Source organism: Kitasatospora sp. NPDC059648, from assembly GCF_042734825.1.
In the GTDB taxonomy this organism is placed as follows: domain Bacteria; phylum Actinomycetota; class Actinomycetes; order Streptomycetales; family Streptomycetaceae; genus Kitasatospora.
Map to the genome: position 1 here is coordinate 1 of NZ_JBHWDU010000067.1, position 44,021 is coordinate 44,021.

Consider the following 44,021-nt stretch of genomic DNA (forward strand, 5'->3'; position numbering starts at 1 on the left):
GGCCCGTACGTCATCCCCGCCTACGGCTCCGGCTACACAATCAACTGAGCCGTACCGGCCGGGGCCCGGGGACACGGGCCCCGGCCCCCCGGCCGGCCCCGCTCCCGGCCGGGGTCAACTCCGGGCGTCCAGCGCGGCATCCAGGAGCAGCCGGGCCGCCGTCCCGGCGTCGGCGGCGGCGCCCGGGTCCCCGTGCACGGCCGCGGTGGTGATCGCCCCCTCCGCGAGCAGGGCCAGCTGGGCGGCGGTGGCGGGCGGGGCCCCGGCGGCCTCGACCAGGCCGGCCAGGTAGCCGGCGAACTCGGCCTTGTGGTGCCGGGCGGCGGCCGCGACGGCCGGTGTGGTGGCGCCGAGCTCGCCGAAGGAGTTCACGAAGGCGCAGCCGCGGAAGCCGGGCTCGGCGAACCACCGGCCGAGCCAGTCGAACACCGAGAGCACCTGGTCCCGGGGCGTGCCTCCGGCCCGTGAGACGTGGACGGCCAGGCTCGCCCGCCAGCGCGCGTCGCGGCGCTGCAGGTAGGCCTCGACCAGGTCGTTCTTGGACGGGAAGTGCTGGTAGACGCGGCGCATCGTCAGTCCGCAGGCGGCCCGGACGGCGTCCATCCCGACGGCCTGGACTCCCTGCCCGTAGAACAGTTCCTCGGCCGCGTCGAGGATCCGGGTCCGCGGGTCGATCTGTTCCGCCTGTTCCATCTGCCGTGCCCTTTGCGTGAGAACGATGGTTCTCCTAGGGTAGCAAATGACGCGAGAACGATCGTTCTCGCCGGTGGAGCGTCCGTTCTCAAGGAGACACCCATGGCCGAGCAGCGCCCTCCCGTCCCGCCCTTCACCGAGGAGACCGCCCGCCGGAAGGTCCGGGCCGCCGAGGACGCCTGGAACACCCGCGACCCCCGGCGCGTCGCCCTCGCCTACACCCCGGACAGCCGCTGGCGCAACCGCGCCGAGTTCCTCGCCGGCCGGGAGCAGATCGCCGCCTTCCTCACCCGCAAGTGGCAGCGCGAGCACGACTACCGCCTGGTCAAGGAGCTGTGGGCGTTCGGCGGCGAGCGGATCGCCGTCCGCTTCGCCTACGAGTGGCACGACGGAGACGGGCAGTGGCACCGCTCCTACGGCAACGAGAACTGGGAGTTCGACGAGCACGGGCTGATGGCCCACCGGCTCGCCTCGGTCAACGACCTGCCGATCACCCCCGAGCAGCGACTGCTCCACTGGCCGCTCGGCCGCCGCCCCGACGACCACCCGGGCCTCACCGGACTCGGCCTCTGACCATCGGCCCGGAACGGCTTCCGGCCTGCGACGCGCACGAACTGACGCCGCGTCCGGTCGCACTGTTCCAGGGCTGTGACGGAGCGGGCACCGGGCGCTGACCTCGGGCTGGGAACCTCCTTGACGAAAGCGAACAGCACCACCGAGGGGGATCCGACATGTCCGTGCGCAACCGATTCGGCAGCGCCGCCGCGATCGCACTGACGACCACCGTCAGCGCGGTCCTGCTCTCCGCCTGCGGCCCCGACAACGCCGACTCCGGCGCCACCGCGGCGCCCGGCAGCAGCGCGCCCGGATCGACGGCCGGATCGGCGGCACCCGGCGGCGCCTCGCACCCCGGCACTCCGGCCCCCGGCGGCAAGGAGGTCAACGGGACCACCGTCGCCAACCACCTGACCATCAGCACGGGCACCAGGAACGTCGCGATGAACGGCACCCTCGTCGACTTCGGCTCCGTGGTGCGCGACCTCGCCTGGTCGCCGGACGGCAGGAAGGTCGTCTACGTCGGCGACAGCGGCGATCTGATGACCGCCAACCCGGACGGCACCGGCAAGACCACCCTCGCCAGGCACCCTGACGGCGAGGAGTGGTCCCACCCGACCTGGCAGCACGCCGCGAAGGGGCCGAGCGGCGACGCCGTCCCCAACGAGACCGAGCGCTACAACAACATCGTGTTCACCGCCAAGAAGGCCGGTGCGCTGCGACTGGTGAAGGTCCCCGCCAAGGGCGGCAGCGTCGAGGACCTCAGCCCGCACAACTCCGAGGGCGGCGACAACGCGGGCCTCCCGCAGCCGCCGCAGACCGGCAACACCTGGGCCGACGCGGGCGGCCGGCAGGCCGCCGTCGCGTTCGCCAACACCCCGACGAACGAGGTCTACATCTACGACGACTACATCCGCCCGGCCACCCAGGACATCGGCAAGGGTTCGCAGCCCGCCCTGTCCCCGGACGGCGGGCAGATCGTCTTCGTCCGCGCGGTGAACGGCCACGACCACCTGTTCACCCGCTCCACCGAGCACGACCAGAAGGCCGAGAAGGACCTCACCCCCTCGGCCACCACGGACTTCACCGAGCCCGCCTGGTCCCCCGACGGCAGGACCGTCGCGGCCCGCACCCCCGACGGCGTCGACACCGTGCCGGCCGACGGCTCCGCCGCGCCGACCCAGGTCTCCACCCTCCCCGGCCTGCCGGTCTACCGGCCCTGATCCCGCGCCGGGCCGCGGGCCAACTCGGCCCGCAGCTCGGCCAGGTGCTCGTCGGCGGACTCGTGCGGCAGGAACTCGACCACGTCGAGGAAGCGGAACAGCACCCGGGTCCCGGTGACCGCGTACTCGTAGTCACCGAAGCCGACCACCGCCCCCGTCCCGCCGCGGGCCGCCCCGCGGACGGCGGCGGCGGTCAGCCGGTCCTCCGTGCCCCCGGCGGTCACCTTGCGGCGGGCGTTGGGCCGGGCCAGGTACGGGCACACCATCGACGCGTACAGCATGCAGGCCCGGTGCCCGGGGCCCTCCATGGTCGGCGCGAGGTTGCGGTACGGGCGCCCCGCCGCGATCGCCTCGGCGATCGCGGCGCTCTCGGCCGGCCCGACCACCCGCCACACCGGCCCGCGCGCCATGAACACCCCGCACACCGAACACCGCCGCTCCAGCGCGCAGTCGGCGCTGCGCCCGTGGTCGGTCAGCGCGAACTGCGGCCGCCCGTCCTGCCACGGCGTGATCGCCGGCACCGGGTACCCGCGCCCGTCCCGGGGCCGCTCCCCCACCTCGGCCGGCATCGGCACTAGTTCGAATCGCACGCCCCTATCGATACCAGCCGGGCGCACCGCCGGTCGAGCCACGAGGCCGACGCCCCGCCACCGAGCAGTCGGCGGCCTCCGGGCCCGTGGCCGCGCGGCGCGTCACTCCGCCGCCGACTCCTGGGTCAGCATCACCTTCCGCAACAGGTCCGAGAGCGTGCGCCGCTCCTCCTCGGAGAGCACCCCGAGCAGCCTGCGCTCCTCGCGCCCGACCACCTCCAGGGCCTCCTGCCAGGCTGCACGGCCGGCCCCGGTCAGCACGATGTCGACCTTGCGGCGGTCCTCGGTCGAGGGGGTGCGCAGCACGAAGCCGCGGCGCTCCAGGGCCTCCAGCCGGCCGGTGACGGAGGCGGGGGCGAGGTTGAGGTCGGCGCGCAGGTCGGAGGGGGCGGCGTGGCCGCCGCGGCCGGCCAGGACGTGCAGGGTGTCGAACTCGTGCTTGTGCAGGCCGTAGTCGGCGACGCCCTGTTCGCGGACCCGGCCGAGGTGGCGGGTGAGCCTGGACATCCGGGTCACCGCGCCCTCGATGTCCGGGTCGAGTCCGGGGAGCACCGGGATCCAGCGGTCGAGGTGGCCGTCCGTCCAGTCGCGGGGCGGGGTCGGCTGCTGGTGGGGGTGCTCGGGCATGGGAGGAGTCTACAAAGGGCAGATATGCCGCCACCGAAATATTCGTTGCCAAAATTTCGATGCCGAAATACAGTTCCGCAGGTGCTCCGCCGACCCGCACCCCGACGCCCCGCCCCTCCACACCCGGAGCTCCGGCACCCCTTGGACCTGCGCGACTTCCGCCTGCTCTTCCTCGGCCGCACGGTCTCCACCCTCGGCGACGCCGTCGTCCCGGCAGCCCTCGCCATCGCCATCACCCGCGCGACCGGCTCCTCCGCCGCGCTCGCCCTCGTCCTCGGCTGCGCGATGGTGCCGCGACTGCTCCTGCTGCCCTTCGGCGGAGTGGCCGGCGACCGCCTCGACCCGCGCCTGGTCTCGCTCACCACCGACCTGCTGCGCGCCGCCACCCAGTTGCTCGTCGGGCTCGAACTCCTCGGCGCCCGGCCGGACCTGACCCACATCGCGATCGCCTCGGGGGCCGGGGGCCTCGCCTCCGCCTTCGCCATGCCGACCACCTCTCCGCTGGTCCGGGCCGCCGTCCCGGCCGAGCACCGACTGCGCGCCAACGCCCTGCTCGGCTCCGCCACCAGCGCGGCCCGGCTCGGCGGCCCGGCGCTCGCGGGCCTGCTGGTGTACACCGCGGGGCCCGGCTGGGCCTTCGTGGCGGACGGCGTCTCGTTCCTGCTGAGCGCCGCCCTGCTCACCCGCATCCGCCTCGCCCCCGCGGCCCGCGATCCGCTCGCGGCCGCCGGAGCGCGGCCGCTGCGCCGGGACCTCGCCGAGGGCTGGCGCGAGGTGTGCGCCCGGGACTGGTACTGGACCAGCCTGGTCGCCCACGGGGTGTGGAACGGCGCGAGCGCGGTCGCGCTCACCCTCGGCCCGCTGATCGCCGCGACCCGCCTCGGCGGGGACGGGGTCTGGGTGGCCGTCACCCAGGCCGGGGCCGTCGGCCTGCTGCTCGGCTCGCTGGCGGCCGGCCGCCTCCGCCCCCGGCGCCCGGTGCTGGTCGGCAACCTGGCCCTGGCGCTGTACGGCCTGCCACTGCTGGCGCTCGCCGTTCCGGCGCCCGCGCCCGTCACGGTGGCGGCGTACGGGGTGGCCATGGCCGGGCTGGGGTACCTCAACCCGGTGTGGGAGACGGTGGTGCAGGAGGAGTTCCCGCCGCAGGTGCTGGCCCGGGTCACCTCGTACGACTGGCTGCTCTCGCTGGCCGCCGCGCCGCTCGGCTACGTGCTGGCCCCGCTGGCGGCCGACGCCTGGGGCAGCCGGGTGCCGCTGCTCGCCGCGGCCGCCCTGGTGACCCTGGTGTGCACGGGCACCGCGGCGGTGCCGGGGGTGCGCCGGCTCGGCACCGGCCCGCGAGCGGCGGAACCGGCGGCCGTCGAGCGGCCGCCGGTCCCCCTCGACTCGTGACGCCCGAGGGTCAGTTCCAGATGCCGGTGATGTCCGTCGCGGTCGCCGCGTTGCCCGCGTGGCCGCTCGCGCCGGAGAGGTCCTCCAGGGTGCGCAGGACGTTGTAGTGGTTGTAGGTGGTGGCCGAGCTGCTGCCCGGGGTGACGTGGGCGCCGTAGAGCAGCGTCGGGATGCGGTTGCCGGACAGGCTGTTGTCCTCGTCGAAGGTGACGACCAGCAGGCTGTTGTGGCTCTGCGCCCAGGTGGCGTAAGCGCCCAGGTTGTTCTTGATCCAGGTGTCACCCGTGCTGATCGAACAGTCGTGCATGTCGCTGCACAGGTTCGGGATCACGAAGGAGACGTCGGGCAGGGTGGTGTAGTCGGTCGGGAACTGCGCGAAGGTCTTGGCGCTGCTCAGCGGCACGTTGCCGAAGCCGAACCAGGGATTGTGCTTCTGCGCGTAGTTGCCGCTGCTGCAGACCGTACTGCCCTGGCCGGGCAGGGACTCGTTGTAGCTGGCCCAGGTCTTCCCCGCGGCGAGCACCTCGGAGGCCAGGTTCGGCGCCTGGAACCCGCCGACCGCCACGCAGCTGTCGTCGACCCGGCCCTGGGTGGAGCCGGAGAACAGCGCGTAGTAGTTCGGCTCGCTGGGGTGGGTGATGGCGAAGGACTGGGTGAGGCTGGCGCCGCCCGCCTTCAGGGTGTTGTTCAGGTACGGCGCGCTGCTGCTGCCGATGATCTGGCTGTAGGCGTGGTTCTCCATCACCACGACGATCACGTGGTCGGGCGTGGGCAGCCCGGCCGCCTGCGCGCTGGTGGCGGTGGCCGCCCACAGCCCGGCGGAGGCCGCGACCAGCGCGACGGCCGAGCCGAGCGCGGTCGCGGAGCGGCGGGATCGGGGGGAGTCCTTCACGGGCTTCTCGGACGAGGTCATGACAGGTCCTCGGGTGGGCGGGCGGCCCGGCGGGCCGCCCGGAACGGGAGGGTGACGGACTGTCGTGCTCCCGCCGACCGGGCCGGAGCCCGCCCGGCGGGTCCGCCGAACGGCCTGGGCGTGTCTTCCGGATCACGCCCGGCATGATCCGGAAGAGACGCCCCGGTAGGACGCCCTAGTAGGGCGTGCCGTTGGCGAAGTCGGTGGCGAAGGTCGACTCGATCGTGTTGAGCACCCCGGAGTCGGAGACGATCAGGCCCAGCTCGCGGTTGTTGTTCAGCGAGTTGTCGGAGAAGTTCTCCGAGCCGGCGAACACCTTGGCGCCGGGGGTGCCGTAGTCGGCGACGATGGCCTTGGCGTGGACGTACAGGCCGGTGGTCGAGAAGTAGGTGACCACCTTGGCGCCGGCCGCGGTGACCTCGTCGAAGGAGGATCCGTACGAGCCGGGGTCCATGCCGACGACGCGCACGGTGACGCCGCGGTCGGCGGCCGCCGTGATCGCGTCGACCAGGGCCGGGTCGCCGAATTCGAGCTCCTCGACGTCCAGGGAGGACTGCGCGCCGTTGATCAGCGCCAGCAGCCGGTCCTGCGAGTCGGTGGGCGACCAGACCAGGTCGTCGCCGTCGGAGGGGGTGACCGAGGTCTTGGCGTAGTCGGCGGCGAAGACCTGCTCGATCGCGTTGACGTCGTTGGCATCGGTGTCGAGGACGCCGTAGTCGCGGCTGCCCGAGTAGTAGGTGGCGTCCAGGTTCCCGGTCAGGACCAGGGACGTGGCGCCGTCCACGGTGACGGTCTTCTGGTGGGTGTAGACGAACGCGGAGGACGAGTACGTCACGCCGACGCCGGCCGCCTTCAGCGCGTTGTAGGCGGAGCCGTTGACCGAGGTGTGCCGGCCGTCCAGGACGACCCGGACCCTGACGCCGGCCCGCTGGCGGGCGATCAGGTCGTTGACCGCCGTGGTGTCGCGCAGCTCGTACATGGTGACGTCGATGGTCCTGGTGGCCGAGTTGATCAGGTCGTAGACCACCGTGTGGCTCTGGTCGGGGAAGACGACGGCGGTGAAGGTGCCGCTCGCGCGGGCGGTGCCGGTGGCGGATATCAGGCCGGCACCGGCGAGCAGCAGGGCGCCGGCACGGCGCGCGAAGGTGGCCAGGGGCATGGGGACTCCATGGTCGGTGTGGGGAAGTCGCCGGGGAGAGGTCCGGTGCGGGGCGCCACCGGACGGCGGAGCGAGCGCCCGAACAGCATGGGGGCGGCGCGGTCAACGCGGGTAGACGACGGGAGGTAAAACCTTGCCCCCGGCCCGGAGAACGAACGGTGCACCCGACAAACCCGCCCGAGAGCGGATGAGAGGGGCGGTCCGGTTCACATTGCGGCCAGCCGCCCGAACCAGTGATAGTGATCACCGATCGACGCGATCCGACACCACGTCAGCCCACGAGAGAGCCGAGGAACATGGCGAAGACCAGCCTTCTGCGTCCGCTCGCGGTGGCCGCCGCCGCTGCCGTCCTGGCGGCGTCCGGAACCGCCCCCGCCCTGGCCGCCGACCGGGACGGCGCGACACTGCCGGCGCCCGACACCGCCGGGGTGCTGAGCGCACTTCAGGTCACCACGGACGCGGGTGCTCCGGGCGCCTTCGCGGTGATCCGCGACCACGGCGACGTCGAGCGGACCCGCTCGCTGACCGTCGGCAGGGCGAACCTGGACGGGACCCCGATGAACTCCGCGTGGAGGTTCCGGGTCGGCAGCAACAGCAAGACGTTCGCCGCCGTTCTCGTGATGCAGCTGGCGCAGGAGGGCCGGATCGACCTCGACAAGCCGCTGCGCGACTACCTCCCGGCCGGCACCCTTCCGGAGGGCTGGACGATGACCGGCCGCCAGGTGATGGAGCACCGGGCCGGCATCTACGACCACACCGACGACCTGCTGGAGCAGCCCGGCGAGGAGACCACCTCCGCCTTCGAGGCCCGCATCCGCAGCAAGGTGTACGCCCCGGCCGACCTGGTCGCGATGTCCGTCAAGCACGGCCAGCAGTACGCGCCGGGCAGCCGCTACTCCTACTCCAACACCGACTTCGTGCTGATGGGCCTCGCCGTCGAGCACCTCACCGGCCGCCCGTACGCGGACGTGCTGCGGGATCGGATCATCGAGCCGCTCGGCCTCACGAAGACCTCCTTCGTCGTCCCCGACCAGCGGATCCGGGGCGCCCACGTCACCGGTTACCTCACCAACGACGACCGCGGCAAGCCGCTGCTGGACTCCACCGAGCAGACCGGCTCCTGGGTGTGGAGCGCCGGCGCCGTCATCTCCACGGCCGAGGACCTCGACACCTTCCTCACCGCCCTGATGGCCGGCAGCTCCGGTGGACTGGTCTCGGACGACTCGCTGCGCCAGATGGAGGCCGCGCTGCCCACCCCGACCCCCAAGATCTCCTACGGGCTGGGGCTGCGTCGCATCTCGCTGTCCTGCGGGGACGTGTACGGGCACGGCGGCATCGTCCAGGGCTACCAGACCCAGTCCTTCACCACCCCGGACGGCCACCGCTCGGTGGTCGTCTTCGCCAACGCGTCCAACAACGGTTCCGTCACCCAGGGGCTGATGAACGCGCTGGAGCCGGCCTTCTGCGGGAAGAAGCCGTCGGCCGCACCGCGGACGGCCTTCGCGCCGTCCGCGCGGGACGGCCAGGAGGGCGGGGACGGCCAAGGCGACCAGGGCGACCGGTGGCTGCCCGTGGTGGAGGACACCCGGATCTGACCCCTGGCGCTGCGGCCGGGGCCGGCTACACGGGGCTCCGGCCGCGGCGGCCGTCCGCGCTCAGATCGGTGAGCGCCTCGGTGAGGATCTCCCGGGCCTCCTCGGCGCGGCCCTGCTCGATCAGCGCGGTGCCGAGTTCGGTCAGCGTCTTGGTCATGCTGTCCGGACGCCCGATCGCCTCGTAGTGGACCAGCGCCTGCCGGTAGGCCTTCTCGGCGGCCGGCCAGCGCTTCAACGCCGCGCGGTCCTGGCCGAGTTCGTGCGCCGTCATGGCGGCCATCAGGTGCATCAGCGGCGAGGACCAGCGCTCCACCAGCTCCAGGGCGCGGGCCAGCGCCCGGCGGCGGGAGTCCTGCGCCTCCTCGGCCCGGCCCAGGTGGCGCAGGCAAGTCGCGACGCCGCGCAGGGTGACCAGCCGGCCGATCATCGCGGCCCGGTTGTCGACCTCGGCGAAGGCCTCCGCCGCCCGCTGGTAGCTCTCGCCGGCCTCCTGGTACCGCTGGAGCCGGCGCAGCCCGGTGCCGAGGTAGGTGAGTGCCCAGCCCTGCTGCTCGTGGTCGCCCACCCCGCGGGCCAACTCCAGCCCCTCACCGGCGAGTTCGATGCCGCGCCGGTAACGGTGCAGACAGGTGACGTACGTCCAGGCCAGGTAGTTCACGTGCACCGCCTCCGCCTGCCGGTCGCCGCTCGCGCGGGCCGCGTCCACCGACAGCTGGAACACCTCGCCCCAGAGGTCCCAGCTGACCAGGCGGTCGGAGAACCAGTGCATGGCCTCGGCGGTGTCGATCACCTCCCGGTGGCGGCCCTCCCGCTGCGCCCGGTACAGCGCGGCCAGCCACTCCGGGTGCTCCTCCTCCAGCCAGCGCGCGGCCTCGGCGAGCGGGACGGAGCCGTCCTTCTCGGGCACGGCGGGCGGGACGGAGCCGTCGTCGGCGGGCGCGGACCCGGCGGTCGCGGCGTGGTCCGGGTCGAACCGCAGGCCGTGGGCCGCCGCCTCGCGCAGCAGCCAACTCCCGGCCTGGGTAAGGGCGTCGGCGACGGCCTCGGCCGTCTCGTCGGCCGCCAGGCGCTCGCCCGCGTACAGCCGCACCAGGTCGTGCAGCCGGTAGCGCTCCGGCGCGGCCGACTGCACCAGGCCGGCGTCGACGAGCTGCTCCAGGACGAGTTCGGTGCGCGCGGCCGACAGCCCGGCGTAGCGGGCCAGCACGGCCGCGGTGAAGTCCGGCCCGGCGGTCAGCGCGCAGCGGCGCAGCACCAGCCGGGATTCGGCGGGCAGTCGGCGGTAGGAGAGTTCGAAGGCCGGGCGAACGGCCAGGTCCCCGGTCTCCAGCAGGTCCAGGCGGGTCTCCTCGGCGGCGAGCTGGCGGGCCAGCTGGGCCACCGGCTGCTGCGGGCGGGCGACCAGCCGCTGCCCGGCGATCCGCAGCGCGAGCGGCAGGTAGCCGCAGAGCCGGGCGAGTTCGGCGGCCGCGTCCGGGGCGGCCTCGACCCGTTCGGGCCCGGCGATCCTGGCCAGCAGCACGGACGCCTCGGCCGGGGACAGCACGTCCAGCCGCAGCCGGTGCACCGCCTCCAGGCCGGGCAGCGCGTGACGGCTGGTCACGACGGTCACCGCCGGCCCGGAGCCCGGCAGCAGCGGGCGCACCTGGGCCTCGTCGGCGGCGTTGTCCAGCACCAGGACCAACCGGCGGTCGCGGACCAGGGCGCGGAACAGACCCGCCCGCTCGTCCGTCCCGGCGGGCACCGCGCCGTCCGCCACGCCGAGGGCGCGCAGCACCTGGCCGAGCGCCTCGCGGGCGGGCAGCGGGGTGGCGGCCGTGCCGCCGAGGTCGAGGGAGAGCTGACCGTCCGGGAAGGCCGGGGCGAGCGCGTGGGCGGCGTGCAGGGCGAAGGCGGTCTTGCCGAGGCCCGGCTGACCGCTGATCAGCACCACCCGGGGGTGGGTGGGGTGCTCGTCGGCCATGAGGGCGGCGAGTTCGGCGAGGGCCTGCTCGCGGGCGGTGAAGTCGGCGAGGTCGCGCGGCAGGGCGAGCGCCCCGGGGGGCGCGGGGTCCGCGGTGGCGTCCGGTGCGGGCGGCGCCGCGGGTGCGGGCGGCGCCGGCGGTTCCGGTACGGGTGCGGGCGGCGTTAGCGGTTCCGGTACGGGTGCGGCCTGGGCCGCGGACGCTGCGGAGGGCCGGGCGGACTGCCCCTGCGGCGGCACCTGCCGCACGCCCCGGGGCCGGCCGGACTGCGCGGCCCCCTCCAGTGCGGCGGTCTGTGCGCCGTCCAGGCCCAGGGCTGCGGCCAGGGCCCGGACGGTTCGCCGCTGCGGCCCCCGGGTGCGGCCGCGTTCCATGTCCCCGAGGGCGCGCAGGCTGACGCCCGCCCCGGCGGCCAGGTCCTCCTGGGTCAGGCCGGCTGCCATCCGGTGAGCGGCCAGCAGGTGGCCGAACCCCCCGGTTCCGTTCGCCCCCGACATGTCCCCGCCCCTGGTTCCGTGCTTCCGCAGTTCTGCCGGGCGCCGTGCCGGGCAGTTCCCCTCAGGCAGAAGTATGCCTCGGCGGAATCGGCGCGCACACCCGCCCCCGCCTGCGGGGACACCTGGGACGGGGCGGACCGGCGAGTGGTTCCCGCGTGCCGGAACCGCCGGTAGTTCCGCCTGTGCCGCCGGTGCGGGAGGCAGTTGTGCACCGGTGCGCGGCGCTCGTCGTCAGCGTTCGGCCGCCGTCAGCGCCTGTTCCTGCCCTCTGGCCTCCGCCCCTTCGACGCTGCGGCCGAGCTCGAAGAGCAGGTCGGCGAGCAGACCGTGCGAACGCGCCTCCACGGCGGCGTCGCCGACGGTGCGGCCGAGCGCGACGGCGAGCCGGGCCGAGGACAGCGCGGCCTCCCGGCGGCCGAGGGCGTGCAGGGCGCGGGCCCGGCTGTGGGTGGCGAGCACCGCCTCGACCCCGTCCGGTCGGCCGCCGGCGGTGGGGGCGGCGTCCGTGCGGCCCCTTTCGGTGCGGGCGGTGACCGTGCGGACCGCCTCGTCCGCGTGGGCGAGGGCCCGGTCCGGGGCGCCGCCCAGCACCAGGGCCTCGGCGAGGTCCGTGAGGGCGCGCACCAGCAGGTGCCCGGCCGCCGGGGTCCGGGCGGCGGCCACCAGGTCGGTGAGCAGCGGCACCGCCCGGTCGTGCTGCCCGGCCCGTACCAGCGCGGCGGCCACCCGGCTGCGGCAGTGGTGGCGCAGCACCGCTCCCCCGGCCCGGTCGGCGGCCGCGACCGCCGTGTCCAGGTGCTCCAGGGCGGTGCGGTGGGCCGCCCGACGGACGTGCAGGACGGCGAGGTCGGTGCCCAACCGGGCGAGGGCGGCGTCGTCCCGGTCGGCGTGCGCGGCGCGCAGCCCGATCTCGGCAACGGTCCGCCAGTGCGCCCGGTCCCGGCCGCCCTGCTCGCCCGGCCGCTCGTCCGCACGCTCGTACAGCAGGCTGATCCGGTGGGCGAGTTGCCAGGCGGCGCGGGTGCGCCCGTACTGCTCGGCGCGGAGCACCACCGCACGCAGCGCGCTCTCCTCCCGGCGGAACCAGGCCGCCGGGAGCCTTCCGCCCTCGGCCTCCTCGCCGTCCTCGCCCGCCCACGGGGCGGTGAGCTCCAGGTAGTGGGCGATCAGCCGGTCGAGGGCGCCGGAGCGCTCCTCGCAGTCCAGCGCGGCGGCCTGTCCGGCGGCGTAGCGACGGACCAGTTCGCGCCGGGTGTAGCGGCCCGGGGTGGTCTCGGCCAGCAGGTGGACGGCGTCGAGCACGGTCAGCAGGGCGCGGGCGGCGGCCGGTCGCAGGTCGGCGAGCGCGGCGGCGGTGCCGGTGTCGATCTCCGCGCCGGGGTGCAGCCCGAGCAGGGTGAACAGGCGGGCGGCGGCGGGCGGCAGGGTCCGGTAGGTGCGGTCCAGGGCGGCGCCGACGCCGATCGGGCCGCGCGCGGCGCCGAGCCCGGCCAGGGCGGCGAGGCCGGTCTGCTCGTCGGCGAGTTCGGCGGTGAGGTCGCCCGGGGACCAGTCCGGTCGGGCGGCCAGCCGGGCGGAGGCCAGGCGCAGGGCGAGCGGCAGCCGGTCGCACCGCTCGGCGAGGTCGGCCAGCTCGGCGGCCGTCTCCGGGTCGTCGGCCGGGCGGTCCGGGCCGAGCCCGCGGGCGAGCAGGTCCCGGGCGTCCTCGGCCTCCAGCGGGCCGAGCGGGAGCACCAGGGCGTCCTCGTGGAGCAGCAGTTCGCGCAGCCGGTCGCGGCTGGTGACGACGGTGACCGGGCCCAGCGCGGTGCTGGTCGCCGCGGGCCGGTCGGGCAGCAGCGGGGCGAGCTGCCGGTACGAGGCGGCGTCGTCCAGCAGGATCAGGATCCGGCGGTCGGCGAGGAGCCCGCGGTAACGGGCCGCACGCTCCTCCAGCCCGGCGGGGACGGCCTCCGGCGCGACACCGAGGTCGGCGAGGAAGCCGGCCAGGACGTCGTCGGGCCGGCGCGGGCCGTCCGGGGCGGAGCCCCGCAGGTCGGCGTGCAGGACGCCCTCGGGGAAGCGCTGCGCCGCCCAGTACCGGACCAGGCCGGTCTTGCCCACCCCGGCCGGTCCGGTGACCAGGATCGGCCGGGCGGTCCGGGCGGAGACGGCCAACGCCTCGTGCAGCCGGGCGAGTTCGGCGGCACGGCCGACGAAGCGGCGGTCCGGCGGAGTGTGCCGCGCCAACTGCTCGCCCGCCTGCCGCAGTTCCGGCCCCGGCGGGCCGGAGAGCCGGGCCACCGCCTGCTCGAACCGCTCCCGCGCCTCCAGCCCGCGCCCGGCCTGCTCCAGGCACTCGACCAGCCGGGCGGCCAGCGGCTGCCGGCTCGGGTGCGCGTCCACCGCCTCGGTGAGCTCGGCCACCAGCTCGCCGCCACGACCGGCCAGCACCAGTCCCTGCGCCAGCCGGTCCAGGGCGCGCAGCCGCAGGTCGGTCAGGTACGGGAGAGTGCGCTCGCGCAGCAGGGCGGACCCACAGTCGGCGAGCGCCGGGCCGCGCCACAGGTCGAGGGCCGCGCGCAGCAGCGGAACGGCCGGGTCGTCCGTCCCCGGCCGGGCCGTCGCGTCGGGCACCATCAGCCCCGCCCGGCCGCAGAGCGTCTTGAAGCGCACCAGGTCCACCCGGTCCGCGTCGCCCTCCAGGACGTACCCGCCGCCCCGGGTGCCCAGCACCAGCCGGGGATCGTCCAACTGCTGCCGCAGGGCCGCGACATGGCCCTGCAGCGCTGCCCGCGCGGTCGGCGGCGCGGCGCCGTCCCAGACCAGCTCGATCAGCTCCTCGGCGCCCACCGGCTGGTTCAGCCGTGCCGCCAAGGCCCCCAGCAGCGCGCGCCGTTTGGGCGCCGAGGGCGTGGCCACCGTGCCGTCCTCCCGCCGGACCGCCATCGGCCCGAGCAGCTCGATGTCCATGCTCCCCTTCCCTCCCGTCGTGGGACGGTACGCCGAACCGGACCGGGCCGGTTCACTTCGCGGGCTCGCCCTCCGTGCGGCCCGGGCCCTCCGCCGGCTCGGACCAGACCGGCGGCGTCCTGAAGTCCGGTCCCTCCACGACCAGCACGTCGAACGGCGCGTAGCCGTTCCGCGAGCCCCGGACGGTGAAGCCGGCCGCCGTCAGGATCGCGATCACCGCGGCGGACATCGCCCGGTGGACCTCACCGCCCAGGACGACGGCCGGGGTCGGCTCCCCGTACTGCCGCAGGTCCGCCATCGCCCTGCTCCGCAGCCGGGGGCTCGTGTGCCAGCTCACCAGCACCTCCGGCTCCTCCCCGAAGTGCTGGCTCCAGCTGCTGACCCGCACCGCCGCACCGACGGCCAGCTCGTCGGCCAGGCCCGGGGCCACCACCGGCAGTCCGGCGGCGGCGAGTTCGTCGCGGACCCGCTGGGCCAGCCGCTCGAACCGGGCGTTCACATGTCTCCCGAGAGTCTCGTCCATGCCCGCACGCTACCGGCCCGCCGCACCCCTCCCGCACCCCCCTCCCGCACCATCCGGTCGAACCGCGCCCGCGGTCCGACCCGTGACCGGTCCCCTCCGGGCCTTCGGAGGTGCCGTGTCCGGCGGGCGGGTGAGCAATCCGGTTCGGGAGGGCAACCATCTGGCGCCCACAGATGCTCTCTACCACTGGCGGCTCCGTCGGCCGCGAGCGTTCGAGTGCGGACCGGACACCTGTGCGCACTGCACTGCTCCACCCCGACGGCCGCCGTCAGGTCCCGGTGTGCGGTGAGGTGGGGGTACGGGTGCGGATCAGGCTGCTCGGGCCGGTGGAGCTGGAGGTCGCGGCGGGTGGCCTCGCCACGCTGGCGGGCTCCCAGCGGCGGGCTGTCCTGGCGTTGCCGGCGCTGCGGCTGGGCCAGGTCGTCACCATGGACCGGTTCTGCGAGCTGCTGTGGGGGGAGCGGCCCCCGGCCAGCGCCCGGGCGGCGGTGCAGGGGCACGTCGCGGCGCTGCGCAAGGTGCTCGCCGACACCCCGTTCGAGCTGCACACCCGGGCCGGCGGCTACCTGCTGAGCGGCCCGGCCGAGGAGGTGGACGCGCTGCGGTTCACGGCGCTCGCCGAGCGGGCGGGCGAGCGCGCCGACGGCGGTGACGACGACGAGGCGATCGCCCTGCTGGAGGAGGCGCTGCGGCTGTGGCGCGGCGATGCCCTGGCCGACCTGCCGGACACCCCGTTGCGCGCCGCCACCGTGGAGCACCTGAAGCAGTCCTCCACCGCCGCGCTGCTCCGCTGGGCCGGGCTGCGGCTGCGCCGGGGCACCGGCGCGGCGGCGGTGGCGGTGCTGGAGCAGAGCGTCCGGCGGGACGGGCTGCGCGAGGAGCTGGTGGCGCTGCTGATGCGCTGCCTGCACCAGGCCGGACGGCCCGCGGACGCGCTGGACGCCTACCACCGGGCGCGGCTGCGGCTGGACCGTGAGCTGGGCATCCGCCCCGGCCCGGCACTGCGGGCCGCCTTCTCCGAGGTGCTGGCGGACGACCGCCCGGAGGCACCCACCGCCGTCCGCACCACCGCGGTTCACCCGGCCGCCCGGCCACCCCGTCAGCCCCCTCTTCAACTCCCCCGCCAACGCGTGGAATTGATCGGCCGCACCGCAGAGACCCAGTGGCTGGACCGCGCCTGCGCCCCCGACCGGGCCACCGACGGGCCCGCCCTGGTGGTCGGGCCGGCCGGGATCGGCAAGAGCGCCCTGGTCATCGCCTGGGCCCACCGGGCCGCAGACCGCTTCCCGGACGGCCGGCTGTACGCGGACCTGCGCGGCCTCGACCCGGCCGGTCCCGCCGAGCCCGGGGCCGTCCTCGGCCGCTTCCTGCGCGCCCTGGGCGTCCCGGACGACGCCGTCCCCGCCGACCCGGCCGACCGCGCCGCGCTCTACCGGGAGCACACCAAGGGCCGCCGCCTGCTGGTGGTCCTGGACGACGCCGCCGACGCCGACCAGCTCACCGGCCTGCTGCCGGAGGGGCCGGGCAGCGCCGCCGTGATCACCGCGCGCGGCTCCCTGGAGAAGCTGGTCGCCACCGAGGACGCGGCCCTGCTGCGGCTGACCGCGCTGCCCGAGGACGACGCCCTGGACCTGCTGGAGCACCTGCTGACACCCGAACGCCTGCGCGCCGAGCCGCGGGGGGGCGCCGAACTCGTCCGCCTCTGCGAACAGTCGCCGCTCGCCCTGCGGATCGCCGCCGCCCGGCTGACCGCCCACCCGAGCTGGACGGTCGCCGAACTGGCCGCCGAACTCGCCGACGAACGGACCAGGCTGGCCGCCCTGGAGCTGGACGCGCACACCGGACTGCGGCAGCAGCTGCGCCTGACCCTGCGCCAACTCCCGGCAGCGGCCGCGGAACTCCTCACCCTGCTCGCCCTCCACCCCGGCCGCGAGGTGGACGGCCACGCCGCCGCCGCGCTGCTCGGCACCGACGCCGCGACCGCCCACCGGACGCTCGGCGAGCTGGCCTCCCACCACCTGCTCACCGGCGCCGCCCCCGGCCGCTACCACCGGTCCGACCTGGTCCGGCTGTTCAGCGTCGACCTGCTCGCCGAGCAGCCCGCACCGTCCGGACAGCGGCGGGAGCACGCCCTCCTCCGTCTGCTGGACCACTACCTGGCCGCCCTCCAGCGCTGCGGCAGCTACCTCGACCCGGGCCAGGAGGACCCGGGCCAGGAGGACCCGGGCCAGGAGGACCCGGGCCAGGAGGACCCGGGCCAGGAGGAGCCCGGCGTGCCCGCCCGGCCGCCGCAGCACCTGCCGCCCGTCGTGGACATCCGCACCGCGCTGGACTGGTTCGGTGCCGAGGAGCCCGCCATCCGGTCGCTGATCGACGGAGCCGCCGTCAGCCACCCCGACCGGGCCTGGCGCCTCGCCCTGACCGCCGGCTCGCTCTACTACGGCGCCAGCCGCTTCACCGACTGGCTGGCCCGCGCAGACGTCGGCCTGGCGGCCGCCGAGCGCTGCGCCGACCCGGTCGGGGAGGCCTTCTTGCACAACTGCCGGGCGCAGGCGCTGGTCGCCCTGGAGCGCCGTCACGAGTCGGCCGAGGCGGCACGAAAGGGGGTGGCCGCCGCCGAGACCGCCGAGGGGCCCGCCGCCGACTCTGCGCGGGTACGGTCCCTGGCCACGCTGGGCCTGGTCACCGCGATGCTCGGGAACCCCGCCGAGGCGCGGCGGCTGGCGGCCGAGGCCGCCGCGCTGGCCGTGGAGTCCGGCAACCGCAAGCGGCTGGTCGACGCCCTGGTGCACCAGGGCTGGGTGGACCTGGCGACCGGCGATCCGACGGGCGCGCAGCGCCGCTCCCGGGAGGCCCGGGAACTGCTGCCGCCGCGTCCGGTCACCCAGGTGCACCTGTGGTCGCTGCTGACCGAGGCCCAGGCGCTGCCGCCGACCGTCCGGGAGGAGGCGGCGGACCTCGCCTGGCACCGGCTGCTCGCCGCCTGCGAGGAGGCGGGGCTGCTCTACCTGCACGCCGTCACCGAGCAGTCGTACGCGGCCCACCTGGTGGCCCGGGGCCGTGCGCCGCAGGTGCGGGCACGGCTCGCCTCGGCGCTGGAGCGCTTCCGCCGGCACGACCGGCTGGCGGGCTACCGCAGCGGGTTCACCGCGGGCCTGGAGGCCTCGCTCAGCCTGCGCACCCCGTGAGACGGCACCCCGGCCGCGCTCAACCGGTGACCGGGGCGTACCCGTGCTCCGCCGCCAGGACCGGCCGCAGGGCCCGTACCGCGTAGAAGTTCCGGGACTTGACCGTCCCCGGCGGCACCCCCAGGCGGGCCGAGGCCTCCACCACGGAGCGGTCCCTCAGGTGCAGTTCGACCAGTACCTCGCGGTGGTGCTTCTGCACCCGTCGCAGCGCCAGCGCGATGTCCCGGGCGACCACCACCTGCTCGTACGGGTCGTCGGCGAGCGGGCGGTCCTCGACCGGCTCGCCGATCGCCTCCTTGGCGCGGGCGGCGGCCATCCGGTAGTGGTCGATGGCTATCCGCCTGGCGACGGTGAACAGCCAGGGGCGGGCCCGCTCGGGGCCGGCGGCCAAGGCCTCCGGGTGCTGCCAGGCGCGCAGCAGGGTCTCCTGCAGGATGTCCTCGGCCTTGCCGCGGTCACCGCCGGTGGTGCGCATCAGGGCGCGCAGCAGGTAGCCGCCGTGCAGCCGGTGGATCTCGGCCAGGGTGTCGGGGTCGAGGGTCGGCCGGGCTGGGGCCGGCTCGGGGGCCGCCGCGGTGGCGGCCGGGGGAGCCGCGGGCGGCTGGGCGACGGGTGCGGGACGGGCGACGGACGGCTTCGACACGCGCTACCTCTCAGGTCGGGCAAGGGCACATGGCAGGGCTTCCGCCGTACATCCCCCGTGGCGGTCGGAAGCAGCCTGCCCGGCGCCGCCAAGGACCTGCCAACGATCCGCCAACGCCCCCGCCCGCGGGCATCGGGGCCCCGCCGGGGGCCACCGGTCAGCCCCCGCCGGCCTCCCGGGCCAGCTCCCGGACCAGCTCCTCGATGCCGTCCTCGCCTCGGTGCTCGACCAGCACCGCGACCCACCCCGCGAGCCGCTCCCGCTCGGCCACCGTCCACCCCGGCGCGGAGGGGTGGACGTCCACCACCAGATCCCTCGCCACGGCCAGCAGCCCCGGCGTCGGCTCCGGCCGCCGCTGCCGGTCCGGCAGCGCACCCAGCGCCAGCCGCCGGGCGACGGCCGTCACCTCGGCCGCCGTGCCCGCCGGCACCGCCAGTGCGGGCGGGCACCGCGGCCCCGGCGCCTCCGGTGCGCCCATCCGCACCAGGGCCGCGATGTACGCACGCACCTCCGGGCCGTCCGCATCCATCCCGTTCCTCCCCCGTCCCGTTCCGTCCCGCTCAACGTGGCTCCCGTCGAGCGGGGTTCAGCCGCAGCCCAGGGGCCGTCACCCGTCGGTACGGGTACGGCGGCCCGCGCACGGGCGCGGCCCCCGGTCTTGGTAGCAATGTTGGCTCTGCGCGGCCGGGTCCGCCCCGTCACTCGCGTCGGCGCTGCTGAGTGGCACACGAACCAGGCCTGGACCAGGCTGAGGCGGAAGTCCGGTCTCCAGAGGGGTGCGGTGTCGATGTTCGATACGAGCTTTGCGTTCCCGCGTTCCCTGCTGAACCCGGTGGGGGGCGCCCGCGGGCGGGTCGCCGTCGTCGGCGCGGGAGTCGCCGGCCTGGTCTGCGCGTACGAGCTGGAACGGCGCGGCTTCGACGTCGTGGTCTACGAGCGCTCCAACCGCCCTGGCGGACGGGTGCGGACCCACCGCTTCTGGGACGGCACCCACATCGACCTCGGCGCCATGCGCATCCCCGGCAACCACCACTGCGTGCTGCACTACGTCTCCCGGTTCCGCCTGGAGACCCGCCCCTTCGTCAACGCCAACCCGCGCGCCTACTACCACCTGCGCGGCCGGCGGGTGCGGGTCCGGGACGTCGCCGCCCTCTACCCCGCCTACACGCTGCGCCCGGACGAACGGCAGGCCCCGGCACCGGTGCTGGACCGCCTGCTCGGCCCGGTGTGGCGCTCGCTCACCGCCGAGCAGCAGGAGCACACGCTGGCCGGCCGCTGGGACGACCCGGCGCTGGAACGGGCGGCCTCGGTGTCCCTGTGGCAGTTCGTCCACGAGCACCTGTCGCAGGACGCCTGGGACCTCATCGGCCACGCCAGCGGGCTCGCCCACTACGAGCAGTCCTCCCTGCTGGAGGTCCTGGTCGACTACTTCGGCCTGTTCCACGAAGGGCAGGTCGAGCTGGTCAACGGGCTGGAGGCGCTGATCCACGCCTTCGTCCGGGCCCTTCGGCCCGACACGCTCCGGCTGTCCAGCCGGATCGACGAACTGGCGCTCACCACGGACGGCGTCCGGATCCACGGCAAGCGGCTCGGCGCCCCGCTGGAGGACCGCGCCGACTACGTGGTGTGCTGCGTCCCGGCTCCCGCGCTCGACCAGATCGCCGTCAGCCCGGGCCTGCCCCACTCCCAGCGGCACGCCGTGCGCGGCATCAGCTACGCCAGCAGCAGCAAGACCGTCCTCCACCTCACCCGCCGCCGCTGGGAGCTGGAGGACGGCATCCACGGCGGCGGGAGCTTCACCGACCTGCCCATCCAGCAGTGCTGGTACCCGTCGGACAACGCGATGCCGGTCACGGACGGCGTCAACGGCAGCGCCGACCACCGCTGGGCCGCCCGCGACCCGCTGCGCTCGGCCGAGCCGACCGCCCTGCTCGGCGCCTACCAGTGGGGCGCGAACGCCCGGCGCTTCGCCGCGCTGCCTCCGGCGGACCGCGACGCCCTGGTCCTGGACTGCCTGGAACGGCTCCACCCCGGCATCTCCGACGACGTGGACGACATCCTGCACTGCGACTGGGACGTGCAGACCGGCATGGGCGGCGGCGCCTTCGCGCACCTGACGCCCGGCGAGCACACCCGGTACCTGGCGGTGCTCGGCTCGCCGCACCCCGCCGAGGACCCGCGGATCTTCTTCGCCGGCGAGCACCTGTCCGGCGCCCACGCCTGGTGCCAGGGCGCAGCCCGGTCCGCCCTCGACGCGGTGGGCGCCGTGCTCGACCGGGCCGGCCACCTCCGGATCGCCACCCAGGTGGGCACCGCGTGACCGACGAGGAGCTGGCCCGGGACGACCTGCGCGCCCCGTTCCGACCCTCCCGCAGCGAGCGGGTCGGCATCGAGGTCGAGTGCGGCCTGCTCGACCCCGCCACCGGGCTGGCCGCCCGCTACTCCGGGGACCGCGGCGTGCTGGCCGTGCTGGAAGCGGTGCTGGCCCGCTGGGGCGGCGAGCGCCAGGAGGACGCCGGACGGCTGACCGGCGTCCTGCGCCCGGACGGCAGCCAGATCACCCTGGAGCACGGCGGCCAGCTCGAATACTCCTCGGTGCCCGCCCCAAGCGTGGCCGAGGCGGTGCACGACGTGCGCACCGCCCTGGAGCAACTCGCCGACCTGGTGGGCCGGTTCGGCCTGGCCCTGGTGCCCGGCGGCAACGTCCCGTTCGACCGGCTGGCCGACGTGCAGTGGGTGCCGATGACCAGGGGCGCCATCATGCGGGACTACTTCGCCCGGCTGGGCCCGGCGGGCGACCGGGCGCGGTACATCATGGCGCTGTCGCTCTCCACCCAGGTCACGCTGGACTACCTGTCGCCGGGGGACTTCACCGAGAAGCTGCGCACCCAGCTGGCCGCCGCGCCGGTGGTCGCCGCCCTTCTGGTCAACTCCCCCATTCAGGAGGGGCGTTCAAAGGGCCTGCTGTCCCACCGCAGCTGGGCCTGGTTAGGGATGGACCCCCGACGGACCGGGGTGCTCCCGCCCGCCCTGCTCCCGGACGTCGACGTGGACGACGTGATCGACTGGGCCCTCGGCATCCCCCTGATCCACTACCGCACCCCGGACGGCCGCTACCACCCGGCACCCGACCGCCCCTTCGCCGAGCTCCTCCGGCACGGCTACGACGACGGGTCGCGCCCCACGCCCGCTCACTGGACCGCCCACCTCAACCAGCTCTGGACCCACACCCGGGTCCGCAACACCCTGGAACTGCGGGGCTCGGACGGTCCGCCGTACCGGTTCATCGCCGCCGTCCCCGCCCTGTGGACCGGCCTCACCTACCACCCCGGATCCCGCGCAGCCGCCTGGAAGCTGCTCGGTCACCACACCGTGGCGCAGCACCGCGCCGCACTCGCCGAACTGCCCGTCCGCGGCCTCGACACCCGGCTGGGCGGCGATCCCGTCCGCCCGCTGGCCGCCGAACTGCTCCGCCTCGCCCGGGCCGGCCTGGACGCGCGCGTGGCAGCGGGCCTCGAACCGCCCCACGTCCCCGGCTACCTGGACCCGCTGGACGAGATCGTCGCCACCGGCCGTACCTTCGCCGAGCAGTGCCTCCGGCGCTGGCACGGCGAGTTCCGCCGCGACCCGGCCCGCTACGTCGCCGCCCACCGGGTCTGAACCCGCGGGGCCCGGGGCCCGGGGTCCGCCAGCCGTCAGGAGCCTGTCAGCAGCGCGTCAGCAGCCCGTCGATCCGGCACCGGGCGCGGGCGGGGCGGTGCAGGCTGGGGAACGCACCTGCAGGCCCGCAGGTCCTTCCGGAGGTGAGCCGCATGTCCGTCGTCACCGCGTTCCACTCCGTCGCCCCCGGCGCGCGCCGCCGGGGGCGCGGGCTGCGCGCCGGGTTCGCGCTGGTGCGGGAGCGCCTCGCCGCCAGCCCGCTGGACAGCCCGGTCCTCGGGGCGACGGGCGCACCCCGCTCGACCTCCCGCCCGGCCGGGCCCGGGTCCTTGCCCTACCGGACCCGCGACCGGTAGACACGGACCCGACACGGTGCGTGACGAAGTCGCGTCGTGAACGGACGGAGGCCCCGCCATGAGCGTGACGAGTCGGTACCGCGACGCCTGGGAGGGCTTCTGGCGCGATGCGCCCGACGCGCCGGGCGCCGTGATCTGGGACGCCGAGCCGGCCCTCACCGCGGAGCGCCACCTCACGCTCCTCGGCCCGCACCTGAGCGATCCCCGGCTGCCCTTCGTCGACCTGGGCTGCGGCAACGGCACCCAGACCCGCTTCCTCGCCCAGCGCTTCGGCCGCGTCCTCGGGGTCGACCTGTCCGAGGCCGCCGTCGGACTCGCCCGGCGTCAGGACGCCTCGCAGCGGGTCGAGTTCGGCCAGCTGGACGCCACCGATCCGACCGCCGTCCGGGCCCTGCACGAGCGCCTCGGCGACGCCAACGTGTACGTGCGCGGCCTGATCCACCAGAGCGAACCGGCCGACCGCGGCCCACTCGCCGAGGCCGTCGCCGCCCTGGTCGGGGAACGCGGCCGGGCCCTGGTCGCCGAGCCGACCGAGGCGGCGCAGGGCGTCCTCGACGAGCTCGCGCAGGGCCCGTCCGGGCCGCCCCCGAAGCTGCGCCCGGTGTTCGAGCACGGCCTCGCCCCCGCCCAGGTCCCCGACGCGGCCTTCGACGAGCTCTTCCGCTCGGCCGTTCCTCGCCTCCGGGGAGATGCCGCTGTGCCTCACCGAGTTCACCCCGGAGGGCGACCGGATCGAGCTGCCCGCCCGGTGGCTGGTGGTCGGCCCGGACCAGCGGGGACCGGGCCCGCGCTGAACCCGTTGACGTGACGGCCGCGTTGGACCAGTGTCGGGACAGTCCGCGCAGCGGTGCGCGGGTCGGAGGGAGCCGGACCATGGGCATCGCACGTCGTGACCTTCTGAGATGGGGAGCCGGAGCGGGCGGAGCGGCCGCCGTCGGGACTCTGTTCGGGCCGGCCTCCTCCGCCACCGCCCGGGCCGCGGCCTCCTCGACCACCCCGGGCGGGCTGCCGACGGACAGCTGGATGAGCCGGCTGGACGGGGCCCTGTCCCTGCTCGACCTCACCGTCCCCGGCACCCACGACTCCTGCTGCCAGAACCCCTGGTACGGCACCGAGTGGTCGCACACCCAGAACTGGGGCGTCCCGCAGCAGTTGCAGGAGGGCGTCCGCTTCCTCGACATCCGCTGCAACGGCCTGGAGGGGGCGCCCGACGAACTCGGGATCTACCACGCCGACAACTACCAGCACATCCGGCTCCAGGACGTGCTCGACCAGTGCCGCTCCTTCCTGGCCGCGCACCCGGGCGAGACCGTCCTGATGCGCCTCAGGAACGAGCGCGACGGCGGCCAGGCCCTGGGCGACACGGAGTTCCAGCGGCGGGTGGACCACTACCTGGACGACCTTGGCTACCGCGGCCTGTTCCACCTCCACGGCTGGCCGACGCTCGGCACTGCCCGCGGAAAGGTGGTCCTGCTCGCGGACTTCGCCAACCCGTGGGGTCTGATCGACTGGTCCAGCGGCCGGAACGACTGGTTCGACACCCAGGACGTCTGGCAGATCGGCGGCACCGACGCACTGGGCCAGAAGGGCCGGTACATCACCGAGCAGTTCGACAAGGCCGCCCTCAACCCGGGGTACCCGCGGATGTTCGTGAACTTCCTCAGCTACGCGGGCGGCTACTGGCCCAAGACCAGTTCGCAGACCCTGATGGACTGGAGCATCTACCCGTACCTGGTCGCCCGCACCGGGCAGCGCGCCCGGTACGGCATCGTCCCGATGGACTTCCCGGACCTCCACGTGAACGTGCTGCAGATGCTCATCGACAAGAACGTCGCCTGAGCCCGGCGGCCGGACGGCGGCGCGGCCGCCGGTCCGGCCTCAGGAAGCCGCACTCGGCGTCGGCGCCGCCGGTGCCGGGGCCTCGGTCGCCGGGACCGAGGCCGTCGGGGTCGCCGACGTCGGAGCCCCCGTCGCTGGGACCGAGGCCGTCGGGATCCCGGCCGTCGGGGTCGAGGCCTTCGGGGAGGAGGCGGCCAGGGTGGCGGCCCGGGCGGCGGGGTCGGTGACCAGCGGGATGCAGCCGTCCCCGCCCGGCTGGTGGCCGCACACCCGCAGGGTGGTGTCGGCCGGTCCGGCGTCGACCATGACCGAGTAGTTGTCGTAACCCCAGTGGATCAGGGCCGTCTCCTGCCAGCCGGTGTTGGTGGTGATGGTGACGGTGTCCCCGGGGGCGCCGTCGGTGATCCCGGCCCAGGCGGCGCGGCAGCGGGGGCTGTAGTGGAGGTACAGGACGACCTGGCCGACGTTGCCGGTCAGCAGGGTGCGGTCGTCGGCCTCGCACCCCATGAGCTGGGGGTCCTTTCCGGCGCAGCCGATGCCCTGGCAGAGCGGGGCGGGCCCGGTCGCCTCACCCGCCGTCGGGATCCCGGCCGCGGCGGCGTCGGTGTCACCGCTCAGGCCGTGCAGGTACAGGCTCGCGACCAGGACGAGCGCGACGGCCACGGCGGCGGCGAGCAGGGCCGACAGGCGGCGCCACCCGGCGGCACGGGCGAGTGCGGCGGGCAGGTCCGTCAGCCGTCCGGCCTCCGGGGCGGATCCGCCGGAGAGCTGCCGGGCCGCCGCTTCGGCCGGCCGCACGGGACCGGCGCCCGGCGCCGGAACGGACACAGCCGGTACGGGGACGGCGGGACCGGGCCCCGGCACGGTCGCGGGCGCCCCGGTCACCGATCCCTCGGGCGCGTCCCGCGCCGCCTCGGCCTGCCGCAGCAGGGAGGTCAGCAGCTCGCCGTCGCAGTCCAGGGTGGCGATCATCCCGTTCAACGCCTGAGAGGTGATCAGACGCTTGCCGTTCAGCCAGCGTTCCCAGGAGGCCTTGCTGAGGTAGGTCCGCTTCCCGAGTTCGGCGAGCGAGATCCGGTGCGCGTCCTTGACCGCGCGCAGCTCCTCGGCCAGGCGCCGGGCCGGCTCCGAAAGGTCGTCAGGGAGCGGTTTCCAGGACGGACTCATCGTGGGGGTGCACCTCTGGCGGGTCGGCGGCAGGCATGAACAGATCATTATTAGGGTGATCAGTTTAATCGCGCTCCGCCCTCGGCCCCTGCGGAATCCGTCCCCCGTCTCAACCGTCTCCACTCCGGCGTCTCAAGCCCCAGCTCAGGGGCCCTGAAACGGGGCTGCTCGTCTCAGAACATTCGGAGACGGTCGAAGATCGGCGCGCGATCGCGCAGAGTTGGCCACGCCGGGTAGCCCCGAGGTCAACACCGGTTCTGGTCCGGGTAAAGACCTCCGCGAGTCAGAGCGGACGAGGGCTCCCGGTGCACCACCGAGTACTCCGCACCACAACGGTCATCTCAGAGGAAGTTCGGGGAAATACCTCATGGGCCGCCACACGTCCGAGACCACACCACCCTCGCCCGCCGACCAGCTCGCCGGCGAGCTGCAGTCGCTGAAGTCCGGGTCGGGCCTCACCTACGCCCGGCTCAGCGAACGCACCCACTACGCGAAGTCCTCGTGGGAGCGCTGGGTCAACGGGAAGCAGTTCCCCCCGCGTGACGCGGTGCAGAGCATCGCGTCCGTCTGCGGGGGCGATGCCGAGCGCCTGCTGGAGCTCTGGCGCCTCGCGGACAGCCGCCGGATCACGTTCGCCCCGGGGGGCGCCACGGCGCCCGTCCCGACGGCCGCCGTGGCCGGCGCGGCCGACGGGAGCCCGGCCGGGGAAGCGGTCTCCGCGTGCCCGCACCGCCGGGAGGCCTCCCTGCTGCGGCGGGTGGCCCTGGTCTCCCTGGCGCTCGGGGCGGGCGGAGTGCTGGCCGCCGCCGGCCGGCGTCCGTTCCGGCGCGAGGCCTGACCGGATCGGGCACGCGAAGGGCACCTACGCAACGCGGCACCGCGCCCAGTGGGAGGGCGCGGTGCCGCGGCACGTCGGGAGGCCTTCGCCGTTACGCGACGCCGTCCTGCCACCACCAGAAGCCCGAACCGTAGTTGGAGTGCTCGATCCGGCTGTCCACGTGCTGCCAGGAGACGGTGTAGGTCTCCAGCCCGGAGAAGCCGCAGGTCTCGGCGATCCGGTAGACGGAGAGCGTCGACAGACCCGAGACGGCGATGTCGGCGGCCACCCCGTAGGTGTGCATGGAGTTCCCCGCGCCGCCCACCGAGGAGTTGTACGCGGTGCTGCGGAAACCGGAGTTGATGGTGATCGCGCGGTCGCCCGCCTTCTTCCGCAGCGCCTCCAGCTTGTACATGGTGCGCCGGACGTTCTCCTGCACCTCACCGGAGCCGACGTTGCCGCCACCGAAGCCCGAGCCGTCGTGGCTGGTGAACTCCGACCAGTTGAAGTGGGCGGTGGACCCGTCCGACTTCTCCAGCGAGTTGAGCACGCCGAAGGTCTGCGGGCCGGCCACGCCGTCCGCGCTCAGCCCGTACGCGGCCTGGAACCGGCGCACCGCGGCGGCGGTTCCGGGCCCGAAGGAGCCGTCCACGGCCACGTAGGTCTGGGAGGCGGAGTCCGCCGCCCAGCCCGCGACGCGGATCTGGAGCTCGGCCACGGCCGAACCGGAGGAGCCCTGGCTGAGAGTGCCGGACCAGCCGTACGCTGCCGCCGGGCGGGCGAACCCGATGTTGGCGGCCGCGGCGAGCCCGGCCGCTGCCACGGCGCCGGTGCCGTAGCGCAGGAGTGAGCGGCGGTCGAGGGAAGAGCTGTTCACTGCGTGCTCCTTCGAGGAGTCGGCACGGGGAGACGTCGATCAGGGACGAACGGGGTGAACAGAGCGGGGTCGGAGGGCCCGTCAGTACCAGTTGTGGGCCTGCCAGAAGTTCCAGGCCGAGCACGGGTCACCGTAGCGGCCCTTGATGTAGTCCAGGCCCCACTGGATCTGGGTGGCCGGGTTGGTCTGCCAGTCGGAACCGGCGCCGGCCATCTTGTCGCCCGGCAGCGACTGCGGGATGCCGTAGGCGCCGGAGGAGGGGTTGGTGGCGTAGACCTTCCAGCCGCTCTCGTGGAGGTAGATCTGGTCCAGGCAGCCGAACTGGCCGCTCACGCTCCAGCCGTGGCTGGGGAACTTCCACTGGGCGGTGATCTGCACGGTGCGGGCGACACCCATCGCGTTCATGGTGGCCGGGCCGGCGATGCCGTCGGCGCTCAGGTTGTGCGCGCGCTGCCAGTCGGTCACGGAGCCGGTCGTGCCGGAGCCGTAGGCGCCGTCCGCGCCCGCGCCGGCCGCGCGCTGGACCTCGGCGACCTTGTTGTGCAGGGCCAGCTCGGTGCGGGCGCCGTAGACGCCGTCCTCGTCGAGGCCGTTGTCGTGCTGGAAGCTGCGGACCGCGGCGGTGGTCTGCGGGCCGTAGTTGCCGTCGACGCCGCTGCTCGCCAGGTAGCCGATGCCCACCAGGTTGCGCTGGACCCAGGTGGTGCTGTCCAGCGCCTGGGCCTGCGCCGGCAGCAGGGCCAGCGCGACGAAGGCGAGCACGGCCACGGCCAGCCCGCGCAGTGCCGGGGTTGTCTTCACGGTCATCCCCTTCCTCAGGTGCCTGTCGGGTGATCAGGCGGTGCCGCCCACTCTCGGGGGCCGCTCGGCCGTCCCGCCACGGATCGGCGGCACCGGGGACGTCCCGGTGCACTCCTGGGACGCCGTGGGACGGCCGTGGGACGGTGTCGGGACGGGTGTTCGAGGCGCCGAACGGCACCGGCCGACACCGACGGGAACGGCCGGTGGCCGGCCCGTTCCACCACGGACGGGCCGGCCACCGGTGCGCCGGAGGGCGGTCAGGCGAGCAGCCGGCTCCAGGTGCGGGCGTCCACCACGCCGTCGGCGGGCAGCCCCGCCGAGGACTGGAAGGACGTCACCCCGGCCTGGGTGCCGGGGCCGAACGCGCCGTCCACGCTCACCTGGATGCCGTGCGCGACCAGCTGGCTCTGCACGCCCTGCACCGCGCTGCCCGAGGCGCCGCGCGCCAGCGGGGCCACGGCCTGGGACCAGGTCTGGTTGCCCGCGACGCCGTCGGCCGAGGCGTGGGTGGTGTTCTGGAAGGCCGTCACGGCGGCCTGGGTGGCGGGGCCGTACGCCCCGTCCACGGTCAGCGACTGGCCGCGCTGCACCAGCAGGTACTGCAGGGTCCTCACGTTCTCGCCCGAGGCGCCGCTGCCGAGCACCGGCCAGACCGGGCCGGTCGGGTCCCCGCCGATCCGCGCCGCGACGTCGCGGCGGATCTGCGGGATCAGCGCGTAGAGGCGGTCGCCGGGGCACTCGGTGTTGTTGAAGTCCCGGTGCCCGTAGACCTGGTAGGCGCGCAGCCCGTACTGCTGGCAGATGTAGGTGATCAGGTCGATCAGCGCCGCGTACTGCTGGCTGCGCGGGTCGACGGTGCTGTACGTGCCCTCGTTCTCGATGCCGATCGCCACCGTGTTCTGCCCGGTGCAGTGGGCGGACTCGACGTGCTGGGTGCCGCTGCGCAGGGTGGACAGGCTGCTGTGGCGGCCCTCCATGATGTACGCGCCGCGGCTGACGGTGAAGTGCTGGCCGGTGTCGATCCAGTGCTCGGAGTCCATCTGGTAGCTCTGCATCGAGCGGGCCAGCGAGAACGCGGCGGCCTGCGAGTAGTCCGTCACGTTCGGCGTCGCGGTGTGGTGCACGATCACCTTGTCCGGCGCGCCCGCCAGGAAGTTGAGCGGGCTGCTCGCGGACCGGGCGCCCCAGGCGCCGGTGTCGGCGATCACCGGTCCGGTGGCGGCCCGGGCCGCCCCGGCGGTCAGGGCGGAGCCGAGCAGTGCGCCGGTGCCGACGGCCAGGGCGCCGGCCAGGAAGGAGCGGCGGCCGGGGCCGACGGGGTGGGCGGGGTTCACGGGGTCGACGTGGTTCATGCGGGACAACCTGGTCCTTCACGGGTCAGGGGAGGCGGAAAGGCCCCTGCCCCCGGGCCTGCTGACGGCGCGGGGGCAGGGGTGCACGGGGTGCGTGCGGGAGGTGCGGACGGCGCCCGGTCAGGAGGTGGTGGGCAGGGCGGCCCCGCACCTGCCGTCCTGGCCGGTGTCCCCGTAGGCGAGCAGCATGTCCCCGGTGAGCGGGCCCACGATGCCGTCCGCGCTCTTGGTGTAGCTGATCAGCTGGTTCTGGAACCAGTGGATCGCGTTGTCCGTGTTCGGGCCCCAGTACCCGTCCTCCGTGAGGTGCGGGTACCAGCCGCCGCGGGCCTGGCTGAAGGCGTTGATGTCGTGCTGGACGCACCACACGGCGGTCCAGTTGTTGGCCTGGCCGGGGCCGACGTACCCGGCCTTGGGGTTGGCGCTGGCCGTACCGGACAGGGCGCCCAGGGCGACGGCGGCGGAGGCCGCCACCACGGCGGCGCGCTTGACCAGGGACTGAAGGGCCACGGTTCTCCTCGGATTTCGGCGGGGTCCGCGGTGCGGCGGACCGAACGGCTGCCACGCTAGGAGCGCGGCGGTCCGGTCCACCACGCTTCGCCGTCCCTCCCGCGTCCCTCCGCCGTCCCGGGACGGGCCCCGGGGCCCCGGGGCCCCTTCTCAGGCCCTCCGCACCCGGACTCCGCACTCGGTGATCGCGTGCTCCTGGGCATCCGGGAGTCCGGAGTCCGTCACCAGGTCGTGGACGTCGCCGAGCGGGCAGATGGTGGCGAAAGTGACCCGGCCGACCTTGGTCCGGTCGGCGAGCACCACGGTGTGGGCGCTGCTGCGCAGGAAGGCCCGGTCGGTCTGCGCCTCCATCTCGTCGTGAGTCGTGCAGCCCTGCTGCACGGTCAGGCCGTCCACGCCGATGAACGCCAGGTCGAGGTGGTACTGGTCGAGCATCCGTTCGGCGGCCGGGCCGACGAGTTCGTAGCTGGCCGAGCGGGCGAGCCCGCCGATCACCACCAGCCGGACCTCGGGGCGCACGATCAGCTCGGCGGCGATGTTGACCGCATTGGTGACCACGGTGACGTTCCCGCGCTCGCCCAGCACCCTGGCGAGTTCGGTGGTGGTGGTGCCGCCGGTCAGGCCCACCACGGCGCCCTCCGGCACCAGTTCCGCGGCGGCCCGGGCGATCCGGCGCTTCTCCTCCTGCTGCTGGTCGCCCCGGTGCCGCAGCGGGATCTCCAGGTTGACCGCCCCCGTCACCGCACCGCCGCGGGTGCGCTGGAGCAGCCCCTGGTCCTGCAGTTCCTGCAGGTCCCGGCGCACGGTCGCGTCCGACACGCCGAGCAGTTCGGAGAGCGTGCGCACGTCCGCGCTCCCCGCCTCGGCGATGTGCGAGACGATCCTGGCGGCGCGATCAGCTTTGAGCATGGACGGAGTGTAGTTCAGCCCGCGTCGACGGTCGGTGACCGTGCGCCTTTCCTCGACCGTTGCCCGGCCCGGCGGCCCGAGGGCCCGGAGTTCCTGCGTACGGATGCTTGAAGTCCTGGCTTCTTGAACAGATGCAAGCACGATCGTGCATCGCACTGCTCATCGCCGAAAGGGAACGAGTCGGAACGAGACGGAGGAGGCCCTGACCGTGGCCGACCGCATCCCTGTCCGGCGCCCGACCGGTGCTGCCCGCCGGCGTCGTCACGCGGGGCGGGGGGCGGCCAGCAGGTCGAGGAGGTGGGTCACTTCGCGGGTGACCGCGTCGCGGCCGGCCGCCAGGTAGGTGCGGGGGTCGACCAGGGCGGGGTCGACGGCCAGGCGGTCGCGGACCGCCGCGGTGAAGGCCTTGTTGAGGTGGGTGGCGATGTTGATCTTCGTCATGCCGTGGGCGACGGCCGCGGCCAGGGTGGGCTCCGGGACGCCGGAGGAGCCGTGCAGCACCAGCGGCACCGCCACCGCCGCTCGCAGGGCGGCGATCAGCCCGAGGTCCAGGGCAGCCGTGCGGGTCAGCATGGCGTGCGAGCTGCCGACGGCGACGGCCAGTGCGTCGACACCGGTGCGTCCGACGAACTCGGCGGCCTGCGCCGGATCCGTCCGGGCGCCGGGGGCGTGCACCCCGTCCTTGCCGCCGACCTCGCCGAGTTCGGCCTCCACCCACACGCCCGCCTCGTGGCACAGCGCGGCCACCTCCGCCGTGGCGCGCAGGTTCTCCTCGTACGGCAGCGCCGAGGCGTCGAACATCACCGAGCCGAACCCCAGCCGGAGCGCCTGCGCCACCAGCGGGCGTTCGCTCGCGTGGTCCAGGTGGACGGCCACCGGCACGGCGGCGGCCCGGGCCACGGCCAGCGTCGCGCCGCCGATCGGCGTCAGGCCGCCGTGGTAGCGGACCGCGTTCTGGCTGATCTGCAGCACCACCGGCCTCCCGGCGGCCTCGGCCCCCGCGATGACGGCCTCGGCGTGTTCCAGCTGGATGACGTTGAACGCCCCGACCCCGCGGCCGCTGCTCAGCGCGGGCGCGACGATCTCTCCGGTTCCGACGAGGGTCACGGTTCTCCTTCGGGCTGGGCCGGCCGAGGGTGGTCCGGCCGCTCGACCAGGACCAGGTCGAGCAGCCGCTGGTAGGCGTCGGCGTCGTAGTGCCCGGCCTGCGGGGCGAGCACGGTGGCGGCGGACAGCGCCACGGCCTGCCGCAGCCGCTCGGGCCAGGGCGCCGCGGCGGCCAGGCCGAGGGCGAGGGCGGCGACCGCCGAGCCGCCCGCGCCGGTCGGGTTGCCGGGCAGCGGCTCGGGCGGGCTGGCCCGCCAGGCGCCCTCGGGCGTGGCGGCGAGCAGGCCGTCCGGGCCGAACGAGGCCACGACGGCGGCGGCCCCGGCGGCGCGCAGCCGCTCGACGCCCCGGACCGGGTCCTCGGTGCCGGTGGCCGCGGCGAGTTCGGTGGCGTTGGGCTTCACCACGGCCGGGCGAGCGGGCAGCGCCGACAGCAGCGCCTGCCCCTCGGCGTCCAGCACGGCGGGCACCCCGTGGGAGCGGGCGAGGTCGATCAGCGCCCGGTAGGCGTCGGTCGGCAGACCGGGCGGCAGGCTGCCGGAGAGCACGACGGCCGAGGCGCCCCGCAGCAGCCGCTGGTAGTGCGTCAGGAAGCTCCGCCACTCCGCCGTCGTGACCTGCGGTCCGGGCTCCAGGAAGACGGTGGCGTCCTGGTCGTCCGCCACCGCGACGGTGCGGCGGGTCTCCCCCGCCACCTCCACCAGTTCGTCGCGCAGCCCGGCCGCGGCGAGGTCCGCCCGCAGGGCCTGGCCGCTCGGGCCGCCCGCCAGACCGGTGACGACCGCGGCCTCGCCGAGCGCGCCGAGCACCCGGGCGACGTTGACGCCCTTGCCGCCCGCCTGCTGCCGGACGTTCCGCACCCGGTTCCCGGCGTGCCGGCGGACGACGGCCAGCCGGTAGGTGACGTCCAGCGCGGGATTGAGCGTCACGGTGAGGATCACGAGCCGTCCCGGTCGGCGGGCCGGCGGCGGGTCACGGCTGGTCCAACACGATCGAGCGGGTGAGGTGGCGCGGGCGGTCGGGGTCGAGCCCGCGCCGGACGGCCAGGCCGACGGCGAGCCGCTGGACGCGGACCAGTTCGGCCAGCGGGTCGAGCTGGGCGGTGCTCACGGCGGCCCCGGTCGCCCGGGCCTGTTGGGGCAGCCCGGTGGGCGGGGTGTCGAGGAACCACACCAGGCTCTCCGGGCCGCTGACGCTGATCGGCCCGTGGCGGTACTCCATGGCCGGGTAGGACTCGGTCCAGGCCCCCGAGGCCTCCCGGACCTTGAGCGCGGCCTCGTTCGCCACCCCGCAGCTCCAGCCCGCCCCGAGGAAGGTGAACTGCCGTGCTTCCAGGGCTCCTCGGGGCAGCGGTGCGGCGAGCGCGGCGCGGGCCTGGGCGGGCAGGTCCGCCGGTGCGGCACCCAGGTGGGCGCGCAGCAGGGCGAGCGCGGTGGTGGCGAACCTGGTCTGGACGACGGACTTCTCGTCGGCGAACTCCAGCGCCACCAGGTGGCGCGCGGCGGCGCCGACCGGGGTGCGCGGGTCGGCGGTGACGGCCACCGTCTCGGTCGTGCCGGTCCGCGCGAGGGCTTCGAGCACCTCGGTGGTGGTGCCGGAGCGGGTGAGGGCGACCACCCGGTCGTACCGGCGGTCGGCCGGGAACTCGGAGGCCGCGAAGGCGTCGGTCTCGCCCAGTCCGAGGGATTCGCGCAGCGCCGCGTAGGCCTGGGCGATGTAGAGCGAGGTGCCGCAGCCTATGACGGCGGCCCGTTCGCCGGGTTCGGGCAGGTGCCGCGGGGTCAGTTCCAGTGCGCGTTGCCAGCAGTCGGGTTGGCTGGCGATCTCTTCGTCGACGTGGGCCATGAGGTCCTCCTGCGCGAGACTGCACGGACATGCGCGAAGCTGATCGATTTATAGTCCAATCCGTATGTATCACGCAAGTATGCGCATTCCTGATCAGCTTCGAGCAGCCATACAGCGAGGATCCGCTCAACGCCCGATCGAAGCCCGGTCAACGCCCGACCGCCACGGCCTGGCCGACGGCCTCCACCGGCGCGGCCAGCCGCACGGCACCCGCGGGTTCCGCGCCGAGAACGGCAGCTTCCGGCTCGACTGGCCCGGCGCCCACCCCGGGACCGTCTCAGGACGGCCGCGACGTGCGCCGGCCCGGCCTCCTCGGTTCGACGTAGTCGACGGTCTGCATCATCCCGAGGTCCTCGTGCTGGAGCTGGTGGCAGTGGGCGACGGTGCGGCCGGTGAAGTCCTCGTAGCGGACCAGGAAGGTGACGGTGTCGCCTGGCCTGCCGCCGGCCAGGTCCACGGTGTCCTGCCAGACCGGCGGGTCGAGCCGCTCGCCGTTGCGGTGGGTGACCAGGACGTGGTTGGTGTGCAGGTGGAAGGGGTGGCTGAAGGCCGGTTGGGTCTCGTCGGTGCGCACGGTCCACCGCTCGACGGTGTCCAGCTCCAGGGTGTGGTTGACGTAGCCGGGGTCGAACAGGCCGTACGCCTGGTCCCGGGTGAGGTCGCCGTCGGGGTCGGCCGCGGGGGTCGGGTGGCTCCCCAGGACGCGGAAGGCGTTGGGGTACGACCCGCCGAAGACTCCTCGGTCGACGTGGAAGACCACCTCGCGGTCGGCGTCCGGGTCGGCGATGTCGTCCTCGTCGAGGAAGGGCTTTCCGGCCGGCAGGGCGGTCGGCAGGTCCATCGGCGGTTCGACGGCCGGGCCGGTCACCTCGACCGTCATCAGCGGGGCGGACACCCCGTCGGCCCGCAGTTCGTAGCTGCCGGGGGCGCCGCCGCGGACCAGCACGTCGGCCCGGTTGCCCATGGCCAGGCGCAACCGGTCGGTGGCGACCGTGGCCGGGAAGGTCACGCCGTCCTGGGCGATCTGGTGGAAGGTGAGGCCCCGCTCGCCGTCGGTGAGCCGCAGCGGCAGCGCGGTGAACGCCGTCGCACAGACCAGCCGCCAGCGCTGCACCTCGCCCGGGCGCAGCGTGAGGGTGGGGTTGACCCGGCCGTTGACGGTCAGCGTCGCCGGGACGGCGGCCAGCGCGTTCCCGGAGGTGAACTCCGGGACCTTGCCGTCCTTGAGTCTGAGCTCGTTGACGCAGACGACGAGGTCGGCGGCCGCCGCGATCTCGGGCACCTCGTCGACGTCGCCCTCGACGATGAGGACCCCGGCCATCCCGCCGACGATCTGCACGGAGGTGGCCCCGTGCAGGTGCGGGTGGTACCAGTGGGTGCCGGCCGGGTGGTCGGCGGGGAGCTCGACGGTCGTGACGTACCGCGGCTCCGGGGCGCCGGCCTCGACCTCGTCGGCGGTGCGCGGCGCGAACTCGCGCTGCACGTTGTCGGCGTCCCCGGACGGGGAGACGTGCAGGCCGTGGGTGTGCAGGTTGAAGCTGTTGAGGTTGTGCGGGCGGTTGTGGCCGCCGCTGTGGGGCCCGTTCGGCGGCAGGCCGTTGACCTGGGTCAGCCGCAGGGTGTCCCCGGCGCGCACCCGCAGGGTCGGCCCGGGGATCGTCCCGTTGTAGGTGCGGGTGGTGGCCGTCCCGTAGCCGGGGACGACGGTGTCCGTGAACCGCACGTCGAGCGTCTCCTCCAGCACCGCCCCCGGCGTTCCGGGCACCGGCCGGCCGGTCCGGACGGCCGGCTGCGGGAAGGGTGCGGGCGCCGCGGCGGCGGACCCCCGGGAGAGGATCCCGTCGGACGCCGCCACGAGGACCGCGGTGGGGATCGCCTTGAGCATCGACCGACGACTGATTCCGACATTTTTGCTCATGGTCGGGCAATCTAGATCAACTCACCGCTGCCGCCCGGAAAGCACACCGCACGGCCGCCGGACATTGGGCCTTCCGCACCACTCCCGACCCCGTACCACTCCCGATACCGCACCGCTCCCGATACCGCACCGCTCCCGATACCGCACCGCCTCGCCGGGGCTCAGCCCGCCCAGAGCGTCACGGTGGCCTCCACCTGGTAGTCCGCCGGGGCGATGGAGTCGACCCTGATCAGCGCGGTACGGCCGCCCGGGCTCTTCAGGCAGACGAGCGACCCGACCTTCACGTGCACCGAGTCGCCCGCGTGGCCGGCGGCCCAGTCCGCGCAGGCGGCAGCCGAGGGCGGCGCCTGGCCCGTCCAGAGGCCGAAGGTGTCGTGGTCCATCTGGATCTCGTCCCGTAGGACGGCCTCGGTGTCGCTGAAGCCGGTCGCGTAGATGCCCTGCGGGAACCCGGGGTGGCGTCCCGGCGGGGTCAGGTCGAAGTCGATGCCGCCCTCGAACGGGATCCCGACCTGGCCGGTCCAGACCACGGCGAGCCCGGTCGGCGACGACACGGGCGGAGCGGGCGCAGCGGTGACGGCGGTTCCACCGGCTCCGGCGCCGGCCGAGGCCGTTGTCGCGGCCGTGGCCGCCCCGGGCGCCGCCGCGCCCTGCGTCGACACCGCGGAACCCGCCGCCGGGGCCGGTCCCGCGGGCGTGCCGCCGTTCGGCCGGATCGCCGCCCCCAGGATGAGCGCGAGGATCCCGACCGCGACCACCCCGACCCGGGCTCCCCCGCTCCTGGGACCGGGCAGGCTGATCCCCGCCCCGCTCGCGGCCTCCTTCGCGAAGGCCACGACGAAGCAGAGCAGTCCGAACACCCACAACGTGATGGTTCCTGCCACGGCCGCGCCCCCATGTCCCGCTTGTGCCGTCGAGATCGAACTCGCAGATGGTACCGGTTGGCTGACGTGTCGGCAGTCCGATTCACCGCCTGCACCGGCCGCGGCACACCGGGCGCGGGAGCCCCTCCGGGCCCCGCGTTGAGCGCGCGCCCGGGTGAAGCGGGGGCGCATCGGAGCGCCCGCGAGCCGGTGGGCCGCTCCCCCGAGCCGCCCGGTGGGCCGGGGCCGCGGTCAGCGGCCGGGGCGGGCTTGTCCTTCATGTCGGGGATGTCCAGCGGCAGGCTGAACTCGTACCAGGCGGCCTTCTTGTTGGCCACGTTGCGGGGGCCGGGCGTCGATCTCGGCCCAGACCGTCTTGCCGTCGACGTGCGGCAGCGCCCCCCAGCGGGTGGCGGCGTTCTGGACGATGAGGAGCCCGTGTCCGCCGGGCAGACCCGGCCGGTGGGGGCGGCGCGGCTCGGGCAGGTCGGTCGAGCGGTCGCTGACCTCGATCCGCAGGCGCGTCTCGGAGGCGTCGAGCACGAGGTCGACGGGGCCTCCTGCGTGCAGCATCGCGTTGGCGACCAGTTCGGCGACCAGCAGCACGATGTCGTCCTCCCCGCCGGAGGCGCCGGTCGGCCACGACCAGTCGGCGACCGCCTGCGCGGTGTAGGCGCGGGCGCGGGCGACGGGCTTCGGCAGCCCGGCCAGGTGCAGGCGCCGGCGCTGGCCGCCGGGCGGGAGCGTGGGGCCGGTGCCCGGCCGGTCGCCGTCGAGGGTTGCCCGGCTGGTCGTCATGTGCGGGTTCCCCTTCGGTTCCGGCGCTGTTCTCCGCCTCGTCGTTCCGCTTCGTCTGCTCGGTTTCCCGGCCACTGCCGAATCATGCGCGCCCTCGCGCGGTCGGAGCCCTCACCGGAACGCGGCGAGCGCGGCGTCCACGCTCGGGTGGAGCGAGAACACGGTGTCGGCGCGGGTCAGTTCCAGCAGTCTCCGGACGGTGGCGGAGGGCGCCGCCAGCCGGAACGCCACGTCCGCCGAGGCGGCCGACATCCTGGTCCGCAGCAGCAGGTTCAGGCCGGAGGAGTCGCAGAAGTCGACGCCCGCGAGGTCGACGACGAGCAGCGGCGGATGCTGCTCCACCAGGTCGTCGAGGGTGCTGCGGGCCGGTTCCAGGGTCTCGATGTCGAGGTCGCCGGCCAGCTCGCAGACGGCGGCCCGGGTGTCGGTGTGCCAGGTGCGCACGGCCAGGTCGGGAGCGGCCGGATCGGGCCCTGCCGGGGAGGATCCGGACGGGGCGCCCGTCCGGGAGTGGACGGAGGGTGCGGTGGTCGGCGGCGCGGTCTCGGACTCGTTCTCTGCGGGCATCGTCATCTCGGCTGGCATCGTCGTCGTGTTCCCCTCCATGGGCGCCCCACGAGCCTACGCACGCCACCCGGCGAAGGGCCAGGCCGCGCCCGGGCCGCGGGTGGCGTGCGTGACGTGGTGGCTGCTCCCGGTGACCGTGGGGCGACTCAGGTGGCGGTCAGGCCCGCCCGCAGGCTGGTCAGCGTGCGGTTGAGGAGCCGGGAGACGTGCATCTGGGACAGCCCGAGACGGGCGCCGATCTGGGACTGGGTGAGCTCCTCGCCGAAGCGCATGGACAGGATCATCCGGTCGCGTTCCGGCAGGGCGGCGACGAGCGGCTTGAGGACGATCAGGCTCTCGATCGTGTCGAACCTCGTGTCCTCCCCGCCGAGGCGCTGGGCGAGCGGGCCGAGGTCCTCCTCGCCCTCGTTCCCGGGGGCGTCCAGGGAGCCGGCGGTGTGGCCGTTGGCGGCGGCAAGGCCTTGGACCACCTCCCCCTCCGACAGGTCGAGGTGTTCGGCGAGCTCGGCCACCGTCGGCGAGCGGCCCAGCCGCTGGAACAGCACGTCGCGGGCCTTGGCCAGGGTGATGCGCAGTTCCTGCAGGCGGCGCGGCACGTGCACGGCCCAGGTGGCGTCGCGGAAGTGGCGCCGGATCTCGCCCAGGATGGTCGGCAGGGCGAAGGTGACGAACTCCGCGCCGTGATCGAGGTCGAAGCGGTCGATCGCCTTGATCAGGCCGAGCGAGCCGACCTGTAGCAGGTCCTCCTCGGGTTCCTGGCGGTTGCCGACCCGGCGGATCGCGTACCGAACCAGGGACAGGTTGAGCTCGATGAGCGTGGCCCGCACGTACGAGTACTCGGCGGTGCCCTCCTCCAGCGTCGACAGCCGGGCCAGCAGCACCCTGGTCAGCTCGCGGGCGTCGCCGGGTGCGACCTCCCTCGGATCCTCGACGTCGGCGAGCTCCGGGAACTCCGGGTGCTTTCCGGGCACGGGGAGCCCGGGGCCGGCGGCGCGGCCGGCACCGGGCGCGTCGACCGTCGTGGCCTCGTCCGGGGCCGGGGCTGTCGCGCGGTGGAGGAGTTCGTCACTGGTCGTGGCCATGTCGGTCCTTTCCCGTCGGCGTACGGTCCGTCCCCGGGTACCCGCCGAACCCGATCGCATGCCGGTTCGCACTGTGAGGATCGCGTGAACGAACGGCCGGGCCGTGGAGCGGCGGGCGCACTCCGTACGGTACCGGTCGCGGGTCGTGCATGCCCGGCGGGGATCGGGGCACCCGGCCCCGTGCAGGACCGGAGACCGAGGTGGAGAAGGAGAGAACGGGACGATGGGACGGATCGAGGAATCGGTCGAGATAGCCGCGCCGCTCGGCGAGGTCTACCGGCACTGGGTGCACTGCGAGGACTTCCCGCAGTTCATGCGCGGCGTGGTCAGCGTCGACGTGTCCGGCCGCGGCAGCAGCAGCTGGGTGATCGAAACCGCGGGCGGCCGACGGGAGTTCGAGGCCGTGACCACCGAGGTGGTGGAGGGCGAGCGGGTGGCCTGGGACGGCGGAACCGGCCCGGTGCGGCACAGCGGCGTGGTGACCTTCCACCACGTCGACGACCGTACCACCCGGGTGATGCTCCAGCTGGAGGTCGAGCCGCACGGGCTCTGGGCGCACCTCGCCGAGGCGCTCGGCTTCGTCGACCGCCGGGTCATCGACGACCTGAACGACTTCAAGCACCACGTCGAGCGGACCAGCGGACCGCCCGCGGGCTGAACCGCCGCCCACCGGTCGCGGCTCCGTGGGCATGGACCGCGGCATCGGGGGCAGCCGAGCCCGTACTCACCCGGACGAACGGAGGCAGTCATGACCGAGCGCCACAACATCTGGGAGTTCCGCACGGCGGCCGGGCACACGGCCGGCACCGACCTCATCGGCTTCCACGTCGAGGCCACCGACGGCGCGATCGGCAAGGTCGACAAGCTGTCGGAGGAGGTCGGCGAGCAGTACCTGGTCGTCGACACCGGGCCGTGGATCTTCGGCCGGCGGGTCCTGCTCCCGGCCGGCACGGTGACCCGCATCGAACTCGGCGAGCGGAAGGTCTACGTCGACCGCTCCAAGGACGAGATCAAGCACAGCCCCGACCTCGACGACGCCGAGCCCGACCAGGAGAACGACACCCGCGAACGCTTCGGGCCCTACTACGACCGGTTGTACGGTGGCCGGATCCTCTGAGCGGGCAGCCGGAGGACCCGCCGGGGGAACCGGACCGCACCACAGCACCACAGCACGGCAGACCGACAGGCACCACAGACGAACGGGCGGGGACAGCCCTCGGCCGTCCCTGCCCGACGAATCCCGGGAAAAGGGGAACCCTTCCATGGAACGTCTCACCACCCGGATCACCATGCGACTCATGACCGGCGACGAACGCAGCCGGGACCTGGCCGTCGACTGGTCCTACCGGGCCACCGAACCCCACGCGGTGGAGCTGGACTTCACGTCCTACCAGGCCGAGGCGGTGTGGTCGCTCTCGCGCGAGCTGCTCCTCGCCGGCCTGCACGAGCCCTCCGGCGAGGGGGACGTCCACGTCACGCCGTACGACGACACCAGCCTGCTGATCGCGCTCGCCGGGCGGGAGGGCGTCGCCCTGCTCGCCGTCCCCGCCGGGGCGGTCGCACGGTTCCTGGCCGCCACCGTCAGGCTCGTCCCGCCCGGGCAGGAGCACACCCGGATCGACTGGGACCGGGGCCTGGAGGACCTGCTGGCCGCCTGATCCCAGCCGGCGCCGACACGCACTCCGCGGCGCGGAACGCGCTCCGCAGAACGCGGCTGCACCGCACTCCACCGCACCGAGAGGAGCCCCACCATGACGACCGCCCCCGCCCAGCCCGGCCTGCCGCCCCCCGCGCCGGAGCCCGAGGCGCCGCCGAGGCCCACGCCGTCGCCCGGCCCGCCCCTGCTGCCCGATCCCCCGCCGCCGCCCGGCTCGCCCGTCCCTCCGCCGGAGCCCCGGCCCGCGCCCGGCCCGGTCCCCGAACCGGCCACCCCGCACCCGGGCCGGCCCCACCCGGTGGAACCGCCCGACTGAGGGGCCCGGCCGACGAGTCCGGATGAACCGCCTCCCCGGCGGCCCGCGAACCCGAAAGGAGCGCAGCGCATGTGGTGGAGCCTGCTCCGCCTCGCCCTCGCCGGTCTCGCCACCGCCCTGTTCACCTACGGCCTTGACCGGGCCTTCCAGGTGCTGGCGCGGCGGCTGGCGGCCCCCTGGGGCGCGGGCGGCGTCCCGGAGGTGCTGCGCAGGTGCCGTCGCCCGGTCCTGGCGCTGACCGGATGCCTCCTGCTCTCCGCCGCTCAGCCGTGGATCGACGCCCCGCCCGAGGTCCGCGAGGGGCTGCGGCACCTGGCCGTGATCCTCGCGATCACCTCGGGCGGGTGGCTGTGCGCCCGCCTGGTCGCGGTCCTGGTGGACGGCGCCGCCCGGCTCGCCGTGTACCGCCGCGAGCCCGCCTGGGCGGGCCGCGCCCGGACCCAGGCCAGTCTGCTCGGCCGGATCTGCCAGGCGGTCGTCGCGGTCGTCACCCTGGGTGCCGTCCTGATGACCTTCCCGGCGGTGCGCGGCGTCGGCACCAGCCTGCTGGCCTCCGCCGGGCTGGCCGGCGTGGTGGCGGGGGTCGCGGCGCAGAGCACGCTCGCCAACGTGTTCGCCGGGGTGCAGATGGCCTTCGGCGACCTGGCCCGGATCGGTGACGTCGTGGTGGTGGCCGGCGAGTGGGGGACGGTCGAGGAGATCACCCTGACCGCCGTGGTGATCGAGACCTGGGACCAGCGGCGGCTGGTGATGCCGATGTCGTACTTCGTCGGCCGCCCGTTCGAGAACTGGTCCCGCCGCTCCAGCCGGATCACCGGCACCGCGCTGCTCCATCTCGACCACCACGCCCCGGTCGGGCTGCTGCGGGAGGAGTTCGACGACTACCTGGCGAAGAGCGAGCTGTGGGACGGCCAGGGCAGCGCCCTCCAGGTGGTCGACACCACCCCGACCACCATCGTGGTCCGGGTGCTGGCCACGGCCGCCAACGGCAGCGACGCCTTCGAGCTGCGCTGCCGGCTGCGCGAGCACCTGATCGGCTACCTGCGCGACGAGCACCCGTACGCCCTGCCGCGGATCCCGGTGGCGGAGGCCCCGGTGCGGCGCCCGGACTGCCCGGAGGCGCCGCGGGCCTCCCGCTCCCCGCACGGTCCCCACGACCCCCACGGCCCCCGGCCGCCGTCGCGGGGCCGCCGGGAGCAGGACACCAGGTAGAGCGGTAGAGGCAGGGCGGTAGAGGTAGGGCGCGCGGCGGGGCAGGGCGGGCGAGGTAGGCTGAGCCGATCGGATGATCTTCAGGAGAACCATGTCTGCCGCAGCCCGGCCCCGCGTCCTGCTCGTCACCGACCTGGCCTACCGGGCCCGGGGCCGCCGGTACTGCGACGAGGACATCGAGCTCTCCGCCCGGCTGCGCGAGGACTTCTACGTGGCCCTGTGCCACCCGCTGGACGCCGCCGCCCTGCTGGACTCCTTCGACGTGGTCCTCGTCCGCAACAGCGGCCCGGTGCTCAACTACCGCGCCGCGTACGAGGACTTCCGCACCCGGGCGCTGGAACGCGGCGCCCGGGTGTACACCCAGCTGACCGGGCGCGCCGACATGGCCGGCAAGCAGTACCTGCTCGACCTCACCGCCGCCGGATACCCCGTCATCCCGACCGTCGACCGGCCCGAGGACCTCTCCCGCCTGCCCGTCGTCCCCGAGTACGTCGTCAAGCCGAAGCTCGGCGCCGACTCGATCGGCCTGCGGATCGTCCCCCGCGAGCGGCTCGACACCGTGCCGTACGACGAGGACGTCCTGGTCCAGCCGCTGATCCGGTTCGCCTACGAGGTCTCGTTCTACTTCGTCGACGACGCCTTCCAGTACGCCCTGCACGCCCCCGACCCGGAGCAGCGCTGGCGCCTCGAACCCTACGAGCCCACCGCCGCCGACCTGGACTTCGCCCGGCGCTTCATCGTCTGGAACACCGTCGAGCACGGCATCCAGCGGGTGGACGCCTGCCGCACCCCCGAGGGCGAGCTGCTCCTGGTCGAGCTGGAGGACCTCAACCCCTACCTGTCCCTCGACCTGGTCGACGAGGCCACCCGGGAGCGCTTCGTCGCCGCTCTCAAGGCCTCCCTGCACACCCTCGCCACCCGGCCCTGACCTGCCGGGCCGCCTCGGTCAGCACCGCGCCCAACGGCAGGGCGACCCGGGCCTCGGCCAGCTCGTCCCCGCGGGTCGCGCCCTGGTTGACGATCACCACCGGCGTGCCCGCGCGGGCCGCGTGACGGACGAAGCGCAGCCCCGACATGACCGTGAGCGAGGAGCCGAGGACGACCAACGCCTGGGCCGCGTCCACGAGTTCGAAGCAGCGCTGGACCCTGGGCCTGGGCACGCTCTCGCCGAAGAACACCACGTCCGGCTTGAGCACTCCCCCGCACACCGCGCAGGGGGCGACCCTGAACCCGTCCACCAGCTCCTGCGGCAGCTCGGCGTCACCGTCCGGATTGACCCGCGCCCGGCCGTCCCGGAAGCCGCGGTTCAACTCCTCCAGCCGCCGGTCCAGCTCCTCGCGCGGACCGGTCCGCCGACACCCCAGGCACACCACCCGGTGCAGCCCGCCGTGCAGCTCCACCGCCCCGCGCGTCCCGGCCGCCCGGTGCAGGCCGTCCACGTTCTGGGTGATCACCGCCGACACGTGCCCGGACCGCCGCAGCTGCTCCACCGCCCGGTGCCCGGCGTTCGGCTCGGCCCCCGCGATCGTCCGCCACCCCACGTGGCTGCGCGCCCAGTACCGCCGCCGCGCCGCCTCGCTCCCGGTGAACTCCTGGTACGTCATCGGCGCACCGCGCCGCCGGCTGCCCGTCTCCCCGCGGTAGTCCGGGATCCCCGACTCCGTCGACAGCCCCGCTCCGCTGAGCACCACCACACCCCGCCCGGCCAGCAGGCGCACCAGCACCTCCAGGCCGGCCGCGTCGGCCGCCGTACCGCCGGGACCAGCCACGGACACACCCATGCCGTCCAGCCTAGAGCCGTCGCCCCGGCCGGGGCCGAGGCACGGAACTCGGCGGACGAAAGATGAACAGGCT

The 44,021-nt window shown here is 74.7% G+C and carries 41 protein-coding genes and 1 pseudogene; 17 read left to right on the forward strand and 25 right to left on the reverse strand.

The genetic code is table 11. The features are described from left to right. Positions 1 to 114 precede the first annotated feature (114 nt). Entirely contained in the window at positions 115 to 693 is a 579-nt protein-coding gene (locus tag ACFV1W_RS29785; protein WP_380420352.1) for a TetR/AcrR family transcriptional regulator, read from the reverse strand. A 102-nt stretch (positions 694 to 795) separates the two neighbouring features. Between ACFV1W_RS29785 and ACFV1W_RS29790 the strand changes: the two genes are divergently transcribed. Together ACFV1W_RS29790 and ACFV1W_RS29795 are read left to right on the forward strand one after the other, a co-directional pair. After that, a complete protein-coding gene (locus ACFV1W_RS29790; protein ID WP_380420353.1) occupies positions 796 to 1,266 on the forward strand; it encodes a DUF1348 family protein in 471 nt (156 codons plus the stop codon). Between the two features lie 158 nt (positions 1,267 to 1,424). Then, entirely contained in the window at positions 1,425 to 2,471 is a 1,047-nt protein-coding gene (locus ACFV1W_RS29795; RefSeq protein WP_380420354.1) for a hypothetical protein, read from the forward strand. Here the strand turns inward: ACFV1W_RS29795 and ACFV1W_RS29800 are convergent. Then, positions 2,459 to 3,061 (reverse strand): hypothetical protein, encoded by a 603-nt coding sequence (locus ACFV1W_RS29800; RefSeq protein WP_380420355.1) that lies wholly within the window; start codon positions 3,059 to 3,061, stop codon positions 2,459 to 2,461. The two genes, ACFV1W_RS29795 and ACFV1W_RS29800, sit on opposite strands and share 13 nt — an antisense overlap. A 102-nt stretch (positions 3,062 to 3,163) precedes the next feature. Next, positions 3,164 to 3,688 carry a MarR family winged helix-turn-helix transcriptional regulator gene (locus ACFV1W_RS29805; protein WP_380420356.1) on the reverse strand — a complete coding sequence of 175 codons (525 nt, stop codon included), beginning with the start codon at positions 3,686 to 3,688 and terminating at the stop codon, positions 3,164 to 3,166. 81 nt (positions 3,689 to 3,769) lie between these two features. Between ACFV1W_RS29805 and ACFV1W_RS29810 the strand changes: the two genes are divergently transcribed. Beyond that, positions 3,770 to 5,080, forward strand: coding sequence for an MFS transporter (locus ACFV1W_RS29810; RefSeq protein WP_380420357.1), 1,311 nt, complete (start codon positions 3,770 to 3,772; stop codon positions 5,078 to 5,080). Positions 5,081 to 5,090: 10 nt separating this feature from the next. Here the strand turns inward: ACFV1W_RS29810 and ACFV1W_RS29815 are convergent, their stop codons facing one another. Both ACFV1W_RS29815 and ACFV1W_RS29820 read right to left on the reverse strand, forming a co-directional pair. Then, positions 5,091 to 5,993, reverse strand: coding sequence for an alkaline phosphatase family protein (locus ACFV1W_RS29815; RefSeq protein ID WP_380420358.1), 903 nt, complete (start codon positions 5,991 to 5,993; stop codon positions 5,091 to 5,093). Between the two features lie 175 nt (positions 5,994 to 6,168). Next, the gene (locus ACFV1W_RS29820) at positions 6,169 to 7,152 is read right to left on the reverse strand and encodes a phosphatidylserine/phosphatidylglycerophosphate/cardiolipin synthase family protein (protein WP_380420359.1); all 984 of its coding nucleotides are present in this window, start codon (positions 7,150 to 7,152) and stop codon (positions 6,169 to 6,171) included. Positions 7,153 to 7,448: 296 nt separating this feature from the next. Here ACFV1W_RS29820 and ACFV1W_RS29825 point away from each other — a divergent pair, with 296 nt between their 5' ends. Beyond that, positions 7,449 to 8,747, forward strand: coding sequence for a serine hydrolase domain-containing protein (locus tag ACFV1W_RS29825; protein ID WP_380420360.1), 1,299 nt, complete (start codon positions 7,449 to 7,451; stop codon positions 8,745 to 8,747). Between the two features lie 25 nt (positions 8,748 to 8,772). On the opposite strand, the gene ACFV1W_RS29830 is transcribed toward ACFV1W_RS29825, so the two are convergent. The 3 genes from ACFV1W_RS29830 to ACFV1W_RS29840 form a co-directional block, all read right to left on the reverse strand. Next, on the reverse strand, positions 8,773 to 11,208 hold the full coding sequence (locus tag ACFV1W_RS29830) for a tetratricopeptide repeat protein (protein ID WP_380420361.1): 2,436 nt from the start codon (positions 11,206 to 11,208) through the stop codon (positions 8,773 to 8,775). 231 nt (positions 11,209 to 11,439) lie between these two features. Further along, complete coding sequence (locus ACFV1W_RS29835) at positions 11,440 to 14,160, reverse strand: BTAD domain-containing putative transcriptional regulator (RefSeq protein ID WP_380420362.1); 2,721 nt, start codon at positions 14,158 to 14,160, stop codon at positions 11,440 to 11,442. Between the two features lie 52 nt (positions 14,161 to 14,212). Beyond that, positions 14,213 to 14,683: a hypothetical protein gene (locus ACFV1W_RS29840; protein ID WP_380420363.1), complete on the reverse strand. Its 471-nt coding sequence runs from the start codon at positions 14,681 to 14,683 to the stop codon at positions 14,213 to 14,215. A gap of 233 nt (positions 14,684 to 14,916) precedes the next feature. Here ACFV1W_RS29840 and ACFV1W_RS29845 point away from each other — a divergent pair, with 233 nt between their 5' ends. Further along, positions 14,917 to 17,871: a BTAD domain-containing putative transcriptional regulator gene (locus tag ACFV1W_RS29845; protein WP_380420364.1), complete on the forward strand. Its 2,955-nt coding sequence runs from the start codon at positions 14,917 to 14,919 to the stop codon at positions 17,869 to 17,871. Positions 17,872 to 17,890: 19 nt separating this feature from the next. Here the strand turns inward: ACFV1W_RS29845 and ACFV1W_RS29850 are convergent, their stop codons facing one another. Together ACFV1W_RS29850 and ACFV1W_RS29855 are read right to left on the reverse strand one after the other, a co-directional pair. Continuing rightward, entirely contained in the window at positions 17,891 to 18,514 is a 624-nt protein-coding gene (locus ACFV1W_RS29850; protein WP_380420365.1) for a sigma-70 family RNA polymerase sigma factor, read from the reverse strand. Between the two features lie 157 nt (positions 18,515 to 18,671). Then, positions 18,672 to 19,043 carry a hypothetical protein gene (locus ACFV1W_RS29855; protein ID WP_380420366.1) on the reverse strand — a complete coding sequence of 124 codons (372 nt, stop codon included), beginning with the start codon at positions 19,041 to 19,043 and terminating at the stop codon, positions 18,672 to 18,674. Positions 19,044 to 19,301: 258 nt separating this feature from the next. Here ACFV1W_RS29855 and ACFV1W_RS29860 point away from each other — a divergent pair, with 258 nt between their 5' ends. The 5 genes and pseudogenes from ACFV1W_RS29860 (at position 19,302) to ACFV1W_RS29880 (ending at position 24,369) form a co-directional block, all read left to right on the forward strand. Continuing rightward, positions 19,302 to 20,834, forward strand: a complete 1,533-nt coding sequence (locus ACFV1W_RS29860) for a flavin monoamine oxidase family protein (protein ID WP_380420367.1) — start codon at positions 19,302 to 19,304, stop codon at positions 20,832 to 20,834. Beyond that, complete coding sequence (locus tag ACFV1W_RS29865) at positions 20,831 to 22,174, forward strand: glutamate-cysteine ligase family protein (RefSeq protein ID WP_380420368.1); 1,344 nt, start codon at positions 20,831 to 20,833, stop codon at positions 22,172 to 22,174. Before ACFV1W_RS29860 ends, ACFV1W_RS29865 begins: the two co-directional genes overlap by 4 nt. A 152-nt stretch (positions 22,175 to 22,326) precedes the next feature. Continuing rightward, positions 22,327 to 22,530: a hypothetical protein gene (locus tag ACFV1W_RS29870; RefSeq protein ID WP_380420369.1), complete on the forward strand. Its 204-nt coding sequence runs from the start codon at positions 22,327 to 22,329 to the stop codon at positions 22,528 to 22,530. A gap of 58 nt (positions 22,531 to 22,588) precedes the next feature. Then, positions 22,589 to 23,324, forward strand: a pseudogene (locus ACFV1W_RS29875) (class I SAM-dependent methyltransferase). 79 nt (positions 23,325 to 23,403) lie between these two features. After that, positions 23,404 to 24,369 (forward strand): phosphatidylinositol-specific phospholipase C, encoded by a 966-nt coding sequence (locus ACFV1W_RS29880; protein ID WP_380420370.1) that lies wholly within the window; start codon positions 23,404 to 23,406, stop codon positions 24,367 to 24,369. Between the two features lie 39 nt (positions 24,370 to 24,408). Here the strand turns inward: ACFV1W_RS29880 and ACFV1W_RS29885 are convergent, their stop codons facing one another. Beyond that, a complete protein-coding gene (locus ACFV1W_RS29885) occupies positions 24,409 to 25,536 on the reverse strand; it encodes a DUF2690 domain-containing protein (RefSeq protein ID WP_380420371.1) in 1,128 nt (375 codons plus the stop codon). Positions 25,537 to 25,903: 367 nt separating this feature from the next. Here ACFV1W_RS29885 and ACFV1W_RS29890 point away from each other — a divergent pair, with 367 nt between their 5' ends. Beyond that, a complete protein-coding gene (locus ACFV1W_RS29890) occupies positions 25,904 to 26,374 on the forward strand; it encodes a helix-turn-helix domain-containing protein (protein WP_380420372.1) in 471 nt (156 codons plus the stop codon). A gap of 91 nt (positions 26,375 to 26,465) precedes the next feature. Here ACFV1W_RS29890 and ACFV1W_RS29895 read toward each other — a convergent pair whose 3' ends face one another. From ACFV1W_RS29895 to ACFV1W_RS29955, 13 genes are all read right to left on the reverse strand, one after another. Beyond that, positions 26,466 to 27,230, reverse strand: coding sequence for a D-Ala-D-Ala carboxypeptidase family metallohydrolase (locus ACFV1W_RS29895; RefSeq protein WP_380420373.1), 765 nt, complete (start codon positions 27,228 to 27,230; stop codon positions 26,466 to 26,468). Between the two features lie 81 nt (positions 27,231 to 27,311). Then, positions 27,312 to 28,037 (reverse strand): peptidoglycan-binding protein, encoded by a 726-nt coding sequence (locus ACFV1W_RS29900; RefSeq protein ID WP_380420374.1) that lies wholly within the window; start codon positions 28,035 to 28,037, stop codon positions 27,312 to 27,314. 251 nt (positions 28,038 to 28,288) lie between these two features. Then, complete coding sequence (locus ACFV1W_RS29905) at positions 28,289 to 29,383, reverse strand: N-acetylmuramoyl-L-alanine amidase (protein WP_380420375.1); 1,095 nt, start codon at positions 29,381 to 29,383, stop codon at positions 28,289 to 28,291. 120 nt (positions 29,384 to 29,503) lie between these two features. Next, positions 29,504 to 29,893 (reverse strand): peptidoglycan-binding protein, encoded by a 390-nt coding sequence (locus ACFV1W_RS29910; protein ID WP_380420376.1) that lies wholly within the window; start codon positions 29,891 to 29,893, stop codon positions 29,504 to 29,506. A gap of 150 nt (positions 29,894 to 30,043) precedes the next feature. Beyond that, a complete protein-coding gene (locus tag ACFV1W_RS29915; protein ID WP_380420377.1) occupies positions 30,044 to 30,802 on the reverse strand; it encodes a DeoR/GlpR family DNA-binding transcription regulator in 759 nt (252 codons plus the stop codon). Between the two features lie 261 nt (positions 30,803 to 31,063). Next, on the reverse strand, positions 31,064 to 31,909 hold the full coding sequence (locus ACFV1W_RS29920) for a ketose-bisphosphate aldolase (RefSeq protein ID WP_380420378.1): 846 nt from the start codon (positions 31,907 to 31,909) through the stop codon (positions 31,064 to 31,066). Beyond that, the gene (locus tag ACFV1W_RS29925; protein WP_380420379.1) at positions 31,906 to 32,850 is read right to left on the reverse strand and encodes a 1-phosphofructokinase family hexose kinase; all 945 of its coding nucleotides are present in this window, start codon (positions 32,848 to 32,850) and stop codon (positions 31,906 to 31,908) included. Before ACFV1W_RS29925 ends, ACFV1W_RS29920 begins: the two co-directional genes overlap by 4 nt. A gap of 31 nt (positions 32,851 to 32,881) precedes the next feature. Then, positions 32,882 to 33,754 (reverse strand): SIS domain-containing protein, encoded by an 873-nt coding sequence (locus ACFV1W_RS29930; RefSeq protein WP_380420380.1) that lies wholly within the window; start codon positions 33,752 to 33,754, stop codon positions 32,882 to 32,884. A gap of 277 nt (positions 33,755 to 34,031) precedes the next feature. Beyond that, complete coding sequence (locus ACFV1W_RS29935; protein ID WP_380420381.1) at positions 34,032 to 35,672, reverse strand: multicopper oxidase family protein; 1,641 nt, start codon at positions 35,670 to 35,672, stop codon at positions 34,032 to 34,034. A gap of 161 nt (positions 35,673 to 35,833) precedes the next feature. Beyond that, on the reverse strand, positions 35,834 to 36,556 hold the full coding sequence (locus tag ACFV1W_RS29940; RefSeq protein ID WP_380420382.1) for a hypothetical protein: 723 nt from the start codon (positions 36,554 to 36,556) through the stop codon (positions 35,834 to 35,836). Positions 36,557 to 36,787: 231 nt separating this feature from the next. Continuing rightward, positions 36,788 to 37,333, reverse strand: coding sequence for an ATP-binding protein (locus ACFV1W_RS29945; protein ID WP_380420383.1), 546 nt, complete (start codon positions 37,331 to 37,333; stop codon positions 36,788 to 36,790). Positions 37,334 to 37,444: 111 nt separating this feature from the next. Continuing rightward, a complete protein-coding gene (locus tag ACFV1W_RS29950) occupies positions 37,445 to 37,906 on the reverse strand; it encodes an STAS domain-containing protein (protein WP_380420384.1) in 462 nt (153 codons plus the stop codon). Positions 37,907 to 38,046: 140 nt separating this feature from the next. After that, the gene (locus ACFV1W_RS29955; RefSeq protein WP_380420385.1) at positions 38,047 to 38,982 is read right to left on the reverse strand and encodes a SigB/SigF/SigG family RNA polymerase sigma factor; all 936 of its coding nucleotides are present in this window, start codon (positions 38,980 to 38,982) and stop codon (positions 38,047 to 38,049) included. Positions 38,983 to 39,205: 223 nt separating this feature from the next. On the opposite strand from ACFV1W_RS29955, the gene ACFV1W_RS29960 reads away from it, so the two are divergent. The 6 genes from ACFV1W_RS29960 to ACFV1W_RS29985 all read left to right on the forward strand — a co-directional run bounded on the left by ACFV1W_RS29960 (position 39,206) and on the right by ACFV1W_RS29985 (position 43,095). Continuing rightward, positions 39,206 to 39,640: an SRPBCC family protein gene (locus tag ACFV1W_RS29960; RefSeq protein ID WP_380420386.1), complete on the forward strand. Its 435-nt coding sequence runs from the start codon at positions 39,206 to 39,208 to the stop codon at positions 39,638 to 39,640. A gap of 90 nt (positions 39,641 to 39,730) precedes the next feature. Next, on the forward strand, positions 39,731 to 40,099 hold the full coding sequence (locus tag ACFV1W_RS29965; RefSeq protein ID WP_380420387.1) for a PRC-barrel domain-containing protein: 369 nt from the start codon (positions 39,731 to 39,733) through the stop codon (positions 40,097 to 40,099). 145 nt (positions 40,100 to 40,244) lie between these two features. Next, the gene (locus tag ACFV1W_RS29970; protein ID WP_380420388.1) at positions 40,245 to 40,640 is read left to right on the forward strand and encodes an SsgA family sporulation/cell division regulator; all 396 of its coding nucleotides are present in this window, start codon (positions 40,245 to 40,247) and stop codon (positions 40,638 to 40,640) included. 93 nt (positions 40,641 to 40,733) lie between these two features. Then, on the forward strand, positions 40,734 to 40,955 hold the full coding sequence (locus ACFV1W_RS29975) for a hypothetical protein (RefSeq protein WP_380420389.1): 222 nt from the start codon (positions 40,734 to 40,736) through the stop codon (positions 40,953 to 40,955). A 69-nt stretch (positions 40,956 to 41,024) separates the two neighbouring features. Beyond that, positions 41,025 to 42,167 (forward strand): mechanosensitive ion channel family protein, encoded by a 1,143-nt coding sequence (locus ACFV1W_RS29980; RefSeq protein WP_380420390.1) that lies wholly within the window; start codon positions 41,025 to 41,027, stop codon positions 42,165 to 42,167. Between the two features lie 91 nt (positions 42,168 to 42,258). Next, positions 42,259 to 43,095 carry a hypothetical protein gene (locus ACFV1W_RS29985; protein WP_380420391.1) on the forward strand — a complete coding sequence of 279 codons (837 nt, stop codon included), beginning with the start codon at positions 42,259 to 42,261 and terminating at the stop codon, positions 43,093 to 43,095. Here ACFV1W_RS29985 and ACFV1W_RS29990 read toward each other — a convergent pair. Then, a complete protein-coding gene (locus tag ACFV1W_RS29990) occupies positions 43,058 to 43,948 on the reverse strand; it encodes an NAD-dependent protein deacetylase (protein WP_380420392.1) in 891 nt (296 codons plus the stop codon). The two genes, ACFV1W_RS29985 and ACFV1W_RS29990, sit on opposite strands and share 38 nt — an antisense overlap. Positions 43,949 to 44,021 lie beyond the last annotated feature (73 nt).

What these genes read in the sequence shown, in the direction of transcription:
- ACFV1W_RS29785 (WP_380420352.1), bottom strand. Translation starts at nt 693, where the DNA reads ATGGAACAGGCGGAACAGATCGACCCGCGGACCCGGATCCTCGACGCG.
- ACFV1W_RS29790 (WP_380420353.1), top strand. Translation starts at nt 796, where the DNA reads ATGGCCGAGCAGCGCCCTCCCGTCCCGCCCTTCACCGAGGAGACCGCC.
- ACFV1W_RS29795 (WP_380420354.1), top strand. Translation starts at nt 1,425, where the DNA reads ATGTCCGTGCGCAACCGATTCGGCAGCGCCGCCGCGATCGCACTGACG.
- ACFV1W_RS29805 (WP_380420356.1), bottom strand. Translation starts at nt 3,688, where the DNA reads ATGCCCGAGCACCCCCACCAGCAGCCGACCCCGCCCCGCGACTGGACG.
- ACFV1W_RS29815 (WP_380420358.1), bottom strand. Translation starts at nt 5,993, where the DNA reads ATGACCTCGTCCGAGAAGCCCGTGAAGGACTCCCCCCGATCCCGCCGC.
- ACFV1W_RS29820 (WP_380420359.1), bottom strand. Translation starts at nt 7,152, where the DNA reads ATGCCCCTGGCCACCTTCGCGCGCCGTGCCGGCGCCCTGCTGCTCGCC.
- ACFV1W_RS29825 (WP_380420360.1), top strand. Translation starts at nt 7,449, where the DNA reads ATGGCGAAGACCAGCCTTCTGCGTCCGCTCGCGGTGGCCGCCGCCGCT.
- ACFV1W_RS29830 (WP_380420361.1), bottom strand. Translation starts at nt 11,208, where the DNA reads ATGTCGGGGGCGAACGGAACCGGGGGGTTCGGCCACCTGCTGGCCGCT.
- ACFV1W_RS29835 (WP_380420362.1), bottom strand. Translation starts at nt 14,160, where the DNA reads ATGGACATCGAGCTGCTCGGGCCGATGGCGGTCCGGCGGGAGGACGGC.
- ACFV1W_RS29840 (WP_380420363.1), bottom strand. Translation starts at nt 14,683, where the DNA reads ATGGACGAGACTCTCGGGAGACATGTGAACGCCCGGTTCGAGCGGCTG.
- ACFV1W_RS29855 (WP_380420366.1), bottom strand. Translation starts at nt 19,043, where the DNA reads ATGGATGCGGACGGCCCGGAGGTGCGTGCGTACATCGCGGCCCTGGTG.
- ACFV1W_RS29860 (WP_380420367.1), top strand. Translation starts at nt 19,302, where the DNA reads ATGTTCGATACGAGCTTTGCGTTCCCGCGTTCCCTGCTGAACCCGGTG.
- ACFV1W_RS29870 (WP_380420369.1), top strand. Translation starts at nt 22,327, where the DNA reads ATGTCCGTCGTCACCGCGTTCCACTCCGTCGCCCCCGGCGCGCGCCGC.
- ACFV1W_RS29880 (WP_380420370.1), top strand. Translation starts at nt 23,404, where the DNA reads ATGGGCATCGCACGTCGTGACCTTCTGAGATGGGGAGCCGGAGCGGGC.
- ACFV1W_RS29885 (WP_380420371.1), bottom strand. Translation starts at nt 25,536, where the DNA reads ATGAGTCCGTCCTGGAAACCGCTCCCTGACGACCTTTCGGAGCCGGCC.
- ACFV1W_RS29890 (WP_380420372.1), top strand. Translation starts at nt 25,904, where the DNA reads ATGGGCCGCCACACGTCCGAGACCACACCACCCTCGCCCGCCGACCAG.
- ACFV1W_RS29900 (WP_380420374.1), bottom strand. Translation starts at nt 28,037, where the DNA reads ATGACCGTGAAGACAACCCCGGCACTGCGCGGGCTGGCCGTGGCCGTG.
- ACFV1W_RS29905 (WP_380420375.1), bottom strand. Translation starts at nt 29,383, where the DNA reads ATGAACCACGTCGACCCCGTGAACCCCGCCCACCCCGTCGGCCCCGGC.
- ACFV1W_RS29915 (WP_380420377.1), bottom strand. Translation starts at nt 30,802, where the DNA reads ATGCTCAAAGCTGATCGCGCCGCCAGGATCGTCTCGCACATCGCCGAG.
- ACFV1W_RS29930 (WP_380420380.1), bottom strand. Translation starts at nt 33,754, where the DNA reads ATGGCCCACGTCGACGAAGAGATCGCCAGCCAACCCGACTGCTGGCAA.
- ACFV1W_RS29935 (WP_380420381.1), bottom strand. Translation starts at nt 35,672, where the DNA reads ATGAGCAAAAATGTCGGAATCAGTCGTCGGTCGATGCTCAAGGCGATC.
- ACFV1W_RS29945 (WP_380420383.1), bottom strand. Translation starts at nt 37,333, where the DNA reads ATGACGACCAGCCGGGCAACCCTCGACGGCGACCGGCCGGGCACCGGC.
- ACFV1W_RS29950 (WP_380420384.1), bottom strand. Translation starts at nt 37,906, where the DNA reads ATGACGATGCCCGCAGAGAACGAGTCCGAGACCGCGCCGCCGACCACC.
- ACFV1W_RS29955 (WP_380420385.1), bottom strand. Translation starts at nt 38,982, where the DNA reads ATGGCCACGACCAGTGACGAACTCCTCCACCGCGCGACAGCCCCGGCC.
- ACFV1W_RS29960 (WP_380420386.1), top strand. Translation starts at nt 39,206, where the DNA reads ATGGGACGGATCGAGGAATCGGTCGAGATAGCCGCGCCGCTCGGCGAG.
- ACFV1W_RS29965 (WP_380420387.1), top strand. Translation starts at nt 39,731, where the DNA reads ATGACCGAGCGCCACAACATCTGGGAGTTCCGCACGGCGGCCGGGCAC.
- ACFV1W_RS29970 (WP_380420388.1), top strand. Translation starts at nt 40,245, where the DNA reads ATGGAACGTCTCACCACCCGGATCACCATGCGACTCATGACCGGCGAC.
- ACFV1W_RS29975 (WP_380420389.1), top strand. Translation starts at nt 40,734, where the DNA reads ATGACGACCGCCCCCGCCCAGCCCGGCCTGCCGCCCCCCGCGCCGGAG.
- ACFV1W_RS29980 (WP_380420390.1), top strand. Translation starts at nt 41,025, where the DNA reads ATGTGGTGGAGCCTGCTCCGCCTCGCCCTCGCCGGTCTCGCCACCGCC.
- ACFV1W_RS29985 (WP_380420391.1), top strand. Translation starts at nt 42,259, where the DNA reads ATGTCTGCCGCAGCCCGGCCCCGCGTCCTGCTCGTCACCGACCTGGCC.
- ACFV1W_RS29990 (WP_380420392.1), bottom strand. Translation starts at nt 43,948, where the DNA reads ATGGGTGTGTCCGTGGCTGGTCCCGGCGGTACGGCGGCCGACGCGGCC.